Below are 46,054 nucleotides of genomic sequence, written 5' to 3' on the forward strand. Positions count from 1 at the left end.
CCTGCCCCACCGCCTGCCCCGAACCACGCCGGGTGGCCTGCCCCACCGCCTGCCCCGAACCACGCCGGGTGGCCTGCCCCACCGCCTGCCCCGAACCACGCCGGGTGGCCTGCCCCACCGCCTGCCCCGAACCGCGCCGGGTGGCCTGCCCCACCGCCTGCCCCGAACCACGCCGGGTGGCCTGCCCCACCGCCTGCCCCGAACCGCGCCGGCCAGCGCCCGTCGATCTTGCAGTTTCTGTTGTCGTTGTGGGGTGAATGCGCCATATGTCGCCACCGAAAGTGCAAGATCGCGGAGCGGCACCCGGCCCGCCTGCATCACGGAGCGCGACCTGGCCGGCTGCATCGTGGGCGGGGTGGGGGGTCAGGCGTTGACGTACTTCGCCAGGTGTTCTCCGGTGAGGGTGCTGCGGGCGGCCACCAGGTCGGCGGGGGTGCCTTCGAAGACGATCTGACCGCCGTCGTGGCCGGCGCCGGGGCCGAGGTCGATGATCCAGTCGGCGTGCGCCATGACCGCCTGGTGGTGCTCGACGACGATCACCGAGGTGCCGGAGTCGACGAGCCGGTCCAGCAGGCCGAGCAGTTGCTCGACGTCGGCGAGGTGCAGGCCGGTGGTGGGCTCGTCGAGGACGTAGATGCCGCCCTTGTCGGCCATGCGGGTGGCCAGCTTGAGTCGCTGCCGCTCGCCGCCGGACAGGGTGGTCAGCGGCTGGCCGAGGCTGAGGTAGCCGAGCCCGACGTCGACGAGCCGGTCGAGGATGGCGTGCGCGGCCGGGGTACGGGCGTCGCCCGTGCCGAAGAACGCCTCCGCCTCGGTCACCGACATCGCGAGCACCTCGCTGATGTCCCGGCCGCCGAACCGGTATTCCAGCACGGACGCCTGGAACCGCCGCCCCTCGCACTCCTCGCAGGTGGCGGCGACACCGGCCATCATCCCCAGGTCGGTGTAGACGACGCCGGCGCCGTTGCAGCCGGGGCAGGCACCCTCGGAGTTGGCGCTGAACAGCGCGGGCTTCACCCCGTTGGCCTTCGCGAACGCCTTGCGGATCGGTTCGAGCAGACCCGTGTACGTCGCCGGGTTGCTCCGCCGCGAGCCGCGGATCGCGCTCTGGTCGACCGACACCACCCCGTCGGTGCTGGAGACCGAGCCGTGGATGAGTGAGCTCTTGCCCGAGCCGGCCACGCCGGTCACCACCACGAGCACACCGAGCGGGATGTCGACGTCGACGTCGCGCAGGTTGTGGGTGTTCGCGCCCCGCACGGCCAGCGTGCCGGACGGCGTCCGGACCGAGGTCTTCAGCGAGGCCCGGTCGTCCAGGTGCCGCCCGGTCAGCGTGTCGCTGGCGCGCAGCCCGTCGACGGTGCCCTCGAACACCACCTCGCCCCCGCCGGTTCCAGCGCCCGGGCCGAGGTCGACGACGTGGTCGGCGATGGCGATGGCCTCCGGCTTGTGCTCCACGACCAGGACGGTGTTGCCCTTGTCGCGCAGGCGCAGAAGCAGACCGTTCATCCGGGCGATGTCGTGCGGGTGCAGCCCGATCGTCGGTTCGTCGAAGACGTACGTCACGTCGGTGAGCGACGACCCGAGATGGCGGATCATCTTGGTGCGCTGCGCCTCGCCACCGGAGAGCGTCCCCGACGGCCGGTCGAGCGACAGGTAGCCCAGCCCGATCTCCTCGAAGGAGTCGAGGAGGTGTTGCAACCCGCTGAGCAGCGGCGCGACGGACGGCTCCTCGACACCCCGGACCCAGGCCGCCAGGTCGCTGATCTGCATGGCGCAGACGTCGGCGATGTTCTTGCCGGCGATCTTCGACGACCGGGCCTCGGCGCTGAGCCGGGTGCCGTCGCAGTCGGGGCAGGTGGTGAACGTGACCGCCCGGTCCACGAAGGCGCGGATGTGCGGTTGCAGCGTGTCGATGTCCTTGGAGAGGAACGACTTCTGGATCTGCGGGATCAGGCCCGAGTACGTCAGGTTGATGCCGTCGACCTTGATCTTGGTCGGTTCCCGGTGGAGCAGGTCCTGCAACTCCTTCTTCGTGTACTTGCTGATCGGCTTGTCCGGGTCGAAGTAGCCGCAGCCACGGAAGATCCGGCCGTACCAGCCCTCCATGCTGTAGCCGGGGATCGTGATCGCGCCCTCGTTGAGGGACTTGCTGTCGTCGTAGAGCGCGGACAGGTCGAAGTCGGTGACCGCGCCCATGCCCTCGCAGCGCGGACACATGCCGCCCAGGCGGTTGAAGATCGCCTTCTCGGTCCTGGTCTTGCCCGCGCCGCGCTCCACGGTGATCGCGCCGCTCGCCCGGACCGACGGGACGTTGAACGAGAACGCGTTCGGCGGACCGATGTGCGGCTGCCCGAGCCGGCTGAACAGGATGCGCAGCATCGCGTTGGCGTCGGTGGCGGTGCCGACGGTGGAGCGGGCGTTGGCCCCCATCCGCTCCTGGTCGACGATGATCGCGGTGGTCAGCCCGGCCAGCACGTCGACCTCGGGCCGGGTCAGCGTCGGCATGAAGCCCTGGAGGAAGGCGCTGTAGGTCTCGTTGATCATCCGCTGCGACTCGGCGGCGATGGTGCCGAACACCAGCGAGCTCTTGCCCGAGCCGGAGACTCCGGTGAAGACTGTCAGACGACGCTTCGGAAGCTCGACCGTGACGTCCTTGAGGTTGTTGACGCGAGCACCCTGCACCCGGATCAGGTCGTGGCGGTCGGCGACGTGTGCCGCGGGCGAGTCCGTGGCCTTGCTCATCGTCTCTCCATCTGCTCGGGGGTGCGGGGTCCGGTCACGTTACAGGTGGCCGCGTGACCTGCGCTTCTCGATTCCTGATGGGTCTGGTGACCTGCTTCGCGGTGCAGGACGGCAGCCCGGCCGTCGCGAGCGCCGCCTCCCGCCGGTAGGTGCTCGGTGGCATGCCGACCAGCTCGGTGAAGCGGGTGCTGAAGGTGCCGAGCGACGAGCAGCCGACCGCGAAACATACCTCGGTGACGCTCAGGTCGCCACGACGCAGCAGGGCCATCGCGCGCTCGACGCGGCGCGTCATGAGATAGCTGTACGGCGATTCGCCGTAGGCGAGCCGGAACTCCCGGCTGAGGTGCCCGGCCGACATGTGGACGCCCCGAGCCAGCGCCTCCACGTCCAGCGGCTGTGCGTACTCCCGGTCGATGCGGTCACGGACGCGACGCAGTCGTGCGAGATCACTCAGGCGCTGACTCTCGGTCGATCGGCTGGTCACCCGGCAAATCGTGCCACAGACCACCGACAAGCCAGGACCGCCGAACAGCCGAGCCGGACCTGAGCCGCGCGGCGGCGGGCGGGATTGCCGTCGGTGCGTACCCTCAGGTGGCCTCGCGCCGGGCGCGGGCCCGGCGCTTGCCCTCGTGCATGGCCTGCACGCGGGCCACCGGGATCGTGCGGCCCTCCGCGACCAGGTCGGCGGGGATCTGCTGGGGTTCCGGCAGCACCGCGAGCCACGGATCGGTCCCGGCGAGCAGCGACGGCGCCGTCCGGATGGTGAAGTCCGCCGGGGTCACCTCGGTCAGGTCGGCCCAGTCGACCGGGAAGGACACCGGCATCCCGGGCCGCAGTCGCGGGCTGTACGCGGCCACGACCGTCGCGCCGCCGGAGCGGGTGGCGTCCACGAAGACCTTCCAGGCCGGCGTCGGCGAGCGCCTGGCGGACCAGCAGGGCCGCGTCGACCGCCGCCCCGAACCGGTCGCCCTCGGGCGGGTCCAGGTCGAGCACCAGGTGGGTCGGTCGGTGCGGGTCGGCCGCCGTGGCCAGGGTCGGGTGGTACTCGACGGCCCGCTGGTTGGCGAACCAGAGCAGGGTGCGCCGGTCGTCGCAGAGGCCGTACGAGATCTCCCGGTGCGACGCCTCGGCCCAGACCGACGTGCGGCGTACCCAGTCCGGGGTGTAGCGGGGCAGGTTCTTCTGCATGAACGGCGGCTGACCCGGGCGGACCCTGATCACCGACAGCGGCCGGTCGCGCAGCTGCCCGAGGATCGGCTCCCGGACCGCGTCACGCCGCCAGGGTCGCCAGCGCCGCCAGGCCGACCGCCCCGCCGACCTGCTGGGTGGTGTTGGCCAGACCGGAGGCGACATGAGGAACTGCACGGTGTTCGCCGCGAGCAGCCCCGGGACGCGCAGTAGTCGGGGAGGCAGCAGCGGGGTGGACGCCACGCCCTGGCGCACCGCGAAGCCGCCGAGCAGCAGCGCGGCGAGTGCCGCCGCGCCGAGGGTTCGCGGACTGGTCCAGCCGTGCTCGCCCGTCTCCACGATGCCCAGCACGGCCGCCATCAGGCCGGCGGTGGCGAGCAGTGCGCCCGGCACGTCGAGGCCGGCCCGCACGCCGATGCCCCGTTCGGCGGGGAGTCGGCGGACTGCGGCGAGCAGGATCGCCGCCCCGATCGGGAGGTTCACCAGGAAGATCGAACGCCAGCCGGCCAGCTCGGTCAGCACTCCCCCGGCCACCGTACCGATCGACGCGCCGGCCGCCCCGGTGAAGCTGTAGACGGCTATCGCGCGGGCCCGCTCGGCCGGCTCGGGACAGAGCCGGACGATCATGCCGAGGCTGACCGCCATGGCCAGCGCGCCACCGACGCCCTGAGCGAACCGCGCGCCGACGAGCAGGGCCGGCCCGTTGGCGAGCGCGCAGGCCGCCGAGGCCACGGTGAACAGCACGACGCCGGCCAGGAAGACCCGGCGTCGACCGAGCAGGTCACCGAGGCGGCCGGCGAGCAGCAGCAGGCCGCCGAACGCCACCAGGTAGGCGTTGACCACCCAGGCCAGCCCTGCGGCGGTGAACCCCAGGTCGCGTTGGACGGCGGGCAGGGCCACCGACACGACACTGCCATCGAGAATGATCATGAGGCTGCCGGCGGAGAGCACCAGCAGTGCCGGCCAGCGGGACGGGGTGACTCGGTCCGTGTGACCCTCCTTGGTGCACGCTTTGTTACCGACGCCATCGTCTGTGACCATGAGCGGGAGCGGAAGGAGGCACTGTCGTGTCCCAGAGGAACAGCGATGTGTCCGCGCTGGTGGAGGCCGAGCTGACCTGCTCGGCGGAGAACGTGCCCTTCGCCCCCGGGCAGGCCCGGGCGTGCACCGTCCGCGAGGTGCTCGACCGGGTCGGCGGCAAGTGGAGCATCGGCATCCTGGTGGCGGCCTCGCACGGCCCGGTGCGCTTCACCGAGCTGGAGCGGCACATCGAGGGCATCAGCCGTCGGATGCTCACGCTGACCCTGCGCAACCTGGAACGCGACAGCCTGCTGCACCGCACCGTCTACCCGACCGTGCCACCGAAGGTCGAGTACGTGGCCACCCCGATGGCGCTGGAGCTGTACGAGTCGCTGGTGGCACTCACGAGCTGGGCCGAACGGCACCGCCGGGCCATCGCCGAGGCGCGGACCAGGTACGACGCCGAGCGCGCCGACTAAACGGGCAACGGGTGTGGGGAACGCCACGCCGTTCGTCTGACCGATCGGTCAGGGTCTGACCGATCGGTCAGGCATGCTGGTTCACGGAGGTGGACCGGTGATGGCCAGAGCGGTGTCCGAGACGCACGGTGAGATCCTCGCCGCGGCGGCGCGACGATTCGCGGTGACCGGATACCGGGGCACCTCGTTGCAGGACATCGCCCGCGAGGTCGGCTGCTCCAAGGCCACCGTGCTCTACCACTTCGCCAACAAGGAAGCCCTGCTCGCCGAGCTGATGGCACCGGCCATCACGGTGCTGACCGACCTCGACGACCAGCTCAGCGGGTTGACCGGCACCGCTGCCCAGGAGGCCGCCGCGGTCGGCTTCGTCGATCTCGCGGTCCGGTTCCGGCGGGAGATCGCCGTACTGCGCGGCGAGTTCCCGGAGCTGCTGTGCCAGCCGGCCTTCGCCCACATCCAGCAGATCTCCGAACGGCTGCGCGACGCGCTGGCCGGTCACTCCGACCGTCCGGGCGCGCGGATCGCCGCGCTGGTACTGCTCGCCGGCATCTCCGAGGCGTGCGCCGAGTTCGTCGACGTCCCCGAGGACGAACTACGGCCCGCCCTGCTCACCCTCGTCCGACGGGCCGTCGAACCCGTCGGGACACCCCTGCCCCAACCACCCACGACCGAGGACAAGGACTCCTGATGGCCACCCTGCTCTACCGGCTCGGCCGGGGCGCGCTGCGCCGGCGACGGCTCGTCGTCGCGCTCTGGCTCGTCGTACTCGTCGGCGCCGGCCTCGCCGCGGCGACCCTGCGCGGCCCGACGGCGAGCAACTTCACCATGCCCGGCACCGAGAGCCAGCGAGCACTCGACCTGCTCGCCGAGCAGTTCCCCGCGGCCAGCGGAGCGACCGGCACAATCACGATCAAGGCGCCCGCGGACGGTCAACTGGCCACCCCGCAGGGCCAGGCCGTGGTGCAGGAACTGGTCCAGCAGGCCGGGACGCTGCCCGGCGTCGTCGGCGCGGTCAACCCGCTCCAGGTCGGGGCCGTCTCGCCCAACGGTCGGTACGCGCTGGTCCAGGTCCAGTTCGCCACCGGCGCGGACGAGGTGACCGACGAGCAGAAGACCGCGTACGAGGAGGTCGGCGCGGCGGCCAAGGCGCAGGGCTGGCAGGTCGCCCCGGGCGGTGAGGTGCTGGGCGGGGAACCCGAGATCGGCTCGACCGAGGTGCTCGGCGTCCTGGTCGCCGCGATCGTCCTGATCATCACCTTCGGCTCGCTCGTGGCCGCCGGGATGACCATGCTCAACGCGCTGATCGGCGTGGGCGTCGGCATGGCCGGCCTCTTCGCGTTGAGTGGCGTCATCGAGCTGACCAGTACGGCGCCCATCCTCGCGCTGATGCTCGGCCTCGCCGTGGGCATCGACTACTCGCTGTTCATCACCTCCCGGCACCGGCAGAACCTGCTCGACGGCCTGCCGCCGGACGAGGCCGTTGGCCGGGCCGTGGGCACCGCCGGCTCCGCCGTCGTCTTCGCGGGCGCGACAGTCGTCATCGCGCTGGCCGGGCTGGCCGTGGTGGACATCCCGTTCCTCACCGTGATGGGCCTCGCCGCCGCCGGCACGGTAACCGTGGCCGTCCTCGTGGCCATCACCCTCCAGCCGGCACTGCTCGGCTTCGCCGGCCGACGGGTGCTCCCCCGCCGGCTGCGGGGCGTCTCCGCCGACACCACGCCGGCCACCGACACCCCCGCATCGGCCCCGGACGCCCACCCGGTCACGGCCGAGGACCGCACCCGGTTCGGCTTCCGCTGGGCGCGCTTCGTCACCCGGTTCCGCGTACCGGTGATCCTGGTCGGGCTGCTCGGCCTGGGACTGCTCGCGCTGCCCACGCCGGACATGCGGCTGGCCCTGCCGGGCGCGGCGACGGCTGCCGTCGGCTCCCCCGCCCGGGTCGCCAACGACCTGACCGTCGAGGGCTTCGGCCCGGGCTTCACCGGTCGCCTCGCGGTGGTGGTCGCCGGTGACTCGCCGCAGGCCACCTCGGCCGCCGTACCGCAGGTCACCGCACTGCTGCAACGCACCGAGAACGTCCTCGCGGTGGCCCCACCCCAGCTCAGCCCGGACGGCCGGACGGCGCTGCTCGGCGTGGTGCCGAAGACCGGCCCGACCGACGAGGCCACCGAGACGCTGGTGCACGACATCCGCGGCTCGGTGAGCGGTATCCGCGACGCGGACGTGCTGCTCACCGGCGTCACCGCGATCGGCATCGACGTCTCCGAGAAGCTCTCCGACGCGCTGCCGATCTACCTGCTGCTGGTGGTCGGGCTGTCGGTCCTGCTGCTGATGCTCGTGTTCCGCTCGCTGCTGGTGCCGGTCAAGGCCGCGCTGGGCTTCCTGCTCACTGTCGCCGCCACGTTCGGCATCACGGTGGCGGTGTTCCAGCAGGGGCACCTCGCCAGCCTGGTCGGCCTGGACACTCCCGGTCCGTTGATCAGCTTCCTGCCGATCCTGCTCATCGGCATCCTGTTCGGGCTCGCCATGGACTACGAGGTGTTCCTGGTGTCCCGCATGCGGGAGGACTTCGTGCACGGCGAGACCGCCCGGGAGGCGACGATCAGCGGCATGGGACACGGGGCCCGGGTGGTCACCGCCGCCGCGCTGATCATGATGTCGGTGTTCGGGGGCTTCGTCTTCCTCGACGACCCGGTGATCAAGTCGATGGGCTTCGCGCTCGCCATCGGCGTGGCCATCGACGCCTTCGTGGTCCGCATGACCATCGTTCCGGCCGTGATGTCCCTGCTCGGCGACCGCGCCTGGTGGCTGCCCCGCTGGCTCTCCCGCGCCCTGCCGAACGTCGACATCGAGGGCGAGGGCCTGCGCGACCACCTGACGGCCCAGACCCCCACCCGGGTCTGACCGTCCCGACCACCTGAAGGTGCGGTGCCCGTTGCGGGCACCGCACCTTCGTCGTACCGGTCACACGCCGGCCGGGTACGTCTCCATCTCGCCGGGGACGGCCGGAACGGCCAGCGGGTGCAGGGCTGTCGTCTCGTCGCACCAGATGAGCGCGTCGTAACGCGCGCCCAGCCGGGTCGGCACGTAGTTGCCCCAGGACTCGAACGACGGGTCGTACACCACCCCGATCGCCCGGTGATCCGCCGGCTCGGTGACCCAGCCCGGCTGGTCGTCGCCGCCGAAGACGAGCACCGCCCGCTCGGGCATCAGCTCGTGCAACCGCCGTTCCACCGAGCCCTCCCGCGCCGGCGGCACCACCATCGCCTCGGACGGCGAGCCCCAGCGGGGGGCGGCGATCACCGTTCCCCGATAGGTGCCGAAACCGACCAGCGCCACCGCGTCGTCGCCGTACCGCTCGCGGGCCAACTGACCAATGTTGACCATCCCGTCCGCTGCCATGTCGGTGGCCCGCGCGTCCCCCACGTGCGTGTTGTGCGCCCAGACGATCCCTCGGGCGTCCGGGCCGTAGCGGTGTAGCAGCCGGTCCAGGGTGTCCTGCATGTGGGTGTCACGGATGTTCCACGAGTCCGGGCCGCCGGCCACCATCGCCCGGTAGTAGCGCTCCGCGCCGGCCACCACCTCGGCGTTCTGCCAGGCCGAGAAGCGGTCCGGGCCGTCCGACATGGCCTGTTCCCGGGTACGCGCCAACAGCCGGACCACCTCCTCCTCGCACCGGGCGGAGACGAACCGGCTGGCCGCGCCGTACTCCTCGACCCGCTTGCCGTACGGTTCGAAGCACCGGTACGCGTCCTGCGCCGCCTCCAGCGAGGTGGGGTCCTCCTCCCCCAGGTAGTCGAAGATCGCCTGCATCGACTCCCAGAGGCTGTAGACGTCGAGCCCGTGGAAGCCGGCCCGCTCACTGCCCGGTCGTTCCAGGTTCCACGCCCGCAGCCAGCGGCAGAAGCGCGCCACCTCCGCGTTGGCCCACATCCAGGTGGGCCAACGCTCGAAGCGTTCCAGCGCCGTCTGTGGATCGGCAGCCCCACCCGGCGCGTCGGTGACCGAACGGTGCACGCGGTCGCAGTCCGGCCAGTCGCCCTCCACGGCCACGAACGAGAAGCCGCACTCCGCGATCAGCCGACGGGTCAGCTGCTCACGCAGGCGGTAGTAGTCGTAACTGCCGTGCGTGGACTCACCGATCATCACCACCCGGGCGTCCCGAACGCGCTCCAGCAACGGGTCGAAGTCGCTCGGCGCGCCGAGCCGCTGAACCAGCATGGCAGCGGCTACCCGGCGGCCACGCCGACAAACCGTCGGCGCGTCGACCGCCGACACGCCGTGCGCGTGTACGGGTACGACGATCGGGTAGCCGACCGGTATGACCGTCACCGGCGTGCAGTTGCAGGAGTACCTGGCCGGGCTCGACTACCCGGTCTCCCGCGAGGACCTCATCCGCTGGGGGCAGGAGAACGGCGCCAGCACGGCGATGTTGCAGATGTTGCAGGCGTTGCCGGCCGAGCAGTTCGAGTCGCCGGCCGAGTTGAGCGAGGCGCTGACCACCCTCGCCTGACCGGCCGCGCACCCGCCGTGCGCAGAGGTGATTACCGGAGGGGGACGGTGCGGGATTCTTGGCGGGCGGTTTCGGCAGCGGCCAGGATCGTGACCACCTCACGGCCGAAGCGGACGTCGCAGCGGTGGTCGCGGGTGCCGGCCTGGACCTGCTCGACGAGCTGGTCGATCGCGACACCGAACGCCGTTGCAGCGTCGTACTCGCCGTGCGGCACGGTCTCGACGCCATTCTCGCCGTAGAACACGAACTCCCGGGCCATCGCCTCGGTCGGCGCGTCGAGGGAGAGCGAGGCGCTGCTGGTCGCACCGCCCTCGTGGGTGAGCAGCAGGTGCACCATCCCGCTCGGGCCGTCCACCGCCGTCACCTGGGTCACCCGGCCCAGCACCGGCAGGAGGATCGAGAGTGCGTGCGGGGCGATGTCCCAGAGGGCGCCGTGCTCGCGACGCCACAGGGAGCCGCCGTACGGGCTGCCATCCTGGAAGATCGACGCGAACGCCGTGGTGCGGCCGTGCTGCCAGCCACCGGCCGCGGCGGTCGCGGCGAGGAACGCGGTGACGTTCGGCTGGAACCGCTGGGTGAAGAACACCACGGAGGCGACTCCGGACGCCTCGGCGGCAGCGACGACCCGGTCGGCGTCGTCCACGGTGAGCGCCAACGGCTTGTCCAGCAGCAGGTGCCGGCCGGCGTTCGCGGCGCGGACCGCGATGTCGGCCTGGACGTCCGGCGGCAACGCGACGGCGATCGCCTCGCACTGCTCGATGAGGGCGTCGACGTCGGCGTAGGCGGGCACCCCGTACCGCTCGGCCAGTGCGGAGGCCCGCTCCGGGTTACGCCCCCACACTCCGACCAGTTCCGCGTCCGGGTGTGCGTGCAGCGCCTTCCCGTGCGTCTCGATCGCCCAGTGACCGGTGCCGAACAAGCCGAACCGCAGCACGTGTACCTCCGCTGTTTCGCCGCGCCGTGGCAACGCCACGGACCTGATCCACGCTAGTCGCCCCACTGGCCACACCGGTGGCGGGTCGCCAACCGAAGCGTCTGGTGCTCGCCAGCCGACGCCCGGTCTGCTCGTGCTGCCCCGCCGTGTCGGATGGTTTCCGGTGGTGTTCGGTGCGTCCCCGCGACTTCTGTGAGACGGGTGGCGAGGGCCGCCGGCACGGCCGACCTGCTCGCGGTGGGTAGGGGGTAGGGGGTAGGAGCGGTCATCCTTTGCTCTGCTTCAGCCCAGGCAACAGACGACGTCCGATAGTCGGACACCAGGTGTTTCCCTCGCTGAAGCAGAGCAAAGGACGTGAGGTGGGGGTGCACCTGCCCTCGCGGCGACACCCCGGTCGCACCCCCGGGGCACGCCGGGCAGGGAGCGTGAGCTGCTTACTACGACGGTTAGTAGGCTGTGCCGGTGACCGAGGCGACGACCGGGTGGGGCCGATGACCAGCGCGGCGGCCGGCTCCCCGGTGGACGGGCTCCTCGCGACGGCGTCGATCGTGCTGTCGCTGCTCGTCGCCGTGTGGGCGCTGATCGCGGCGGTACGCCACCGGCCTCCGGACCGGGTGCAGTTCGTCGGTCTGGCCGTACTGGAATTGGCGCTGCTCGCGTTGGGGGTGTCGGCTCTCGTGGCGGTCGGTGGCGGGGACCGGCCGGGCGAGCCCGGCGCGTTCTACGGCTACCTGGTCACGCTGGTCTGCCTGCCGCCGCTGGCCTGGGTGCTGGCCCGGATGGAACCGACCCGCTGGGGTTCGGCGATCATCTGCGCGGTCTGCCTGGTCGCACCGGTCGTGGTGGTCCGGTTGCAGCAGACCTGGGAGGTCCTCGGTGGTTGAGACACAGCCGGCACGACGCGCCACCAATGCCGGTCCGGGCCGACTGCTGATCGCGGTATACCTGCTCTTCGCCATCGCGGCGACCAGTCGGGCCGGCCTGCAGATCGCCACCAAGTTCGACGAGGCGCCGGTGGCGTACCTGCTCTCCGCCCTGGCCGCCCTCATCTACATCGTGGCCGCGGTGGGTCTGGCCCGTGCCGGGCACACCGGCCGGCGGGTGGCCCTGGCGTGCTGCTCGGTGGAGTTGGTCGGGGTCGTCGCCGTCGGCATCCTCAGCGTCGTCGACAAGGACCTTTTCCCCGACGAGACGGTGTGGTCGCAGTTCGGCAGCGGATACGGCTACATCCCGCTGGTGCTGCCGGTGTTGGGCCTGTTCTGGCTCTGGCGCACCCGCCGCGACGCGGCCTGACCGACAGCCGCGACCCGGCCTGACCGACCGGGCCGCGGGCCACCTGACGAGGGCGCGCGACTCAGGCCCGTGGGCCGCCGGCGACGTAGATGACCTGTCCGGAGACGAAGCCCGCCCCCTCACTGGTCAGGAACGAGATGGTGTGTGCGACGTCCTCCGGGCGTCCCGGACGACGTACCGGGATCTCAGCGGCCGCGTGCTTCTGGAAGTCCTCGAAGTCGACCTTCATGCGGGCGGCGGTGGCCGCGGTCATGTCGGTGACGATGAAGCCCGGCGCGACGGCGTTGACGGTCACCCCGAACGGCCCCAGCTCGATGGCGAGCGTCTTGGTGAAGCCCTGCAGACCCGCCTTCGCGGCGGCGTAGTTGGCCTGACCCCGGTTGCCCAACGCGGAGGTGCTGGACAGGTTCACGATCCGCCCCCACTTGCGGTCCACCATGTGCTTCTGGGCGGCCTGGCTGAACAGGAACGCCCCGCGCAGGTGCACGCCCATGACCGTGTCCCAGTCGGCGTTGGTCATCTTGAACAGCAGGTTGTCGCGGAGCACCCCGGCGTTGTTGACCAGCACGGTGGGCGCGCCCAGTTCGGTGGCAACCCGCTCGACGGCGGCCTCGACCTGGTCACGGTCGGACACGTCGGCGCCGACGCCGAGCGCACGGCCGCCCGCGCCGGAGATGGCGTCCACCGTCTCCTTGGTGGCGGCCTCGTCGATGTCGACCACTGCCACGGTCATCCCGTCCGCGGCCAGCCGCCGGGCGGTGGCCGCGCCGATGCCGCGTGCGGCTCCGGTGACGATGGCGACGCGGTGCTCCTCCGACATGATTACCTCCCGGTAACTTCGGTCCGATCGAATGGAGCCTAACTCACCGACGGTCAGCAACGATGACCGTCGCTTTACGCAAATGATCTTTCGGGAGAGTTCCTCCGCGCGTAGCGTCACGCCTGCTCACACCCGCCGACAGGCCAACGACCAGGCAAGGAACGACATCAGTTGAAGCTCTCTTGGACCAGTGGGGCCTGGCTGGCCGCCGTGGTCGCCGCTGCCCTCGCGGCGACCGGCGCACCCGCCTCCGCCGCCCCCGGCACATCGGCCGATCCCGGCTCGCCGGCCCCCACCGCCGACCTGCACACCCCACCCGGCACACATGCGGTCACTCTGATCACCGGTGACACCGTCACCACCCGCCGGGGTGCCAACGGCGGCACAGTTGACGTTCGAAGCCCGAGCGGTGGCTCCACACCGGTGCGGGTGGTGGAGGCCGGCGATGACCTCTACGTGTACCCGCAGTCCGTCCTGCCCTACGTGGCCGCGAAGACTCTGGACAAGCGGCTGTTCAACGTCACCCGGCTGATCGCCGACGGGTACGACGACGCGCAGGTGGACCACCTGCCGCTGATCGTGTCGTACACCGATGCGGCAGCCAGCCGGCGTGCCGACGCCACACCCGCCGGCGCGACCCGCATCCGTACCCTGAGCAGCATCTCGGGCGCCGCGGTCAGCGAGGACCGTGATCAGGCCGGCACGTTCTGGACCGCGCTCACCGGCACCGCCGCGAAGTCGGCCACCACCGACGCCGGACGCTTCGGCGCCGGGATCACCAAGATCTGGCTGGACGGCCGGGTACGCGCCGACCTGGCCGACACCACCGCGCAGATCGGCGCACCCGAGGTGTGGGCCGGCGGCGACACCGGCACGGGCGTGCGGGTGGCCGTGCTGGACACCGGGATCGACCCGACCCACCCGGACCTGGCCGACCGCATCGCCACGACGGCCGTGTTCGTGCCCGGTGAGCAGATCACCGACCGAGCCGGGCACGGCACTCACGTCGCCTCCACCGTCGCCGGCACCGGGGCCGCCTCCGGCGGGCGGGAGAAGGGTGTCGCTCCGACCGCCACGCTCGCCATCGGCAAGGTGCTGAGCGACACCGGGAACGGGCAGGACTCCTGGGTCATCGCTGGCATGGAATGGGCGGCCCGGGAGTCCGGCGCCCGCATCGTCAACCTCAGCCTGGGCGCGGGCCAGCCCAGCGACGGGGCCGACCCGATGAGCCAGGCGCTCAACACACTCAGCGCGGAGACCGGCACCCTGTTCGTCGTCGCCGCCGGCAACGACGGCCTCCAGAGCACCATCTCCGCTCCGGGTGCGGCCGACGCCGCGCTGACCGTCGGTGCGGTCGACAACAACGACGAGCTCGCCTCCTTCTCCAGCGAGGGCCCGCGGATCGGCGACGAGGCCATCAAGCCGGAGCTGACGGCGCCCGGCGTCGGAGTGCTCGCCGCCCGGTCGCAGTACGTCCCTGGCGAAGGCCTCTACCAGAGCATGGACGGCACCTCGATGGCGACGCCGCACGTCGCGGGCGCCGCCGCCCTACTCGCCGCGAGGCACCCGGACTGGACCGGCCAGCAGCTCAAGGATGCTCTGGTCAGCGTGACCAGGGCGACGCCGCAGTACGACCCGTACCAGGCCGGCACCGGACGTGTCGACGCCGCCGCAGCGGTCCGCGCTCCGGTAGTCGCCACCGGCGTCGTGTCCTTCAGCATGGGGCGGGACACCGCGAAGCCGACCCACCCGGTGACGTACACCAACACCACCGGCCAGCCGATCACACTGGGCTTGGTCGTGGACGCCGTGACCGCACCCAGCGGCCTGTTCACCCTGTCGGCGGAGCAGTTGACCGTGCCCGCACACGGTGTCGCCACGGTCACCCTGACCGTGGACACCACTCGGGCGGTCGCCGGCAACCGCTACACCGGTCAGGTGGTCGCCAACGGACCGGACCACGCCGTACTCACCCGCACCGCGGTCAGCCTCGGCAACTTCGTCCAGTACCACCACCTTCGGCTCGAACTCACCGACCGGGCCGGCCAACCGGCTCCCGGCCTGATCGAGCTGGGTCAAGCCGGCAGCTATGACCTGAGCTTCGTCAACACCGACGGGAACGGCATCGCTGACGTGCTCGTGCCCGAAGGCGTCTACTCGGCGATGGCTTTCCTCAACGTCACCGGCAGAGGCGGACCTCACTCGCTCGGCCTGGCGCTACTCGGGGATCCCGACATCGACTTGACCAAGGACACCACGGTCAGGCTGGCTGGCAAGGCGGCCCGCCAGATCGAGTCGCGGGTGCCGCAGCAGACGGCCAACACCTTCTCCCGGCTGGACTACTTCCGGTCGCAGGGCGAGGGCCGCTGGCGCTCTTTCCTGTACGGCGAGACGTACTACGACAGTTTCTGGGTTCAGCCGACCAACCACAACGTGAAGCACGGTGACTTCTACCTGAGTGCGCGGTGGCGTAAAGAACAGTCGGTGCTCAGCATCGGCACCAAGATGGCGAACTTCGACGACGTGGTCCGGCAGCAGGGCACCACCCAACTGCCGAAGGGCCGCTCGACGCTGCGGACGGTCTTCGCCGGCAAGGGCGCGGCGAGCGACTACGCGACGGTGAACGCCCGTGGCAAGGCCGTCGTGGTCCGGCGCAGCCTGGACGTCAACGATCGCGCCCAGGCCGCTGCCGCGGCCGCCGCCGGGGCGAAGCTGCTGCTGGTGGTCAGCGACACCCCGGGGCGCGAGGTGCGCAACTACTCGGTCGACTTATTCACGCCCACTCCGATCGAGGTGGCGCTGCTGAGCATCGATGAGGGCGAGGCGTTGATCCGCCAAACCCAGCAGGGCTCGACGAAGGTCGAGGTCGTCTCGCAGCCCGTCGCCGACTACACGTACGACCTGGTGCAGGCGTACCACAACCGGATTCCGCGCGAGCTGACCCGGACCGAGACGGCGAAGACGCTGGCCCGGGTGGACGTCGGCTTCAACGTCCCGACCTCGCAGACCCACGGCGGCGAGTTCCGCTACGACTGGCCGACGTACTCGAACTGGGGCATCGGAGTGACGAGTAACCGGCCGCTCGCCCCGGTCCGTACCGACTGGGTCTCCACCGGCGGCCTGTACGCCTGGGGTCAGGAGGCGTTCCTCGACTACCGGACGTACCAGATCGATGCCCGGACCAGTTACCGGGCCGGCAGTCACACGACGGAGCAGTTCTTCGAGCCGATCGAGCGGCCGCACCTGAACAACAACTTCAAACTGCCCGTCCGCTCGGGCGACCAGCTCAATCTGGACGTGCCCGGTTGGGGTGGGGACGACCACGTCGGTATGGCGACGAACTCCGCCACCCAGACGAACCAGCTCTACCAGGGCACCACCTTGCTGGGCCAGAGCAGCAGCACCTGGGTCAGCGGCACCGCGCCGGTCACGAAGGATCTGCCGTACCGACTGGTGGTGAAGACGACCCAGGACCCGACGGTGGGCCCCTACTCGACCAGCACCGAGACTCAGTGGACGTTCCGGTCGAAGGCACCCGCCGCCGGGGTGGAGTCGGCAGTGCTGCCACTGCTCCAGCTCGACTACGCGGTCGACACCGACGCGGCCGGCACGGCGAAGGGCCGGACCGACCTGAGGCTCTCCGCCGCCCACCTGCCCGGTGTCACCGGTTGCGGCAGCATCCGGCCGGTAAGCCTGGAGATCTCGTACGACGACGGCGCACACTGGCAGAAGCAGTCGCTGGGCCATCCGAAGGACGGTTCCTGGACGGCGAAGCTGCGGGCGCCGAAGGGCGCGAGTTACGTGTCGTTGCGGGCCGGCGCCACGGACAGCTCAGGCAACTCGGTCCGGCAGACCGTGCTGCGCGCCTTCGGGGTGCGGTGATAGACCCGCCGCGATGATCGCGACAGGGGACCGCGCCGCTCGGTGCGGTCCCCTGTTCCGTCAGTAGCCCCGCCCCCGGCAGAGGCGAATCCACCGGTACCCGTGCCCGGAGACCTTCACCGCGCCGAGTTTGCCCAACTCGCCGTAGCCACGGTCGGTGAGCACGTCGATCGGCAGGTCGGCCTCCGCTTCGAGGCTGCTCAGGTCCACCTCGACGTCGTCGGTGCCCAGGTTGTGCAGGAAGACCATCGTGCCGGTCGGCCCGTCCGCCCGGTGCGCCAGAACCCCCGGCGGCATCGCCACGTCGATGTGGGTGGTCGAGCCGGAGCCGATCTCCGGGGCCTCCCGCAGCGTACGGATCATGCGCTCGAACCAGGCGAGCAGCGACTTCGGGTCGCCACGCTGGGCGGTGACGTTGACGTTCTGGTAGCCGAAGTCACCCTTGTCGATCACCGGGCGGACCAGTTTCTCCGGGTCCGCCGTGGAGAAGCCGGCATTCGGCTTGTACGACCACTGCATCGGCGTACGGATCGCCTCCCGACCGGGCAGCGACAGGTCCTCGCCCATCCCGATCTCCTCGCCGTACCGCAGCACCGGAGTGCCGCGCAGGGAGAACTGCAACGCGTACGCCAGCTCGATGCGCCGCCGGTCGTTGCCGAGCATCGGGGCGAGCCGGCGGCGGATGCCCCGGTCGTAGATGCGCATGTTCTCGTCCGGGCCGAACTCCGCGTACACCTGGTTGCGCTGTTCGGTCGTCAACCGGGACAGGTCGATCTCGTCGTGGTTGCGCAGGAAGGTGGCCCACTGCCCGCCGACCGGGAGCTTCGGGGTGTCGCGCAGCGCCTCGATCAGCGACTCCGGGTCCTGCCGGGCGAGAGCGAGCATGAGCCGGCCGTTGAGCATGAAGTCGAAGAGCATGTGGATGCGGTTGCCGGAGCCGCTGGTATCGCCGAAGAACGTCGGGAGCTGGTCCGGTTCGACGTTCGCCTCGGCGAGCAGGACGGCGTCGCCGCGCCGCCACTGCACGTGCTGGCGCATCTCGGTGAGGAACTCGAAGTCCTTCGGGGAGTCCGGGTTACCCGGCTCGGTCAGCTCGATGATGAACGGCACCGCGTCCATCCGGAAGCCGGAGACCCCGAGCTGGAGCCAGAACGACATGATCTTCTTGACCTCGGCCCGGACCTCCGGGTTGGCGAAGTTCAGGTCCGGCTGGAACTTGTAGAACCGGTGGTAGAACCACGCCTTGGCGGTGCGGTCGTAGCTCCACGTCTCCTTCTGCTCACCGGGGAAGACCATGCCCTGGTGGCGGTCGTCCGGCTCGGTGTCGGTCCAGACGAACCAGTCGCGGTACGGCGAGTCGGGCGAGGAACGGGCCGACTGGAACCACGGGTGCTCGTCGGAGGTGTGGTTGACCACCAGGTCGATGATCACGCGGATGCCCCGGTTCTGCGCCTGGTGCAGCAGCTCGGCGAAGTCGCCGAGGGTGCCGAAGCGGGGGTCCACGTTGTAGAAGTCGGTGACGTCGTACCCGTCGTCGCGGTTGGGCGACGGGTGGATCGGGTGCAGCCACAGGCAGGTCACGCCCAGCCGGGCGAGGTAGTCCAGCCGGCCGAGCAGCCCACGGATGTCGCCGACCCCGTCGCCGTCGGAGTCGGCGTACGTGTCGATGTCGAGGCAGTAGACGACGGCTTCGGAATACCAACGGTCACCCATGCGGGAGGAACTTCTCCCGTTGATCACCACGGCAAACCCGATGGACCCGCCCGGTCGGTACCCTGCCCGGCATGGAGAGCGACCTCGTACCGCCGAGCGATGAGTTGGACTGGTCCCGGGGCGAGTGGTTGCACCCGCCGGTACGCACCGAGCACGGCCCGGCCGGTGAGCTGGTCGTCGAGGCCGGAGCGGAGACCGACTTCTGGCGTCGGACCAGCTACGGCTTCGTCCACGACAACGGCCCGGCGCTACTGGCGCCGTTGCCCGTCGGCACGGCCATGGAGGTGAGCTTCGCGCTCGACTTCTCGGCGCAGTTCGACCAGGCCGGCGTGCTGGTGCGGGTGGACGAGCGGACCTGGGTCAAGGCGGGTGTCGAGGTGAGCGACGGCGAGTCGCAGCTCGGCGCGGTGGTGACCCGGGAGTTCTCCGACTGGTCGGTCTCCCCGGTTCCGGGCTGGGCGGGTCAGGAGGTGACCGTACGGGTCAGTCGGGCCGGTGACGCGCTGACCGTACGTGCCCGGGTTGCCGACGGGCCGTGGCGACTGGTCCGTCTCGCCCCGCTGGACCCGACCGTCGAGGCGATGGCCGGCCCGTTCTGCTGCGCCCCGACGCGCGGCGGCCTCACCGTGGTGTTCACCGGTTGGCGGCAGGGCCCGGCGGACACGGCGCTGCACCCGGAGGCCTGACGATCGAGGGGTGGCACGGCTCACCGACAGGTGTGCCGTGCCGGCCACTGGGTATGACAGTCCGATCCCCTCCTCGGCCGTACGGAAGGATGACCAATGGCGTACGCCCAGACTGGTGACCCGTCCGAGTTCACCGGCCTGACCGGATGGGTGGCCTCGGTGATCGAGGCGATGGGTCCGGTCGGCGTGGCCCTGCTGGTCGCGCTGGAGAGCATCGTCCCGCCCATCCCCAGCGAGATCGTGCTGGCGATGGCGGGTTTCCTGGCCCACGAGGGTCAGTTCAACGTCGTCCTCGTGGTGGTGGCCGCGACGGTCGGCTCGCTGGTCGGCGCGCTGGTGCTCTACTGGGCCGGCGCGGCGGTCGGTGAGGAGCGATTGAAGCGCTGGCTGGACCGTGTTCCGCTGGTGGACAGCGACGACCTGGAGAAGGCCGACCGCTGGTTCGAGCGACACGGCCGCTGGGCGGTGCTGATCGGCCGGGTGGTGCCGGTGGTCCGCAGCCTGGTCTCCGTCCCGGCCGGGGCCAACCGGATGCCGCTGGGCGAGTTCGTCCTGCTCACGACGATCGGCAGCGGGGTGTGGAACGCCCTGATCGTCGGCTCCGGTTACGCGCTGGGCAGCCGGTGGCAGAACGTCGAGCGGTACAGCGACTGGTTCAACTACGCCATCGGAGCGGTCTTCGTCGTCATGGTGGTCGCCTGGGTGGCCCGCAAGATCCGCCGCCGTCGGCAACGCGACGACCGGCGGTCGGTGACCGCCGGTCGCTGATCCGCGTCGTCGCCGACGCCCCTGGCGGGACGCCGTCGACAGTCAGGGCAGGGGATGCCCTGCGGCGGGTGCCGGTGCGGCCTGCGGCACCAGGCCAGCAGCGCCAGCAGCCCGGCGAAGAGCGGCCCGGCCGCGCCGGCCAGGCCGTCGCCGAGGTGATGACCCAGGGGTACGCCGGCCAGCCGTTCGTCGAGCAGTCCCGTAGCGCCCTCGTCGGTGACGAGCAGGCGGTACAGGACCAGCGGTCGGAGCCCGACACGCGGGACGGCGTGCCGTCACCACGTTTCCGGGCGTTACCACTGTGGGTAACGAAGCGTCCGACCGGCGCGGACAGGCCGCGAGCGGCAGAAACGGACGGTGGTGCGCGATGACGGGGCAGGTGGCGGAGGCACCCGGCGGGACGACCGCGGGGACCGATGTGCTCACCGTTGGCGTCGAGGAGGAGTTCCTGCTCGTCGACCCACACACCGGCGCCGCGGTGCCCGCCGTCGACCTCGTGCTCGAACAGGTCCCGGCGGAACTGCGCGGCCAGGTGGAACGCGAGTTCCAGACCAGCCAGATCGAGATCGGCTCGCCGCCCGGCCTCGAGCTGTCCTCGATCCGGCACTCCCTCGGCGTACTCCGCAAGGCGCTCGCCGACGCGGCCGAGCGGGCCGGCGTACGGCTGCTGGCCATCGGCACCGGCCCGGTGGACGGCCCGGTGCCGCCGGTCGTGGACAAGCCCCGTTTCGACCGGATGATCGAGCGCTTCCGGCTGCTCGTGCCCGGCCCCGGCAACAACGGCATGCACGTGCACGTGGGCGTCCCCGATCCGGAGACCGGCGTGCAGGTGCTCAACCACGTCCGGCCGTGGCTGCCGATGCTGCACGCCATCACCACCAACTCGCCGTTCGCCGGTGGCGAGGACACCGGCTACGCGAGCTGGCGCTCGGTCGAGTGGGAGCGCTGGCCGTCGGTCGCGCCGACGCCCTGGTTGGAGTCGCACGAGCACTACCAGCGGCTGATCCGTCAGTTGATCGCCAGCGGGGTGATGCTCGACGAGGGAATGCTCTACTGGTACGCCCGGCTGTCGGCGAAGTACCCGACCGTGGAGCTGCGCATCGGCGACGTCTGCCCGACCGTGGACGACGCGGTGCTGGTCGCCGCGCTGGTCCGCGCGCTCGTGGCCACCGCCATGGACGACGTCGAGGCCGGCCGCCCCGCGCTGCGGACCGACCACCACCTGCTGGTCGGCGCGCACTGGCGGGCCGCCCACGACGGCCTGGAAGGTGAGGGCGTCGACGTCACCACGGGCGAGCCGAAGCCCGCCTGGGACCTGTTGGACGGGTTCGTCGAACGACTGCGGCCGGCGCTGGAGCGGCACGGCGACTGGGCCGAGGTGTCCGACCTGCTGGGCGGGCTGCGCCGCCACGGCACCGGCGCGGCCCGGCAGCGCGCCGTGTACGCCCGTACCGGACGGCTCGTCGACGTCGTGCACGACGTGGCGCGACAGACGCGCGGCTGAGCACGCGCGTGACAGGATGATCCTGTGGCGCAACGATTGATCGTCATCGGCGGGGACGCCGCCGGCATGTCGGCGGCGTCCCAGGCACGCCGCCGCCGCGACCGCGACGACCTGGAGATCGTGGTCTTCGAGCGGGGCCACTTCACCTCCTACTCGGCCTGCGGCATCCCCTACTGGATCAGTGGGCTCGTGCCCGGTCCGGAGCATCTGATCGCCCGCGACCCGGAGACGTTCCGCACCTCGTTCGACATCGACGTACGGATGCGCCACGAGGTGACCGCCATCGACCTCGAACGGCGCGAGGTGGTCGCCCGGGACCTGGAGCACGGCGGCGAGGTCCGGGAACGCTTCGACGAGCTGATGTACGCCGCCGGCGCGACACCGACCAAGCCCGCGTGGGCGCAGTCGGACGTCGCCGGCGTGTTCGGGGTGCAGACCCTCGACGACGGGGCGGCGCTGCGCGACTGGCTGGACGCCGAGCCGCAGCCGCGCCGGGCGGTGGTGGTGGGCGGCGGCTACATCGGCGTCGAGATGGCCGAGGCGATGATCCAGCGCGGCCTGTCGGTGACGCTCGTCGAGCAGGCCGAGCAACCCATGTCGACGGTCGACGCCGACATGGCCGAACTCGTCGCCGAGGCCATGCGTGGCCTCGGCGTCACCATCCGCGCCGGCCTGCCGGTGACCGGCCTCGACCAGCGGGACGGCCGGGTGTCCGCCGTGGTCACCGCCGACGGACCGATTCCGACCGACGTCGTGGTCCTGGGTCTCGGCGTACGCCCCAACGTCGGGCTCGCGGAGGCCGCCGGACTGCCGCTCGGGCCGACCGGCGCGATCCGGGTGGACCGGCGGATGCGGGTCCCCGGCTTCCCCGGAATCTGGGCGGCCGGCGACTGCGTGGAGACCCTGCACCGGGTCAGCGGAATGCCGGTGTACATCCCACTCGGCACCCACGCCAACAAGCAGGGCCGGGTGGCCGGCATCAACATCGGCGGCGGGTACGCCACCTTCACCGGCGTGATCGGCACGGCCGTGACCAAGGTCTGCGAGCTGGAGGTCGGTCGCACGGGTCTGCGGGAGCGGGACGCCTCGGCGGCCGGCTTCGACTTCATCTCGGTGATCGCCGAGTCGACCAACCGGGCCGGCTACTACCCCGGCGCCCGACCGATGACCGTCAAGCTGATCGCCGAACGTCCCAGCGGCCGTCTGCTCGGCGCGCAGATCGTCGGCTGGTCCGAGGCGGCCAAGCGCATCGACACTCTTGCCGTCGCGTTGTGGAACGGCATGACCGTGGACGACATGACGGCACTGGACCTGGGCTACGCTCCGCCGTACGCGCCGGTCTGGGATCCGGTGCTGATCGCCGCCCGGAAGGCGGTCGATGCGCTCGCCGCCCTTGATCGCTGACCGTGCCCGCCGTGGAGGTCCACCCCGTGACCCAGACCCCGACCAGGCCCACCGCGCGCCGACGTCCGACCATGGTCGATGTCGCCCGACACGCCGGAGTCAGCCTGAAGACGGTGTCCCGGGTGGTCAACGACGAGCCGGTGGGTCAGGAACTGCTCGGCCGGGTGCTGGCCGCCATCACCGAGCTGGGCTTCCGACGTAACGACATCGCGCGCAACCTGCGCTCGCGCCAGCTCAACGCGACCGTCGGGTTGCTCATCGAGGAGATCGCCAACCCGTTCTACGCCACGATCGCGAGCGTGGCCGCCGAGATCGCCGCCGCGCACGGCACCATGTTGATCACCGCCTCCTCGGAGGAGGACCCGGAGCGGGAACGCGCCGTCCTCCAGGACTTCACCCAGCGCCGGGTCGACGGGCTGCTGGTGGTGCCGGCGGGCCCCGACCACTCGTTCCTGCGCCGCGAGGTCGAACTGGGCATGCCGGTGGTCTTCCTGGACCGGCCGCCGCAGGGGCTGCTCGCGGACACCGTACTGCTGGACAACTCCGGTGGCGGTCGGGCCGGCGTCGACGCGCTGCTCGACGAGGGGCACCGGAGGGTCGGTCTCCTGCTCGGCGCGCCGAGCGTACCCACGATGCGGGAACGGCTGGCCGGCGCGCGGGCGGCGCTGGCGGACGCCGGAGTCGAGTCCGACGAGTCGCTGGTGTGCGACCGCCTGATCGCCCCTGAGGAGGCCGGGCGGGCGGTCGCCGCGCTGCTCGACCTCCCGGACCCACCCACCGCGTTCTTCTGCGGCAACAACCGGCTCACCGTCGGCGCGTTGCAGGAGCTGCATCGCCGGGGCAGCGACGCGGCGCTTGTCGGCTTCGACGACTTCGAACTGGCCCACCTGATGCCGCGACCGTTGACCGTCGTCGCCTACGACACACGCGAACTGGCCCGGGTAGCCACCGAACGCCTCTTCGAGCGCATCGCCGGCGACGACTCCCCCCCGTCGACAACGGTCCTACCCACCCGCCTCCTACACCGAGGCCTCCCCTAACCCAGCCCCACCCCACCCCGCTGCCCGCTCTGCCCCGCAGCCCGCAGCCCGCAGCCCGCAGCCCGCAGCCCGCTGATCTTGCACTTCCTGTCGTCGACCCGCGCACAAATGCCCCCTTTGTCGCAGCAGAAAACGCAAGATCGCGGGAGTGAGCGACGTGCATGCGCCCCCGCACCCACCCGACCTGCGCGATCTTGTACTTTCTGTTGTCGCTCCGTGGATTTTGACCCACTCTGTCGCGACAGAAAGTGCAAGATCGCGGCGGGGGTCAGGGCGGGATCAGGGCCGGGGGGGGTTAGCGCGGTGCTGTCAGGAGGGCTTTTACCTCGGCTTGGGTTGGGGGGTTGGCGCCTCGGCGGGCGCAGGTCAGGGCTGCCACCGTCGCCGCCTGAAGGAGCACCGTCGTCCACTGCTGCTCGGTCACCGCGGCGAGCCGGTCGGAAGGCCGGTCACCAAGCGCGTCGATGTCGGCCAGTGCGGCGAGCAGGCCACCCGTGAACGAGTCGCCCGCGCCGACGGTGTCGACCACTGTGGTGCGAACGGCCGGCTGCTCGTGCAGCACTCCGTTGGGGGCGAGCAGCCACGCGCCCTCACCGCCACGGGTCACCACGGCGCAGGACACGCCGGCTTCGCGCCAGTCGGCCATCACGTCGCCCACCGACCGACCCGGGTAGAGCCAGGCCAGGTCCTCGTCGCTGGCCTTGACCACGTGCGCGAGGGGTACCTGTCGGCGTACCCGCTCCTGCTCGGCGGCCCGGTCCGTGACGATGCTCGGACGCAGGTTGAGATCGATCGAGAGGGTGACGGCGTCGCGGTCGCGTTCGCGGGCGAGCAGCCCCTCCAGTGCCTGCGCGCCGGGGGCGAGCGCCAGGGCGAGTGACCCGGTGTGAAAGGCGATCGCCGACGAGCCGGCCAGGTCGGGCAGTTCCTGCGGTGTCCACTGCCAGTCCGCCGCGCCGTCGAGCCGGAACTCGTAGCTGGCCTGGCCGGTGGCGTCCAGGGTGGCGACCGCCACCGAGGTGGGTTCCGGGGCGCGGACCGCCCACTGGAGGTCCACCCGGTTGGCCGCCAGGTGCTCGGCGACCTGCCGACCGTACTCGTCGGGACCGAGCCGGGCCAGCAGTCGTACCGGCTGGTCGAGTCGGGCCAGGGTGACCGCCACGTTCGCGGGCGAGCCGCCCGGCACCGCGCGCTGCCCGTCGGCGGTGACCACCAGGTCGATGAGCGCCTCTCCGGCGACAACGATCATGCGGTCACCGTCCCCGGGGCGAGCGGGCCGGGGCCACCGAGGCCGTCGGCCGAGCGGGACAGCAGCACCGCCTGGTACGCGTGGTAGACGTCGGGGCGGCCGTGCCACACCGTGTCGGCGGGCAGGTTCCGCGCGTCCAGCTCGTGCCGCCAGCCGGTGCCGTCGACGAGGTAGTGGCGCGCGTACGCCCAGAAGGCCCGGTACCAGTCGGCGTAGGCGGCGTCCCCGGTACGGCGGAACAGGGTGACCGCCGCCCCGATGGCCTCGGCCAGCACCCAGTGCATCCGGGAGCGCACGACGGGCGAATCGTCCCAGTCGATGGTGTAGACGAAGCCGTCCGCGCGGTCCACCGCCCAGCCGCGCCGCAGGGCGGCGGCGAACAGGGTACGGGCGTCGGCGAGCAGCCAGCCCGGCGGCTGCGGCAGGACCGCCTCCAGTTCGAGCAGCAGCCGGGCCCACTCCAGCCAGTGGCCCATCGTCGAGCCGTACGGCCGGAACGGGTCGGCGGGCTGGTCCCGGTTGTAGTCGAGCAGCGGCACCCAGTCGGCCGTGAAGTGCTCGGGCAGCCGCCAGTCGTGCCGGGCGGCCTCGGTGTGCACCAAATGGCTGGCGATCCGCAGGGCCCGGTCGGTCCAGCTCGTGTCGCCGGTGGCGGCGGCAGCGGCGAGGAACGCCTCGACCATGTGCATGCTGCTGTTCGCGCCGCGGTAGTCCTCGGTGACCGTCCAGTCCCGGTTCCACGATTCGCGGACGGCGCCCGTCTCGTCGTCCCAGAACCGGTCCCGCACCACGCTGAGGACGTCGGCGAGCAACCGGTCCGCGCCGGGCCGCCCGGCCCGGGCGGCGCTGGACGCGGCGAGCAGCACGAACGCGTGGTCGTACCCGGCCTTGCGCTCGTCGGTCGGAGTGCCGTGCTGATCCACGGCGCCGAACCAGCCGCCGTACCGGTCGTCGCGCAGCAGCGTGTCGAGCGCGGCGACGCCGTGGTCGACGATGGCGGCGGCATCCGGGTCACCGTTGCGGTGGGCGAGCGCGGCGACGTGGGTCATCCGGCAGGTGATCCAGGTGTAGACGGCTTCGCCCCGGTCCGGGGTGCGGTCGTCGGTGAGCCACCAGAAGCCACCCTCGGGCCGGACCGACCGGCGGGCGGTGTCGAGCAGCGTGCGGGTCTGGTCGGCGAGGAAGCCGTCCAGGTCGGGCATGTCGGGTACCTCCGCCGGGGCAGGGGGCGGTTCGGCGTCGAAGCGGGGCGCGTCGGTCATCTCAGCTGGTCACCGTCGAGGAGCGAAGGGGCATACGGCAAGGATCGGCGGACGGACCGGGTCCGCGCCGGAAAACGGTCAACGGTACGGCATGCCGCCGTAGACGTAGGAGTGGAAGCGATTGCTTCTCATCCCTTTTGTCCGTTGACAGCGTTGTCACTTCCCAACCCTGCTCCGACAGCGGTCGACTGTCAATTCCTCTGCGTCACACCACCCGTCAGGAGTTGGAGGACCCACTGTCGGTGGGCGTGGCGGACAGCAGCGTGGCCCAGTCCTGAGCGGCAGCCCAGTCGGCGAAGCGCTGCCAGCCGACCTCCGGGTAGTCAGCCCGCAGCCCGGGGACATCAAGGTCCAGACCGACTTCGGTGAAGTACTCGAACATCGCCGCCAGGTCGCTGGACCACTGCCGGACACGGGCCAGCGGCACCTGCCGATGGTCGATGGCGGAGCGGGTGACGACGGTGAGGACCTCGGCGATTTCCGCAGGCGTGCACTGATCAGAGGCGATGTCGATCCGGCGGCCGGCGAACTCGTCGGGGCGCTGGAGGACGAGCGAGGCGAACGCGCCGATGTCGGCCGCCGGAATGAGGGCGAGCCGCCGATCTGCCGGCATCGGCCACGCGAACACGCCCTTGCGCAGGCCGTCGAGGGTCCAGCCACTGGCGTAGTTGTCCATGAATGCCGCTGGCGCGATGATCGTGCAGGGCACGCCGGAGCCGCGAAGGTGCTGCTCGACCAGGTACTTGCTCTCGTAGTGCGGGACGCCCGTGCCCCGGTCGGCGTGCGCGACCGTGGTCAGCACGATATGACCGAGGCCGGCGGCAGCCCCGGCGTCGACGAGGGCCGCGCCGTGTCGGACCTCGGTGGCCAGGTCGGTGCCGAACGGGGTGGTGACCGCGAACAACGAATCCGCTCCGGCGAGCGCGGCATCCAGGGAGGCACGGTCGTCGAAGTCGGCTTGGCGCACCTCCGCGCCGAGGCCGCGCAGAGTGTCGGCGGCCGAGGAGGTGGGTTGGCGGGTGAGCGCTCGTACCCGATGGCCGGCCTTCAGCAAGGCGCGGGCCGTGGCCCCGCCCTGCGCTCCGGTGGCTCCACTGACGGCGACGGTGAGCACGGGTCCTCCCGGGGTAAGATAGCTGCGTGACGCATTTGCTGCATCACGCAGCAGATTAGAAGGAATCGCTGCGCCGCGCAACCAATTAGGAGGTGACCGACATGACTCCACCACGTCGGGCACGGCTCTACGAGGAGCTGTCGGTGGCGTCCCGTCGCTATCTGGCCTCGTATGTGCTGTTCAACCAGGCGATCGCCGACCACCTCGGGCTCCATCCGACAGACGTGCAGTTCCTCAGCCTGCTCACCGCGGCACCCAGTCCGCCCACGGTGCGTGAGATCGCCGAGATGACCGGCCTGACCACCGGCTCGGCCACCCGCCTGGTCGACCGACTGGAACGTGGCGGCTACGTGAAACGCACGCCCGACCGGGAGGACCGGCGTCGGGTGCTGGTCAGCCCTGTGCCGGACCGGATCGACCGGGTCACGAGGGTCTGGGACGACCTTGGCCGGTCCTGGCAGGCGATCCTCGACGACCACACCGAGGAGGAGCTTGAGGTGATCACCCGCCACCTGGCGCGCGCACACGACCTCAGCCACGCCCAGATGGATCGGCTGCGTTCACGGCCCAAGCCCGACTGAGCGGGCCGGCAGGTTGCAAGCCGTCCCTCAGTAATGGTCGCCGATCGGCCGACGCGCCTCCTCGAACAGCGCCGGCCCCTCGTAGCGCACCGGAGGCAGCGGCGGGGTCGCCGGCTTGACCTCTTCGAACTGCTCACTGGAGAGCGCGTACACCACCCGGCCGAGGCCGGACCGGTCGATCGCCGTGGCGCACATCGGGCACGGCTGGCAACTCGTGAACATGGTGGTGCCGGCTGCCACCTCGGCGGACAACTCCCGGGCGGCCCAGCGGGCCAACTTCAGCTCCGGGTGGGCGGTGATGTCCACATCCGAGACCACCGTGTTGTGGTCCTCGATGAGGACGACACCGTCCGCGTCGACCAACAACGAGCCGAACGGCCGTTCGCCGGAGGCCCCGGCCTGGCTGGCGATCTCCACGGCGCGGCGAAGGAACTTCTCGTCATCTGGTGTCACCGGGCCTCCCGGTCACGTCCTGCTGCGGAACGGGGCGAGCGTGGCACGGATCTGGTCGCCCGCGCCCCAATCGTCGTCGAACTGGGCCAGCACCGCGAGGTGCTGTCGCAATTGGATGATCGGCATCCGGGCCCGCCAGTCGCTGTCGAGCGACGTCAGCTCCGCGTAGACGTCGAAGAACCGCTGCGCCTCCGGCGGCGGCGACGTCGTCCAGACGTGGGCGAGGTCGACCTCGGCCCAGAGGTAGGACACCGCCGGATCGATCAGCGCCGGCTGGCCGTCCGCCGTGGACAGGACGTTCTGCGTCCACAGGTCGCCGTGTGTCAGGCAGCCGGGCCGGGCCGGCAGCAGCTCGGGCAACCGGGCACAGAGCCGTTCCAGCGCCGCCCGATCCTCGCGATCCAGCGCCGCGTCCACACGGGGCTCGCCGAGCCACCGGAGCAGCCGGTGCTGCGCGAAGAACGCGAAGCCGTCGTCGTGCCACGTGTTGACCTGCCGGCGACGCCCCAGCCAGTTGTCCCGGTGCCAACCGAAGCGCGGATGGGGCGTACTCATGTGCAGGTGAGCCAGCACATGCGCGAACCGCTCCCAGAACGCCTCGCTGCGCGGCCTCGGCCGCAGCAGCGACAGCACCAGCACGTCCCGGTCCGCGAGGATCACCTCGGGCGTCGCCACCCCGCCCAGGTCGCGCAGCGCGGCCAACCCGTCGGCCTCGGCGGGGAAGACGTCGTCGGCCGGCGCCTCGGCGAACGCCTTGACGAACACCGGCGGCGCGTCCCGGCGGGTGGCGATGCCCGCCAGCGCCGCGAGCCCTCCCGCCGCCGGCTCGACGGCGACGACATCCCGCATCCCGGCGCGCAGCAGGCTCTCCCGTAAGAACGGCCCCGGTCGCATCACGACAGGTTCCTGGATGTCCGATCTGGTGTCCACCCCGTCTGCCGCGCCCGGGCAGGATGGCGGGATGGAACTGCCCGAGGGGGTGGTCCGCTGGCTGCTCGACAGCGAGTGACACGTCGGGTCAGCCGGCCTGGCAGGTACGGCACCAGTAGAGGTTGCGGCCGGCCAACTCGCCGCGACTGACCTCGGTGCCACAGATGTGGCAGGGAGTGCCGGCGCGGCGGTAGACGTACACCTCGCCGCCGTGGCGGTCGACGCGCGGCGGCCGGCCCATCGCCTCCGGCAGGTGGACGTCGCGGACGGTGTCGATCCGACCGTGCTCCAGGGCGAGCCGCATCAGCGCGACCAGGTCGGTCCAGAGGGCGTCCCAGCCGGCCCGGGTCAGCCCCCGGCCGGGCGTCGTCGGCGGCAGGCCGGCCCGGAACAGCGCTTCGGTTACGAAGATCAGACCCGTGCCGGCCACCACCGACTGGTCGAGCAGCAGCGCGGCGAGGGGCGTCGGGCTGCGGGAGATCCGGGCGTACGCGCGCTCGGGGTCGGCGTCGGCGCGCAGCGGGTCCGGGCCGAGGCGGGCTCGCAGGGCGTCGACCTCGGGCGGGGTGAGCAGTTCGCAGACGGTCGGGCCGCGCAGGTCCAGCCAGTGCCGGTCACTGGCCAGCCGCAGCCGCACCTGGCCGACGGGCTCGGGTGGCGTCCCCGGGCCGTCGGTGAACTTGCCGTACAGCCCGAGGTGCACGTGCAGGGTCACCTCGTCGGCGAAGCGGTGCAGCAGGTGCTTGCCGTACGCCTCGGTGCTGTCCAGGACGGTGCCGGAGAGCCGCGCGGCGCCCTCGGCGAAGCGGCCCTGCGGGCTGGCGGCGTACAGCTTGTCCCCGGCGAACAGCTCGGCGTGCCGGGCCGCCAGGCGGTGGATCGTGTGTCCCTCTGGCACGGGTGCCAAGGATAGTCAGCGCCGGCCGTACCCGAAATCGGTGTCAGGAAACGCCCAGGTGGGTATTTCGGGGTCGCAACGCGTGGGCGCCACCTCTGAACGTCGGCCACCACGCAGTCAACAGGAGGTGTGCAGTGGTCAAGATTCCTTCGCTCTCCCGCCGGTCGGAGCAGACGCCGACGCGGGACGAGAACCTCGACGGCCGGGTCGACGGCCGTGATACGCCGCTGACCGACCGGGACGCCGACCAGGCGACGTACCCCAGCACCACGGCCACCGGCGACGCCACGGCGACCGCCGGACGCACCGGCGAGGCCGAGCGGCGAGCCGCGGAGCGCGCGGCCGTGGCCCGCGCCGCCACCGCCCGGCCGGCGGACACCGAGACCCGGTCCGACGCCGCCCGCCCGGCCGCCGCTGCCGCGACGGTCGCGGCCCCGACCATCGAGCGTGACAAGAACCTCGACGGTACGACCCGACGTCCCGAGCGGGACACCGACCTCGATCCCACCACCCGGCGGCCCGACGTGACCGACCGCCCGGTCCACACGACCCCCGCCCGCGACACGGAGCTGGAGCCGCCGGTGACGCGCGGCCCGAAGCCTCGGGCGAGCCTGCTCGCCACCCTCGGCCTGATCGTCTCCGTCGTCGGTGCGCTGTTCGTGCTGAGCGGCACGCTGGCCGGGTACGGCATCGGGCTCGGCGGGGTCGGCGCGGTGCTCTCGGTGCTGGGCCTGATGGCGACCCGCCGCCGGCACGTCGCCGGCAAGACCGACGCGCTGTTCGGCATCCTCATCGGGCTCGCGGCCGTGGTGCTCGGCGTCCTGGCGATGACCGGACAGTTCGTGTGGCCGACCACCGACGGCGACTGGGTGCAGCGCCTCCGCGAGTGGCTTGACTCACAGTTTGTCGATCGCTTCTAGCGGGCACTGTTCCGCTCGCCGGTGATGCACCGGCGAACAGCCGGCGGTTCGCCGGCAGCCCGATCAGTCCGGTGGTTCACCGGCTGGGACACACCCTTTCAGGGGCGGCGATTCGCCGCCCCTGAAGTGTGTCCGGGGTTCGTCCCGTTCTCCTCGCACCCGCTCTCCCTTGCGCCGCCTTCCCCTTGCGCCCTCCGCCCGCGCCCCTCCCGTTGCGTCCTTGCTCTGCTTCACCCCAGGCAACACCGTGCGTCCGATTACCGGACGGCAGCTGTTGCGCCCGTTGAAGCAGAGCAAAGGACGTGCACCCACCCACCGCCCCCGCCCGCCGGCCGCCTGATGCACCTCGATCCACCACGGGCGGCACCCACCGCGCAGCGGCACCACCGGGGTGACCCGGAGCACGCACCACTCCTCACCTGCCCGTCAACGCAACGAATCACGGCCGAGCTGACCTCAGACGCAACGTATCTACGGTCTGCGCAACTCTCGGTGGTGGATCTCGCCGCTGACGCCGCATACCGTTGAGCAACGGCGCCAGCCCGTGGGCCACGGTGGCCGGGCGCGCCCGACCCCTGGGAGCAGGACAATGACGATGGACGCCACCAGCCAGCGCCTGTTGATGTGCCGGCCGACGTACTTCGCCGTCGACTACGCCATCAACCCCTGGATGGACCCGAGCGCGCCGGTCGACGCCGCGCTGGCCGTCCGGCAGTGGGAGCAGCTCCGCCAGACGTACCTTGACCTGGGCCACACCGTCGAGGAGATCACCCCGGTACCCGGCCTGCCCGACATGGTCTTCGCCGCCAACGGTGGCACCGTGATCGACGGCAAGGCGATGGCCGTGCAGTTCCGCGACCCGCAGCGCGCCGACGAGGCGCCGGCCTACCGGGCCTGGTTCGAGGCCGCCGGCTTCGAGATGTACGACCCGAAGCACGTCAACGAGGGTGAGGGCGACGTCCTGCTGGCCGGCGACCACCTGCTGGCCGGCACCGGCTTCCGGACCGCCCATGCCGCGCACGCCCAGTTGCAGGAGGTCTTCGGCTATCCGGTGATCACCATGCAGCTCGTCGACCCGCGCTTCTACCACCTGGACACCGCGCTGACCGTCCTCGACGAGCAGACCGTGGCGTACCTGCCGGAGGCGTTCTCCCCCGGCAGCCAGGCCGTGCTGCGGCGGCTCTTCCCCGACGCCGTGCACGCCACCATGGCCGACGCCGAGGTGCTGGGCCTGAACGCGGTCAGCGACGGACGGCACGTCGTGCTGCCCGCGCAGGCCACCGACCTCGCCGCCAAGCTGCGCGACCGGGGTTACGAGACCATCGGTGTCGACCTGTCCGAGCTGCGTAAGGCCGGCGGCGGACCGAAGTGCTGCACGCTGCGACTCCGTCAGGGAAAGGCAAGCAAGTGATCGTGGACGACATGCTGCGTACGCCGGGAGCGGTCCGGGACGCCGAGCGCTGGACGGCGCACAACTACCACCCGCTGCCGGTGGTGATCTCGTCCGCCGAGGGCGCGTGGCTCACCGATGTGGACGGCAAGCGCTACCTGGACTGCCTCGCCGGCTACTCGGCGCTCAACTTCGGCCACCGGCACCCGCAGCTCATCGCCGCCGCGCACGCGCAACTCGATCGGCTGACGCTGACCAGTCGCGCGTTCATCCACGACCAGTTCGCCGACTTCTGCCGGGAGCTGGCCGAGCTGTGCGGCAAGGACCTCGTACTGCCGATGAACACCGGCGCCGAGGCCGTGGAGACCGGGATCAAGGTGGCCCGCAAGTGGGGCTACCAGGTCAAGGGCGTACCGGCCGGTCAGGCGAACATCATCGTGGCCGACGGCAACTTCCACGGCCGGACGACGACCATCGTCAGCTTCTCCACCGACGAGGACGCGCGCGCCGACTTCGGGCCGTACACCCCGGGCTTCACGGTCGTGCCGTACGGCGACCTGGACGCGCTCGGCGCCGCGATCGACGAGAACACCGTCGCCGTGCTGCTGGAGCCGATCCAGGGCGAGCAGGGCGTGGTGGTGCCGCCGGAGGGCTACCTGCCGGGAGTACGCGAGGTCTGCACCGAGCGGAACGTGCTCTTCATCGCCGATGAGATCCAGTCGGGTCTGGGGCGTACCGGTCGGACCTTCGCCTGTGACCACGAGGGCGTCGTGCCGGACATGTACCTGCTGGGCAAGGCGCTCGGCGGCGGCATCGTGCCGGTCTCCGCGGTGGCCGCGAACACCGACGTGCTCGGCGTGCTCAAGCCCGGCCAGCACGGCTCCACCTTCGGCGGCAACCCGCTCGCCTGCGCGGTGGCCGTCGAGGTGGTCCGGCTGCTGGCGACGGGTGAGTTCCAGCGCCGCTCGGCGGAGCTGGGCGAGCGCCTGCGGGCCGGCCTGGAAGGGCTTGTCGGCAAGGGCCTCGTGGGCGTACGCGTCCGCGGCCTGTGGGCCGGCCTGGACATCGACCCGGCGCTGATGAGCGGACGTGAGGCGTGCGAGCGCCTGATGGAGCGCGGCATCCTCGCCAAGGACACCCACGGCTCCACGATCCGGCTAGCCCCACCCCTGGTGATCACCGAAGAGGAGATCAACCAGGCAATCAAAACGCTAGCCGAGGTCCTGGCCGCGTAACCCCCTCACCCTTCCCGTGTTGATCATGAAGTTATTGCCAGCCGCCTCGGCGTGTCGTGGCGATAACTTCATGATCAACACGGGTGTCCGCGTGGGCCTGGGCAGTGCGGGGGTTAGGGGCGGGGTAGGCGCATCGCCATCGTGGGGGCCTCGGCCATCACCGAGGTGGGGGTGAACGGGGCGCCGGTCGGCAACTCCTCGGCGCGGCCGATCTGCACGCCTGGGTACAGCTCGATCATGTCGTTCTCGCCAAGCACCCGGGACTGCTGCGGGGCCAGCGGAATGCGGTCCGACTCGGTCATCGAACCACCCGGGCGGATGCCCGAGCCGTTGGTGCTGATGTCGGTCACGATGACCTCACCCACCCGCAGCTCGAAGTGCACGTGACCACGGCTGATCCACCGCCGGGCCTCGTCGTTGAGCCACTGCCCGAGCATGATCCCGCCCTCCTGCTCGGGTGCCCGGCCAGCCACCACCGGCTGCTCCTCGCTCAGCACGAAACGCCGCCGGACCAGACCGCCGACGCGTACCGCGAGCACCTCCGTACGCGGACGCGGGCCGGCGTCACCGAGCCGCGCGCCGTGCCGGGGGCAGGTCGGTACGCCGTTGCGCAGCGAGGGCGGCGGCTGTGCGGCCGGGCTGCGGTCCGCGCCTCCGGTGAGGTCGGCGAACGCGCCACCCCCACCACCGCCGCCGAACAGCGCGCACCCCGACTCCGGGCACCGCCACTGGCGGGCCAGCAGCTTCGCGCCGGTCGGCGAGCGCTTGCCGGCGACCGGGGCGTGCCCGCCGCCGACGTGCGCGATGAACACCGGACCACCCGCGCCCGGCACGGGGGCGACCACCCGGCCGGGCTGCTCGACCAGCCACGGGAACCGTCCACGCAGCCCGTCGAAGCGGACCCGGGTGAGCACCGGCACGCCCAGCAGGTCGGCCACCTCCAGCATCCGGTCACCCGGATTGTCGAGCACCTCGACCAGCCCGTCGTCCGCCCAGCGGCGCACCACCATCCGCTCGTTGGACGTCAGGTCGGCGTCGGAGAGCAGCGCGCGGTGCACCACCGCGTACACCTGGACGCTGTCCTCCTCCATCTCGCGGGAGAGCGCGTCGATGACCATGCCGAGGCGCAGCAGGCTCGCCGGCCGACCACCGTCGATGTCCTGGTAACGGATGATCTCGGCCAGGTCGAGCACCGCGCGGGCCAACGACGGGTCCGTGCAGACCCGCCCCTCGATGGCGTCCAGCACCTTGCTGATCTCGAATCTCATGCCGCACTCCGAATGATCGTGCCGATCCGGCGGCCGAGGGACGACCCCGTCAGCCAACCCAGCTCGTCTCGCACCGCTTCCACGGTGAGCAGGTCTGCCATGCGCCGACCCTACCGGTGCCGAACGCGTCAGCCGCGCAGCGGCCGGCCCACCTCGTGCAGGTGGCCGAGCGCCTGCCCGTACGACTCGACCAGCCCGGTCTCGGCGTACGAGATGCCCTGCTCCGCGCAGTAGGCGCGCACGATCGGCTGCGCCCGGCGCAGGTTGGCCCGAGGCATGTTCGGGAACAGGTGATGCTCGATCTGGTAGTTGAGCCCACCCAGCGCGGTATCCACCAGGCGACTGCCCCGCACGTTGCGCGAGGTCAACACCTGCTTGCGCAGGAAGTCCAACTCGTCCTCGGCGGTCGGCATCGGCATGCCCTTGTGGTTGGGCGCGAACGCGCAGCCCATGTAGAGGCCCCACAGCGCCTGGTGCACGGCGGCGAAGAGCAGCGCCTTGCCCGGCGACATGACCGCCAGCAGCAGCGCCACGTAGCCGACGGTGTGTGTGACGAGCAGTGCCGCCTCGACCGCGCGGTGCCGCATCGGGGTGGCGTACCGGCCGTCCGGCCCCCGGCCGACGATCGCCCGGATGCTCGCCGCGTGCAGGTTCAGACCCTCCAACAGCAGCATCGGAAAGAACAGGTACGCCTGCCGTCGTGCCAGCCACCGACCGAACCCCCGGGTGCCCAGCGCCTGCTCGTACGTCCACACGAGCGCGCCCGCGCCGACGTCCGGGTCCTCGTCCTCGTGGTTCGGGTTGGCGTGGTGCCGGTTGTGCTTGTCGACCCACCAGCCGTAGCTGAGCCCCACCGCCGCGTTACCGGCGACCAACCCGACCAGCTCGCTGGGGAGGCGCCGACGGAACATCTGGCGGTGTCCCGCGTCGTGGCCCAGGAACGCGACCTGGGTGGTGGCGACCGCCAGCACGACGGCGAGCGCCACCTGCCACCAGGAGTCGCCGACGAGGACCACGGCAACCCAGCCGGCCACGAACGCGCCGAGGGTGAGCACGATCCGGGCCACGTACGAGGCGGGCCGCCGCTCCAGCAGACCGGCCTGACTGATCCGTCGGGACAGCTGTGCGTAGTCACTACCCCGCCGTACCGGCGGTTCCGCCACCGCTCCGAGCGCCATCGCTGCGTCCCCCTTGATGTGGATCGGACCGGATGGTCCGGGCTCACCGTCAACCATGCCCAAGGAAGTTGCGCTGAGTAACCCTGAGAACCCCCGGACGGGGGGTAGGGCGAGCCCTACCCCCCGACCTCGGCTCAGCCCAGCCGGGCCACCACCGCGCGCAGTCGGGCCAGGTCACGCCGCCGCCGCTCGTAGCTGGCCGCCAACCCGATCAACGCCAACCCGCCGACGCCCAGGTAGATCCACCGGGGCAGCAGGTCCCAGCCACGCGCCAGCTCGTGCAGTGCCAGGACCGCCAGCACGCCGCCGGCGACCAGCACCGGTGCCTGCCAGCGACGGCGGGCCCCGGCCAACACGGTGCCCAGGGCCGCCGCCCCGAGCAGCAGCCGCCGCCACGGCTGCGGGTCCGACCCGGCCAGCACCGACACCAGACTCGGCAGCAGCGCGGCGACGAGCCCTGGACCGAGCGCCGGCCAGCTGGTCAGCCCCGGCCGGGTCCGCAGCGCCAGCAGGCCCGCGCCGACGGCGAGCGCGGCGGCCGGCAGGGTGTACGCCTCCAGCACGGTCACCCCGCCGGCGGCGAGCAGCACCCACGCTCCGAGCAACTCGCTGCCCGCGGCGACGGCGGCGAACCCCCACCGTCGACCGGCCGACTCGCCCCGTCGCAGCAGCCGCAGCGCCACGGCCGCTCCCCAGAGCACGCAGACGGTCGCGAGATGCCGGGCCACCTCGACGGCCAGCACCGCCGCCACCAGCGCCACCGCCTGCGCGGCGGCGTCCAACACGCGACCGACGGCCACCCGTCGGCCGCTCGCGGCGGCGGCGACGGCGAGGGCCAGCGCGGCCACCCCCAGCAGCGGGTACGCCGCCGGCTGCCCGGCGGCGAGCGGCGCCGTCACCGCCAACGCGCACGCGGCCCCCACCGCCGCGACGCTTCCGACGAGGCGCACCTCGCCGACCCGTGCCCCGACGGCGACGACCACGGCCGCCACCAGGAGCGTGCCCTCGGCGGCGAGCGTCCCGGACCGGGTGGCCAGGAGCCCCGTCACCCCGGCCACGGTCAGCACCGCCCCCGCCGGCGCGACGATCGACGCGAGTGCCAGGCGGGGCGTCAGCAGGGCGGCGAGCAGCAGCGCGGACACTCCGGCGAGCAGGGTGGCGGCCGGCAGCACCGGCCAGGGCGCGCCCACCGCGACGAGCAGTACCGGCAGCGCGGCGGCGGCGAACGGCACGGCGACCAGCAGCGGTTGGCGTAGCGGCCGACCGGCCAGCAGCGCGGCCACCGTCAGCGTGACGAGGGCCAGCCCGGCCGGGAACAGCCCCCGGTCGGCGACGACGGTCGGCACGCCGGACCAGACCGACCCCGGGATGCCGTACGGAGCGAACAGCGCCCCCCACACCGCCGGCACCGCGGCCAGCGCCGCGACCCCCGCCAGCACGACACCCGACGCCGCCAGCACCCTCGACGGGCCGACCGCGGACAGTCCGCCCCGGTGGGTGACGAGCGCTACGCCCAACGCCGCCAGCGCGGCGTACAGCGTCACGGGTTCGTCTCCCACCGCCACCAGTGGCGCGATCCCGGCCGCGAGCACCGCGACCACCGCGCCCGTCACGGCGTACCCGAGGAGGTCGGTCCGGTGGCGACGCACCGCGAGCGCCGCGACCAGCGGAAGCCCGGCGGCGGCCAGGGCCGCGCGGGCCTGCCACCACGGCGGCGCGCTGGCCGCGAACACCGCCACCGCAGCGATGCCGGGCAGCGCGAGCTGGGCGACCAGCACACCCACACCCGCCACCCGGCGGTACGCCCCGGACCCCCGCCGCGACGCCACCGCCACCCCGAGCGAGGTGCCGACACCCAACACCACCACCACGCCTGCCGGATCGGCCAGCGCCACCAGCAGCGCGTGCCCAAGCAGGACCGCGCCGCCGGACGCCCAGCAGAGCAGGATCGCCGCTCGGGTCGCCGGGCGGGCGAGCACGGCGAGCAGCAGCACCGACCCACCCACCAGGTCCACGGCCACCACAGTCGTCCACGACGCCGTCCAGCCGGCCGGGACGGCGAGCAGCACGGCCACCGCACCGGCCGACGCGAGCACCGCCCACACGCGCCGGGGCAGCAGCGCCACGGTCCCGGCCAGCGCCAGCGCCACGGCCGGCGCCAACTGCCAGCCCCAGCTCAGGTCCGGCCCCAGCCGGGCCCCGTGCCAGGGCGGCAGCGACCGGGTGGCAGCGGCCACCGCCAGCGCACCGGCGATCACCACGGTGATCTGCGCCGTGGCGGCGGCGACCAGCAGCGCGCCAGCACGCGGACCGGTACGCCAACCGGTGGGCAGCAGCCGCACCGCACCGGCCAGGGCGAGTGCCACCGTCGACGCCGAGAGCAACAGCAGCGACGGACGCAGTTCACCCACCGGACGCAGCAGCGCTGCGGCGAGCACCGGAACCAGCAGCCCGCCGGCCACCGCCCGCAGCGTCGCACCGCCAACCAGCCAGGCCGCGCCGACCCCCGTCACCGCGACCAGCAGCAGCGGCGCCCCCGCCAGCAGTGGCGATCCCGCCGCCCGCCCCACCAGCAGCGGCACCAGCGCACACGCGGCGGCACCGGCCAGCGCGCCGACATGGCCCACTCCGGCGAGCACCCGACCGGCCAGCCGGACGCCAGCCACCCCGCCGCGCAGTGCGACCAGCACCACCAGGTCGAGCAGGGCAACCCCGAGCAGCACCAGCGCCCAGCCCGCCGCGCCGGGCTCGGCCTCCACCGCGAGCAGCGGCAGCACCGGCTGGCCCACCACGAGGGCGGCGAACCACGGCCCCGCCAAGCCGCTGAGCCGCCCGTACGCGACGGCGACCGCCGCGCTGGCCCCCCCGACCAGCGCGGCGTAACGGGTGCCCGGCCAGTCGGCCACCCCGGCCAGGTCCACCGACCAGGCGGCGTACCCGTCCAGCAACACCAGCAGCAGCCCCACCGCGGCGAACGTCTCCGCCGTGCCCCGCAGGCCCCGCCGGACCGCCACCAGCGGCCCGGCCAGGACGAGCGTCGTGACCGCCGCCAGGATCAACGCCCGGCCGCCGACCCCCACGGCCGCCCAGGCGACCGCCGTGAAGACCACCGCCGCCGTACCGAGCAGGAGTCCACCCAGGACGAACAGCAGCCCCTGGACGGTCCGCGTCGAGGTCTCCGCCGCGCCGGGCGACGGCGTCCCCACCACGCCACCGACGGGCGTCGACGCGGCGAGCGGTGCCGCCGCCCTCTGCGCGCGGACCACCGCCGCCAGCTCGGCGCGCCGCCGCGAGGTCGCCGTCAGCAACCCCGCCAACTCGGTGTACGTCCGGCGGGCCCGCTCCACCTCCGGCTCGAGCCGAGCCACCTCCCGACCGAGTTGGACGACCTCGGCCGCGATCGGGTCCGGCGGGTGGCCGCAGCCGGCACAACCGGTGCTCAGATCGGCCGAGGCGCCGCAGGCGGGGCAGGGATAGCGCGTGTCGTCCACCCGGTCATCATCGAGAAGCCGGAGGGGGACGGCCCAGAGTGCGCGTACCTAGGGTCGGGTGTGGTCGTGTACCCAGGCCGCGTACCCGGGGTTGCCGCTCTCCACCCTGGACACCAGGATCTCCGGGACCTCGTACGGGTGGCTGGCCCGGATCTGGTCCACCAGAGCAGCCAGCCGGTCCGGTGCGGTCTTGAACTGCACGGACCACTCGGTGCTTGTCTCCACCCCGGAACGCCACCAGTAGGTGCTGTCCACCTGACCGCCGACCTGGGCACAGGCGGCGAGCCGCCCGGCGACGGCCGCCGCCGCCAGCACGTCCGCGACCGAACGCGCATCCACCACCGTCGTCACCACGCAGATCTGCTCCACGAGCGCACCCTACGCGGCGACGCCCCGCGGAGCTTGCTTTTCGTTCGCGACTGCGGGGCTCCGCTGCGCTGCACTCCTCGCGCTCACCGGTTGGCTGCGATCCACGTGTCGATCTGCGCCCACCAGTCGAAGAGCCAATCGATGCGCTGCTGCCGTTCGGTCGGCACCTCCTCGGGCGGCACCGACCAGAAGCGCATCACGATCCGCTTGTCCATGGGCAGTTCCCGCCACACGTCGGCGACCGTGAGCATCCGGTCCAGTCCGGTGTGGGCGACGAAGATGACCCCGGCGTCCGGTGCGGCGTCCAGCGCGGCGAGCACCCCACCGGGCTGCGGGGCGAGCACGTGACGCATCCGTTCGGCACGACGCGCCATGCGTTCGAGGCCGAGCGAGCGCAGCCGGGCGATGGCCCGCAGTCGCCGTCGCGGGGTGAAGTTGCCGCCCTCCGGGAAGATCACGAAGGCGTCGTTGTCGTCCAGGCCGGTGGCCAGGTGCCCGACCTGACGTACGGTCTCCTCGCCACGCTCCGTGGTGGGCGCGATGAACCGGTTGGGCAACCTGTTTAGCAGCACGTCGATCGCCGGGTCCCACTGGAGGCTGTCCTTGAGCACGATCCGTGGCTCCCGGTGGAACCAGTTGACGAGCCCGTGGATCAGGATGAACGAGTCGCCCGGCCCGGCATGTCGGCACAGCACCAGTTCGGGCCGACCGGGCAGTGCGGTGTCCGGGTCGGTCCCGACCACGTCGATGTTCAGCCGCAGCGACCAGCGGGCCTGCCAGAACAAGACCCGCAGGAACCAGCCGGCCAGCACGTAGTGCGCGCGCTGGAACCCCGGGGACCGGCTGCGCCAGCCGAACCCGGAGGCCAGCCAGAGGACGAAGAGCGCGAGCAGCGCGGCCGCGTCCCAGACCAGGTAGACGCAGCCGATCCAGAGCAGCCGCAGGGGGCGGAGCCGGCCCGGGACCAGCGGTGAGGCAGCGGCGGCGAGCAGTGCCCAGACCGGCAGCGTGGTCACGACGACGATCGCGAGCAGCACCACGCCGGGAGCGATCAGCAACCGCCGCAACCACCGGGGAGGCAGCGGCATCAGCGGTCCACGTGGGTGGCGAGGTAGCGGCGGGAAGCGGTGTACGCCCGGCTGATCCGACGTCCCACCGCGGCCATGTCCCGGTACGCCCAGGGCGTGTCGTCGCGGGGATCCAGCCCTCCGGTCGGCAGGACGTGCACCTCCACCCCCTCGGGTAGCGCGGCCATCTCCCGGAAGAACCGGTGCCGGCGGGAGATCTCGAACGCCACCTGCGCGATCTCCCACGGCCGTCGGGGCGGCGTCAGCTCCCGTTCGATCCGGCCCACCTGGAGGACGAAGATCTGGCTGGCGCCCGCGGCCACCGCCTCGCCGATCGGGATGGAGTTGACGATGCCACCGTCGATGTAGTGCGCGCCGTCGATCTCGGTGGGCGGGAGCAGACCTGGCACCGATGCCGACGCCAGCACCGCCGGCACCACCGGCCCGCTGGTGAACCAGTGTTCGGCGGCGCGTTCGATGTGGGCGGCGCAGCAGCGGAACGGCACGCGCAGGTCGGCGAAGGTGGTGTCCAGCCCCAACTCGGACTCCAGGAGCCGGCGCAGCGGTCGGGGCGAATGCAGGTGGGTACGGGCGGCGAAGCGGCGCAGTTGTCGGGCGACGGAGTCGCCGTACACCTCGCTGGCCTCGGGCGACGCCCAGAGCCGGACCAGCCGGTCGGTCACCGCCTCGGACGGGTCGGCGGCGACCAGCGCACCGTTGACCGCGCCGATCGAGGTGCCGATCACCATGTCGGGCTGGATGCCGGCGCGGAACAGTGCCCGCAGCATCCCGACCTCCACAGCGCCGAGCACCCCGCCGCCGCCGAGTACGAACGCCACCGGTCCCGGAGCCATGTCCTCATCCTGGCACGCGCCCGCCGCCGACCCGCGAGCCGCCGCCGCAGGACGGTCGGCGCACCCCGGCCACCGTCCGTCGACTTGCCGTCCCGTCGGCGTTGACAGGCACGACACATTCGCGCAACCTGATACCGCTCCCACCCCGAGGGCAGGTGCGATCCGTGAAGGCAGCGCTGCATCCGGGCCGCTTGCTGGCCCGCAGGTACCGACTCATCGACCAGATCGGTGCCGGCGGCATGTCGGTCATCTGGCGCGCACGGGACGAGGTGCTCGACCGTTTCGTGGCCCTCAAGGTGCTCGCCGCCTCGTTGGCCGCCGACGCACGGTTCCGCGACATGGTGCGGGAGGAGGCGCGCGCCGCCGCCCAGTTGGTGCACCCGCACGTGACCTCGGTGCACGACTACGGCGAGACGGTCGACCCGGACGGCTCCATCACCTCGTTCGTGGTGATGGAGTTGCTCAGCGGCGAGGAGCTGGAGCTGCGGCTCACCGAGGGGCCGTTGCCGTGGCCCGAGGCGGTCGAGGTGGGTGCCCAGGTCGCCGACGCGCTGGCCGCCGCGCACCGGCTGGGCATCGTGCACCGCGACATCACCCCGTCCAACGTCATGATGACGGCGATGGGGGTGAAGGTCCTCGACTTCGGCATCGCGACCCGGATCGGCGCGCCCGACGAGGACGAGGACGGCGGCACGTTCGGCACCCCGGCGTACGTCGCCCCGGAACGCCTCGACGGCGCTCCCGCCCAACCGGCCACCGACGTCTACTCGCTCGGCGTCCTACTGCACGAGGCGTTGACCGGGCGGGTGCCGTACCCGGCGGACACCTGGGAGCAGCTCAGCGCCGCGCTCGCCGACGGCCCCACGCCGACGCTGGCCGGCGTGCCGGAGCTGCCGACGGCGGTCGCCCGGATCTGCCTGCGCAGCCTCGCCCGCGACCCGGCGGACCGGCCGACCGCTCGGCAGATCGCCACCGTGCTGCGCGGCCATCTGCTGACGCCCGACCCGCCGACCGCCACGATCGGAGTCCCGGCCCCGCCCCTGCCGACGCCGTCGCCGCCGGGCGTGCCGGCGAGCGACGCCCCGGCCGCGCACGCGGGCGTCGTGACGACGCTCCGCGCCGACGACGCGACCCGCACGCCGGTACTGACCGGTGACGGCGCCCCCCGGTCACTCCGACGGCCGGCGCTGCTGGGGATCGCCGTGGTCCTGGCCGTCGCCGTTGCGCTCGCCGGCACCGCCCTGCTGCCCGACCAGAAACCGGATCGTCGGGCCGAACCCACGGCCGGTCCGACGACGCCCGCGCCCAGCGACCCGCCGACCGATCCGCCAACCGGCGACCCGGTACAGCCGGCCCCGGTGCCGACGTCGGCACCGCCCACCGTCGCGTCCACTGCCGAGCCGGGCACCCTCGCCGAGGCCGCCAACCGCGTCGACGGACTCGTCGACGCCGGGCTGCGCGACGGCGAGATCCGCAGCGACGTCGGCCTCGACCTGCACCAGTCGCTGCGCAACCTGCTCGTCGCCGTCGGGTCCGGCCGGGACGAACTGGCGCCGTCGGTGGCCCGGCTGCGCGAGAAGGTCGCCGTCCGGCTCGGCGAGGGTGCGATCAGCCCGGCGTACGCGCAGCGGCTCGACGCCGCCATCGCCGAGTTGGGCGCGGCACGGGTCTGACCGGGGCGAGGCGGTCAGCGCACCGCGACCGAAGCCGTTCGCCGGACGTCGGCCCGACCGAGGGCGAAGCGCTGGTAGATCTCCTCGTAGCCGTACGCCATCCGCTCGACCGAGAAGTTCTCGGCGACGTGCGCCACGCAGTCCTGCGGGTCCAGCTCCCGCGCGGCCCGCAACGCGGCGGGCAGTTCCTCGGCCCCTCGGCACACCAACCCCGTGCGACCGGGCCGCACCAGTTCCGGGACCGCGCCCCGGTCCAGCGCGACCACCGGCGTACCGGTCGCCATCGCCTCCAGCATCACCATGCCGAACGGCTCGTCCCACTGGATCGGCATGATCAGGCAGCGGGCGTCGACAAGCATTCGCAGGGTCTCGGCACGGTCGGCGTTGAATACGACTGTCACGTCCTCGTCGACCAGCGGTGCGACGACCTGCTCGTAGTAGCGTCGCTCGGCCGGCTCGTTGCACTTGCCGGCCAGCAGCAGCGGCAGGCCGGCCTCCCGGCAGGCACGAATGGCGACGTCCGGGCCCTTGTCGGGGCTGAACCGGGCCAGCCACAGCACCGGCCCCGGGCCGGGCTCGGTCTTACGCGGAAAGCCGCGCAGGTCCAGCGCGTTGTGCACGGTGCCGGCCCAGGGCAGGCCCGTGTTGAGCCCACGTTGGGCGTGCGAGATGGCCACCAGGGCGACGTCCTCGTCGGCGTCACCGAGCACGTCGCCGTACTCCCCCACCGGGTTGCCGTGCACGGTCGCCACCGTCGGTACCGACCGGCGGCCGGCCACCAGCGGGCCGATCGTGGTGTGGTCGTGGATCACGTCGAAGTCGGCCGGCGTGATCAGGCGGTTCACCCGGGCCAGGTGCGCCAGCTCCGGCAACGACTCGCCGAGCCGCTCGTACTGCACCTCCGCCACGGTGGAGACGAAGCCGCTGGCGGCGGTGCCGTGCTGCGCACCGGCCCCGAACAGCGTCACCGCGTGACCGTGCGCGGTCAACGCGTCCACCAGGCCGGCCACCACCTGCTCCAGACCGCCGTAGCCGGGCGGCGGCACGGACAGCCATGGCGGGACCACCATCGCGATGCGCAACGACCGCTCCGGCGGGCGGTCGGCGGGCGGGTGGTTCACGGCCACGAGTCCTCCCCGTTGGTCCCCCGGTTGGCATGGTTCGCGGCGGATTCCCCACGCCGCCCCCGGTAAACCGGACAAGGCGGACGCTTACCCGCCGACCAGGAGTTGGTCGTGCACGACCCGCACACCCGGCGTCGACCACGCCACCCGCTCCACCTGGTCCCGTTCCCACCACGAGCGGACCACCCCGGCGAGGACCAGCGTGTCGCCGTCAACCTCCACCGCCACCCGTTCGGCGCCGAGTGTCCGCGCCAGCGCGCGCTGGACGTCCTGGCGCACCCGCTCGTCCGGCGGCGGCGACGACGGTCGCACCTCGACGAGGTTCGTGATCCCCCGTACGCCGTCCAGCCGGCGCAACTCCCCCTCGGCGGCGCGGCGCTGCCACCCGAACTCGACCTCCCCGCGCAGCATCACCCAGCCGTTGGCCACGCTGACGTCCAGATGCTCGGCGGGTACGAAACTGTCCCAGTCAAGGGCGCGGGACGCGGCGAGGGCGATATCACCGTCGGTACGCCCCGGGGTTCCCGGCAGCCGTACCTCGATCTCGTCGGCCACCACGCGTACCCCCCGGACCCGTTGGGCGCAGCGGATCGCCGCCCAACCGCGGGCGGCCCCGTCGACGTGACCGGTGAGGGTGACCACCCCCTGGTCGACGGTCACTCCGATCTCGTTCGGCGGCACCTGCGGGTTCCAGGCCAGCTCGGCCAGGACGTCCCGCTGGATCTGGTCGTCCTCGACATCCATGGTGCTCATCGGCCCCACCCCTCACGCTCGCCAGCTCGCCCGCCGAGCCTGCCGGCCGGACGGGTGACGGCGGTTCACCCTGCTCGGGTGAACCGCCGTTCGGGTGAACCGCCGTTCGGGGGAAAGAAGCGGGGGGGGGGGGGGGCCCCCCCCCCCCCCCCCCCCCCCCCCCCCCGCGGGGGGGGGGGGGGGGGGGGGGGCGGGGCGCGGGGGGGCGGCCCCCCCCCCCCCCCCGCGGGGGGGGGGGGGGGGCGGGGCGGGGGCC

Annotated in this window: 38 protein-coding genes and 3 pseudogenes; 18 read left to right on the forward strand and 23 right to left on the reverse strand. The window is 72.2% G+C overall.

All coding sequences use genetic code 11. From position 1 onward, the window contains the following. From ACGFH9_RS00325 to ACGFH9_RS00345, 5 genes and pseudogenes are all read right to left on the reverse strand, one after another. Positions 1 to 190: pseudogene (locus ACGFH9_RS00325) on the reverse strand (hypothetical protein); the annotation flags it as partial. Positions 191 to 363: 173 nt separating this feature from the next. Continuing rightward, positions 364 to 2,745, reverse strand: a complete 2,382-nt coding sequence (locus ACGFH9_RS00330; protein ID WP_393213127.1) for an ATP-binding cassette domain-containing protein — start codon at positions 2,743 to 2,745, stop codon at positions 364 to 366. Between the two features lie 34 nt (positions 2,746 to 2,779). Continuing rightward, complete coding sequence (locus tag ACGFH9_RS00335; RefSeq protein ID WP_393213130.1) at positions 2,780 to 3,229, reverse strand: helix-turn-helix transcriptional regulator; 450 nt, start codon at positions 3,227 to 3,229, stop codon at positions 2,780 to 2,782. Positions 3,230 to 3,332: 103 nt separating this feature from the next. Beyond that, a pseudogene (locus tag ACGFH9_RS00340) lies at positions 3,333 to 4,017 on the reverse strand (ATP-dependent DNA ligase); the annotation flags it as partial. A gap of 171 nt (positions 4,018 to 4,188) precedes the next feature. After that, a pseudogene (locus ACGFH9_RS00345) lies at positions 4,189 to 4,974 on the reverse strand (MFS transporter); the annotation flags it as partial. A gap of 26 nt (positions 4,975 to 5,000) precedes the next feature. Here ACGFH9_RS00345 and ACGFH9_RS00350 point away from each other — a divergent pair. The 3 genes from ACGFH9_RS00350 to ACGFH9_RS00360 all read left to right on the forward strand — a co-directional run bounded on the left by ACGFH9_RS00350 (position 5,001) and on the right by ACGFH9_RS00360 (position 8,336). Beyond that, positions 5,001 to 5,432, forward strand: a complete 432-nt coding sequence (locus tag ACGFH9_RS00350; RefSeq protein WP_393213133.1) for a winged helix-turn-helix transcriptional regulator — start codon at positions 5,001 to 5,003, stop codon at positions 5,430 to 5,432. A 100-nt stretch (positions 5,433 to 5,532) separates the two neighbouring features. After that, entirely contained in the window at positions 5,533 to 6,120 is a 588-nt protein-coding gene (locus ACGFH9_RS00355) for a TetR/AcrR family transcriptional regulator (RefSeq protein WP_393213136.1), read from the forward strand. Next, positions 6,120 to 8,336, forward strand: coding sequence for an MMPL family transporter (locus tag ACGFH9_RS00360; RefSeq protein WP_393213139.1), 2,217 nt, complete (start codon positions 6,120 to 6,122; stop codon positions 8,334 to 8,336). Before ACGFH9_RS00355 ends, ACGFH9_RS00360 begins: the two co-directional genes overlap by 1 nt. Before the next feature lie 60 nt (positions 8,337 to 8,396). Here ACGFH9_RS00360 and ACGFH9_RS00365 read toward each other — a convergent pair whose 3' ends face one another. Then, entirely contained in the window at positions 8,397 to 9,653 is a 1,257-nt protein-coding gene (locus tag ACGFH9_RS00365) for an erythromycin esterase family protein (RefSeq protein WP_355237647.1), read from the reverse strand. Between the two features lie 100 nt (positions 9,654 to 9,753). Between ACGFH9_RS00365 and ACGFH9_RS00370 the strand changes: the two genes are divergently transcribed. Beyond that, a complete protein-coding gene (locus tag ACGFH9_RS00370) occupies positions 9,754 to 9,945 on the forward strand; it encodes a DUF2795 domain-containing protein (RefSeq protein ID WP_355237418.1) in 192 nt (63 codons plus the stop codon). Between the two features lie 31 nt (positions 9,946 to 9,976). Here ACGFH9_RS00370 and ACGFH9_RS00375 read toward each other — a convergent pair whose 3' ends face one another. Beyond that, complete coding sequence (locus ACGFH9_RS00375) at positions 9,977 to 10,879, reverse strand: Gfo/Idh/MocA family protein (RefSeq protein WP_393213143.1); 903 nt, start codon at positions 10,877 to 10,879, stop codon at positions 9,977 to 9,979. Positions 10,880 to 11,370: 491 nt separating this feature from the next. Between ACGFH9_RS00375 and ACGFH9_RS00380 the strand changes: the two genes are divergently transcribed. Together ACGFH9_RS00380 and ACGFH9_RS00385 are read left to right on the forward strand one after the other, a co-directional pair. Beyond that, complete coding sequence (locus tag ACGFH9_RS00380; protein ID WP_393213146.1) at positions 11,371 to 11,763, forward strand: hypothetical protein; 393 nt, start codon at positions 11,371 to 11,373, stop codon at positions 11,761 to 11,763. Continuing rightward, the gene (locus tag ACGFH9_RS00385; protein ID WP_355237412.1) at positions 11,756 to 12,172 is read left to right on the forward strand and encodes a hypothetical protein; all 417 of its coding nucleotides are present in this window, start codon (positions 11,756 to 11,758) and stop codon (positions 12,170 to 12,172) included. Before ACGFH9_RS00380 ends, ACGFH9_RS00385 begins: the two co-directional genes overlap by 8 nt. Before the next feature lie 61 nt (positions 12,173 to 12,233). Here ACGFH9_RS00385 and fabG read toward each other — a convergent pair whose 3' ends face one another. Beyond that, positions 12,234 to 12,992 (reverse strand): 3-oxoacyl-ACP reductase FabG, encoded by a 759-nt coding sequence (gene fabG, locus ACGFH9_RS00390; protein ID WP_393213150.1) that lies wholly within the window; start codon positions 12,990 to 12,992, stop codon positions 12,234 to 12,236. 171 nt (positions 12,993 to 13,163) lie between these two features. On the opposite strand from fabG, the gene ACGFH9_RS00395 reads away from it, so the two are divergent. Continuing rightward, positions 13,164 to 16,874 (forward strand): S8 family serine peptidase, encoded by a 3,711-nt coding sequence (locus ACGFH9_RS00395; RefSeq protein WP_393213153.1) that lies wholly within the window; start codon positions 13,164 to 13,166, stop codon positions 16,872 to 16,874. A gap of 60 nt (positions 16,875 to 16,934) precedes the next feature. Here the strand turns inward: ACGFH9_RS00395 and ACGFH9_RS00400 are convergent, their stop codons facing one another. Then, complete coding sequence (locus ACGFH9_RS00400) at positions 16,935 to 18,587, reverse strand: alpha-amylase family protein (protein WP_393213156.1); 1,653 nt, start codon at positions 18,585 to 18,587, stop codon at positions 16,935 to 16,937. A 71-nt stretch (positions 18,588 to 18,658) separates the two neighbouring features. Between ACGFH9_RS00400 and ACGFH9_RS00405 the strand changes: the two genes are divergently transcribed. The 6 genes from ACGFH9_RS00405 (at position 18,659) to ACGFH9_RS00430 (ending at position 23,989) form a co-directional block, all read left to right on the forward strand. Further along, positions 18,659 to 19,273: a DUF1349 domain-containing protein gene (locus ACGFH9_RS00405; protein WP_393213159.1), complete on the forward strand. Its 615-nt coding sequence runs from the start codon at positions 18,659 to 18,661 to the stop codon at positions 19,271 to 19,273. 96 nt (positions 19,274 to 19,369) lie between these two features. Next, a complete protein-coding gene (locus ACGFH9_RS00410; protein WP_393213162.1) occupies positions 19,370 to 20,041 on the forward strand; it encodes a DedA family protein in 672 nt (223 codons plus the stop codon). Between the two features lie 68 nt (positions 20,042 to 20,109). Then, complete coding sequence (locus ACGFH9_RS00415) at positions 20,110 to 20,412, forward strand: hypothetical protein (RefSeq protein ID WP_393213165.1); 303 nt, start codon at positions 20,110 to 20,112, stop codon at positions 20,410 to 20,412. Beyond that, on the forward strand, positions 20,409 to 21,545 hold the full coding sequence (locus ACGFH9_RS00420) for a glutamate--cysteine ligase (RefSeq protein ID WP_393213168.1): 1,137 nt from the start codon (positions 20,409 to 20,411) through the stop codon (positions 21,543 to 21,545). The genes ACGFH9_RS00415 and ACGFH9_RS00420 overlap by 4 nt, the downstream gene beginning before the upstream one ends. A 24-nt stretch (positions 21,546 to 21,569) precedes the next feature. Next, a complete protein-coding gene (locus ACGFH9_RS00425) occupies positions 21,570 to 22,949 on the forward strand; it encodes an FAD-dependent oxidoreductase (RefSeq protein WP_393213172.1) in 1,380 nt (459 codons plus the stop codon). A gap of 71 nt (positions 22,950 to 23,020) precedes the next feature. Next, positions 23,021 to 23,989 (forward strand): LacI family DNA-binding transcriptional regulator, encoded by a 969-nt coding sequence (locus ACGFH9_RS00430; protein WP_355237641.1) that lies wholly within the window; start codon positions 23,021 to 23,023, stop codon positions 23,987 to 23,989. 295 nt (positions 23,990 to 24,284) lie between these two features. Here the strand turns inward: ACGFH9_RS00430 and ACGFH9_RS00435 are convergent, their stop codons facing one another. From ACGFH9_RS00435 to ACGFH9_RS00445, 3 genes are all read right to left on the reverse strand, one after another. Continuing rightward, positions 24,285 to 25,238, reverse strand: coding sequence for a carbohydrate kinase (locus ACGFH9_RS00435; RefSeq protein WP_393213175.1), 954 nt, complete (start codon positions 25,236 to 25,238; stop codon positions 24,285 to 24,287). After that, positions 25,235 to 26,440 carry an AGE family epimerase/isomerase gene (locus tag ACGFH9_RS00440; protein WP_393214167.1) on the reverse strand — a complete coding sequence of 402 codons (1,206 nt, stop codon included), beginning with the start codon at positions 26,438 to 26,440 and terminating at the stop codon, positions 25,235 to 25,237. Before ACGFH9_RS00440 ends, ACGFH9_RS00435 begins: the two co-directional genes overlap by 4 nt. 277 nt (positions 26,441 to 26,717) lie before the next feature. Next, positions 26,718 to 27,614, reverse strand: a complete 897-nt coding sequence (locus tag ACGFH9_RS00445; RefSeq protein WP_393213178.1) for an NmrA/HSCARG family protein — start codon at positions 27,612 to 27,614, stop codon at positions 26,718 to 26,720. Positions 27,615 to 27,715: 101 nt separating this feature from the next. Between ACGFH9_RS00445 and ACGFH9_RS00450 the strand changes: the two genes are divergently transcribed. Next, positions 27,716 to 28,195 (forward strand): MarR family winged helix-turn-helix transcriptional regulator, encoded by a 480-nt coding sequence (locus tag ACGFH9_RS00450; protein WP_393213181.1) that lies wholly within the window; start codon positions 27,716 to 27,718, stop codon positions 28,193 to 28,195. 27 nt (positions 28,196 to 28,222) lie between these two features. Here the strand turns inward: ACGFH9_RS00450 and ACGFH9_RS00455 are convergent, their stop codons facing one another. The 3 genes from ACGFH9_RS00455 to ACGFH9_RS00465 form a co-directional block, all read right to left on the reverse strand. Further along, positions 28,223 to 28,648, reverse strand: coding sequence for a nucleoside deaminase (locus ACGFH9_RS00455; protein ID WP_393213184.1), 426 nt, complete (start codon positions 28,646 to 28,648; stop codon positions 28,223 to 28,225). A gap of 12 nt (positions 28,649 to 28,660) precedes the next feature. After that, positions 28,661 to 29,542: a fructosamine kinase family protein gene (locus ACGFH9_RS00460; protein ID WP_393213188.1), complete on the reverse strand. Its 882-nt coding sequence runs from the start codon at positions 29,540 to 29,542 to the stop codon at positions 28,661 to 28,663. 124 nt (positions 29,543 to 29,666) lie between these two features. Beyond that, complete coding sequence (locus ACGFH9_RS00465) at positions 29,667 to 30,476, reverse strand: Fpg/Nei family DNA glycosylase (RefSeq protein ID WP_393213191.1); 810 nt, start codon at positions 30,474 to 30,476, stop codon at positions 29,667 to 29,669. 134 nt (positions 30,477 to 30,610) lie between these two features. On the opposite strand from ACGFH9_RS00465, the gene ACGFH9_RS00470 reads away from it, so the two are divergent. The 3 genes from ACGFH9_RS00470 (at position 30,611) to rocD (ending at position 34,021) form a co-directional block, all read left to right on the forward strand. Further along, the gene (locus tag ACGFH9_RS00470) at positions 30,611 to 31,396 is read left to right on the forward strand and encodes a DUF4190 domain-containing protein (protein ID WP_393213194.1); all 786 of its coding nucleotides are present in this window, start codon (positions 30,611 to 30,613) and stop codon (positions 31,394 to 31,396) included. A gap of 595 nt (positions 31,397 to 31,991) precedes the next feature. Beyond that, a complete protein-coding gene (gene ddaH, locus ACGFH9_RS00475; RefSeq protein ID WP_393214171.1) occupies positions 31,992 to 32,807 on the forward strand; it encodes a dimethylargininase in 816 nt (271 codons plus the stop codon). Then, a complete protein-coding gene (gene rocD / locus ACGFH9_RS00480; protein ID WP_393214174.1) occupies positions 32,807 to 34,021 on the forward strand; it encodes an ornithine--oxo-acid transaminase in 1,215 nt (404 codons plus the stop codon). The genes ddaH and rocD overlap by 1 nt, the downstream gene beginning before the upstream one ends. A 113-nt stretch (positions 34,022 to 34,134) precedes the next feature. Here the strand turns inward: rocD and ACGFH9_RS00485 are convergent, their stop codons facing one another. The 6 genes from ACGFH9_RS00485 to ACGFH9_RS00510 all read right to left on the reverse strand — a co-directional run bounded on the left by ACGFH9_RS00485 (position 34,135) and on the right by ACGFH9_RS00510 (position 42,248). After that, the gene (locus tag ACGFH9_RS00485) at positions 34,135 to 35,289 is read right to left on the reverse strand and encodes an FHA domain-containing protein (RefSeq protein WP_393213197.1); all 1,155 of its coding nucleotides are present in this window, start codon (positions 35,287 to 35,289) and stop codon (positions 34,135 to 34,137) included. A 128-nt stretch (positions 35,290 to 35,417) separates the two neighbouring features. Then, the gene (locus ACGFH9_RS00490) at positions 35,418 to 36,467 is read right to left on the reverse strand and encodes a fatty acid desaturase family protein (protein WP_393213200.1); all 1,050 of its coding nucleotides are present in this window, start codon (positions 36,465 to 36,467) and stop codon (positions 35,418 to 35,420) included. Positions 36,468 to 36,601: 134 nt separating this feature from the next. After that, positions 36,602 to 39,958 (reverse strand): SCO7613 C-terminal domain-containing membrane protein, encoded by a 3,357-nt coding sequence (locus tag ACGFH9_RS00495; RefSeq protein ID WP_393213203.1) that lies wholly within the window; start codon positions 39,956 to 39,958, stop codon positions 36,602 to 36,604. Between the two features lie 48 nt (positions 39,959 to 40,006). After that, positions 40,007 to 40,327, reverse strand: coding sequence for a divalent-cation tolerance protein CutA (gene cutA, locus ACGFH9_RS00500; protein WP_355237358.1), 321 nt, complete (start codon positions 40,325 to 40,327; stop codon positions 40,007 to 40,009). Between the two features lie 83 nt (positions 40,328 to 40,410). After that, complete coding sequence (locus ACGFH9_RS00505) at positions 40,411 to 41,415, reverse strand: 1-acyl-sn-glycerol-3-phosphate acyltransferase (protein WP_393213207.1); 1,005 nt, start codon at positions 41,413 to 41,415, stop codon at positions 40,411 to 40,413. Beyond that, positions 41,415 to 42,248 (reverse strand): patatin-like phospholipase family protein, encoded by an 834-nt coding sequence (locus ACGFH9_RS00510; RefSeq protein WP_355237353.1) that lies wholly within the window; start codon positions 42,246 to 42,248, stop codon positions 41,415 to 41,417. Before ACGFH9_RS00510 ends, ACGFH9_RS00505 begins: the two co-directional genes overlap by 1 nt. 164 nt (positions 42,249 to 42,412) lie before the next feature. Between ACGFH9_RS00510 and ACGFH9_RS00515 the strand changes: the two genes are divergently transcribed. Beyond that, positions 42,413 to 43,921 (forward strand): protein kinase, encoded by a 1,509-nt coding sequence (locus ACGFH9_RS00515; RefSeq protein WP_393213211.1) that lies wholly within the window; start codon positions 42,413 to 42,415, stop codon positions 43,919 to 43,921. 14 nt (positions 43,922 to 43,935) lie between these two features. Here the strand turns inward: ACGFH9_RS00515 and ACGFH9_RS00520 are convergent, their stop codons facing one another. After that, positions 43,936 to 44,991, reverse strand: coding sequence for a glycosyltransferase family 4 protein (locus tag ACGFH9_RS00520; RefSeq protein ID WP_393214177.1), 1,056 nt, complete (start codon positions 44,989 to 44,991; stop codon positions 43,936 to 43,938). Positions 44,992 to 45,132: 141 nt separating this feature from the next. After that, positions 45,133 to 45,789 (reverse strand): BON domain-containing protein, encoded by a 657-nt coding sequence (locus tag ACGFH9_RS00525; protein WP_393214180.1) that lies wholly within the window; start codon positions 45,787 to 45,789, stop codon positions 45,133 to 45,135. Between the last annotated feature and the right edge of the window lie 265 nt (positions 45,790 to 46,054).

The sequence above is a fragment of the Micromonospora sp. NPDC049102 genome (assembly GCF_043197485.1).
Classification (GTDB): domain Bacteria; phylum Actinomycetota; class Actinomycetes; order Mycobacteriales; family Micromonosporaceae; genus Micromonospora.

Excerpts from the sequence above, each read along its gene's own strand:
- ACGFH9_RS00330 (WP_393213127.1), bottom strand. The coding sequence starts at position 2,745 with ATGAGCAAGGCCACGGACTCGCCCGCGGCACACGTCGCCGACCGCCAC.
- ACGFH9_RS00355 (WP_393213136.1), top strand. The coding sequence starts at position 5,533 with ATGGCCAGAGCGGTGTCCGAGACGCACGGTGAGATCCTCGCCGCGGCG.
- ACGFH9_RS00360 (WP_393213139.1), top strand. The coding sequence starts at position 6,120 with ATGGCCACCCTGCTCTACCGGCTCGGCCGGGGCGCGCTGCGCCGGCGA.
- ACGFH9_RS00365 (WP_355237647.1), bottom strand. The coding sequence starts at position 9,653 with ATGCTGGTTCAGCGGCTCGGCGCGCCGAGCGACTTCGACCCGTTGCTG.
- ACGFH9_RS00370 (WP_355237418.1), top strand. The coding sequence starts at position 9,754 with ATGACCGTCACCGGCGTGCAGTTGCAGGAGTACCTGGCCGGGCTCGAC.
- ACGFH9_RS00380 (WP_393213146.1), top strand. The coding sequence starts at position 11,371 with ATGACCAGCGCGGCGGCCGGCTCCCCGGTGGACGGGCTCCTCGCGACG.
- fabG (WP_393213150.1), bottom strand. The coding sequence starts at position 12,992 with ATGTCGGAGGAGCACCGCGTCGCCATCGTCACCGGAGCCGCACGCGGC.
- ACGFH9_RS00400 (WP_393213156.1), bottom strand. The coding sequence starts at position 18,587 with ATGGGTGACCGTTGGTATTCCGAAGCCGTCGTCTACTGCCTCGACATC.
- ACGFH9_RS00405 (WP_393213159.1), top strand. The coding sequence starts at position 18,659 with ATGGAGAGCGACCTCGTACCGCCGAGCGATGAGTTGGACTGGTCCCGG.
- ACGFH9_RS00410 (WP_393213162.1), top strand. The coding sequence starts at position 19,370 with ATGGCGTACGCCCAGACTGGTGACCCGTCCGAGTTCACCGGCCTGACC.
- ACGFH9_RS00420 (WP_393213168.1), top strand. The coding sequence starts at position 20,409 with ATGACGGGGCAGGTGGCGGAGGCACCCGGCGGGACGACCGCGGGGACC.
- ACGFH9_RS00430 (WP_355237641.1), top strand. The coding sequence starts at position 23,021 with ATGGTCGATGTCGCCCGACACGCCGGAGTCAGCCTGAAGACGGTGTCC.
- ACGFH9_RS00435 (WP_393213175.1), bottom strand. The coding sequence starts at position 25,238 with ATGATCGTTGTCGCCGGAGAGGCGCTCATCGACCTGGTGGTCACCGCC.
- ACGFH9_RS00440 (WP_393214167.1), bottom strand. The coding sequence starts at position 26,440 with ATGCCCGACCTGGACGGCTTCCTCGCCGACCAGACCCGCACGCTGCTC.
- ACGFH9_RS00450 (WP_393213181.1), top strand. The coding sequence starts at position 27,716 with ATGACTCCACCACGTCGGGCACGGCTCTACGAGGAGCTGTCGGTGGCG.
- ACGFH9_RS00460 (WP_393213188.1), bottom strand. The coding sequence starts at position 29,542 with ATGCGACCGGGGCCGTTCTTACGGGAGAGCCTGCTGCGCGCCGGGATG.
- ddaH (WP_393214171.1), top strand. The coding sequence starts at position 31,992 with ATGGACGCCACCAGCCAGCGCCTGTTGATGTGCCGGCCGACGTACTTC.
- ACGFH9_RS00485 (WP_393213197.1), bottom strand. The coding sequence starts at position 35,289 with ATGAGATTCGAGATCAGCAAGGTGCTGGACGCCATCGAGGGGCGGGTC.
- ACGFH9_RS00490 (WP_393213200.1), bottom strand. The coding sequence starts at position 36,467 with ATGGCGCTCGGAGCGGTGGCGGAACCGCCGGTACGGCGGGGTAGTGAC.
- ACGFH9_RS00505 (WP_393213207.1), bottom strand. The coding sequence starts at position 41,415 with ATGCCGCTGCCTCCCCGGTGGTTGCGGCGGTTGCTGATCGCTCCCGGC.
- ACGFH9_RS00510 (WP_355237353.1), bottom strand. The coding sequence starts at position 42,248 with ATGGCTCCGGGACCGGTGGCGTTCGTACTCGGCGGCGGCGGGGTGCTC.
- ACGFH9_RS00520 (WP_393214177.1), bottom strand. The coding sequence starts at position 44,991 with ATGGTGGTCCCGCCATGGCTGTCCGTGCCGCCGCCCGGCTACGGCGGT.
- ACGFH9_RS00525 (WP_393214180.1), bottom strand. The coding sequence starts at position 45,789 with ATGGATGTCGAGGACGACCAGATCCAGCGGGACGTCCTGGCCGAGCTG.